Here is a 43,469-nt window from a genome sequence, read left to right on the forward strand (position 1 = left end):
ATTATCCTTTAACCGTCAGTTCGACGGGGTTAGCCTGTGGAGAATCTAACCAACTTAATGGCGCTGCTATTAAGGATTCTACGAAGCAGGAAGCAAACATCAGTCTACTTAGGTAGATTTGAGTAGGTTTTGCAGAACGGATAATGTACCATCAGCAGCGATCGCAAAACTGAAAGCCGCCACATTCCCGGTGCTCACGGGAATGGCTAACATCACTTTGGTACTTTCCCGTAATAGCTGCATCCCGTCTTCGGTTTGCTGTTCCCGTTGTACGTCGTATTTGGTAGCACTTAAACCGTTAACAACGGTCAGCGTCCCTAAATCTAAGGTACGTTTGATAATCCCTGGAAGGCTACGGGGAATTCGATTATCGTTGGATTCTTCAAAAACGGTGTAATCTTGCACATCAAACAGCCCTTCATCGGACATCAACAATGTGGTTAATTCCACTTTCTTGCTTTGGCTGTTATAGGCAAATATATGCCAGCGAGAAACGTCATTTTCGATAGTGGGAACTAAGACAACGGAAAACCAACCGTTTTGCAGGTTATTGACTACACAAAGTTCTGTAGTAGGCTCGTAGAAAAAGATACCGTTGATATCACGGAAATCTAGGGTATCAATATTCGTGAGTCCACTAGCTCCCTTTTTCATGTTTTTACTGGCTTCGTGCTTCTGGCGACTGCGCTTAAACCGTACTTCTAGCTTACGGTTCAGCTTATTAGTCATGCCATCTAAGACAAATCGGTCTACCAGCAGGGTATTCGATTTGGACTGACGGAACACATAAACGTGACCCAAAGCAGAAATCAGTTGTACAGGTGCTACCGCCGTTTGGTCAAAGGTTTGGTAGCGAGAACGCAGCACAAAAACGCTGGAGTTGCTTGCATCGGTTAATTCTTCAGTTTCTTGGTCAATAACTGATTGATCATCGACTTCATTGGGAAATTCTAACTCTTGCCAGTTTTCCCAACCTGTTCTTTGCTCAGGTGGTGTGTTGAGGTAACTGTCTTCAAATCCATCTTGTTTGACGCTGTACCAAATTTTGCCATCGGTATCGGTCGCAACGATTACCACTTTACCTTCATGGGCGATCGTATTGATATGTTGAAGTTTTTCTTTAGTTAGGTACATATCCTGGTTACTGGTAAGTAATTTTATCTCTCTAAATTAAAAAATTAAAAAAGGAGTTTTTTTGATATTTTTAATAATTCTTAATAGTTTTTCATTTTTCACAAATTTTATATAAAATATAAAATTTGTGAAAAAATAATAAATTAAAAGATCGAATAGAGAAAATAATGATAAAGAAGGTAAAAATGAAGAGTAAATAGAAAACAGGCAATAAAAAACTGGGATTTTGTTATAAAAACCCCAGTTTGTAGATTATTTTTGAGCGATTTTCATTACCCAAATATTGATAATTGAATTTACCCGATCGGGTACTTCATCATGAGGGCAATGTCCAGCTTGGAGAAAATATTCGGTTAAATTAGGATAATAATGACGGAACTTTTGACCTCTTTCTTTGGCATTCATCCAAGGATCGGCTTCTCCCCAAATTAATAATAAAGGACAAGCTAATTCTTTGAGTAAAACGTCAACTTTTTCGCCTTGGCGAGTACTAAAAACTGAAGCAAAAACTTGCGGCGCACCTGGATCGCAAGAAGGACGATAAATTTCTTCTACCAATCTATCGGTAACTGCACTTTTGTCAAGGTAAACTTTTTCCAAAGTTTTGCGAATTATCCAAGGTTGACGGATATATTGAAACAGCAGGAAATTTGCCCAAGATTGGCGGAGTATTGATAATACTAATTCCCCCCAAATTTTTCTGATTAAATCTGGTTCTGGTTGGGGTTCAATTTCTGTAAATGGCCCTGCACTATTGAGTAAAATTACACCTTTAGAGGTGTTGGGGCGTTGGGCGGCGACACACAAAGAAGCATAGCCTCCGAGTGAGTTTCCGGCTAAAACTACGGGTTTGCCAATTACTTCGGTGATAAAATCATGTAGTTGATCGCGCCACAAATCGCCGCTGTAATCCCAATTTGGTTTAGCGGAACGTCCGAATCCTAACAGATCGATCGCCCAAACCTCAAATTCTTCACTCAACCCAATCATATTTTTTCGCCAATGATCGGTGGAAGCACCAAATCCATGAATCAACAGCAACGGAGTCCGATCGGAATGTGATTTTCCTGCCCGGACATAATATACTTGCTGTTGTCGCCATTGCCAATAAGCACCAGGAAGAGAATTTTGTGAGGAAACGAGAGTTGCCGACATTTTTTCCAGAATTATGAGAACCTGGTTAAATATCTTAACAATGTCTGGGGACTGGGGGTTAGGGGTTAGAAGTTAGGGAAGACTTCCCCTGCTCGCTGCTATGATTAACTTTTTGTAAATAAACGATCGCTTCTTCTGTTTCCAGTTGGGGAAACTCTTCATAAAAGCGGCTGACGCTGAGGAAATTTTCGGGTTGCGCTAGGACGATCGCCCGATCGCACCATTCTTGTAACATTTTCATTAAAGCCAAAGGTGCGACTGGAGTAGCAACCCAAACCGCCGCAGGTCTTTTTAAGCGCAAAGAAAGAATCGCCACAGCAATGGTCATCCCTGTAGCAATGCCATCATCGATTAAAATGGCGATCGTACCTTCTGCACTAACATTCGAGCAATAAGGCGCAAATTGTTGCCATTGGGCTTCTGCTTTCGCTTTCGCTTCTTGTAAAGCTAAATTTAAACTGGGATCGCTTTTAATATCATGTAATCTGCTTGACCAAATTACTAAACCATCTGCCGTTACTGCACCAATAGCTAACTCTGGATCTTCTGGACGGGCAATTTTTTTGGCGGTAATAATTTCTAAAGGGCAACCCAGTTTTAAAGCTACTGGGACGGCAACAGGCAAACCACCGCGAGGCAGTGCATAGACAACTGGTGACACAGAAACCCCCGATGCTCTAACTAGGTTGATCTCTGCCTCAATTGCTTCAGCTAACTGCACTCCGGCACTGTTGCGATCGCAAAACAGCACAGAATGTGGCATACTTTTCTCCAGTCAGTTGGCAGTAGAATTGCCTCTATCTTGACCGATAGTATAATTTTGTGCTACTAAAATCTTTTTTTCCGTAATGTCTGACGCAGAACAAGGTAATTTATTCGACCTTTCCAACTTTAGTGCATCTCCCGCTCAACCAGATTTTCCCCCAAATCTGATTCCCACAGATGCCAAAGTTCCTATTCCGCCTGGAACCTACCAAACTATAACCGAGATGGCACAACATTGTAACCATTGCCATCGCTGTGAACTAGGAAATCATCGCACCAATGCAGTAGTTGGGAGAGGCAACCCCCAAGCTGATTTAATGATAATTGGTGAAGCGCCGGGACAAACTGAAGACGAAACGGGATTACCATTTGTCGGTAAAGCTGGGCAATTATTAGAAAAAATCTTAGCTGCCGTACAATTAGACAGTGAAAAAGATGTCTATATTTCCAATATTAATAAGTGCCGACCCCCAGGAAATCGCGTTCCCACAACTGAAGAAATGAACGCTTGTAAACCTTATTTACTAGAACAAATTCGCCTTGTAGATCCGAAAATTATTTTATTAGCTGGGGCTACTGCTGTCAAAGGTTTAACAGGCGAAAAAAAGGGAATTACCAAAATTCGCGGTCAATGGATGGAGTGGGAAAATCGTTTATGTATGCCAATTTTCCATCCTTCTTACTTGTTAAGAAATCCTTCCAGAGAACAAGGCGGTCCTAAGTGGTTAATGTGGCAAGATATCCAAGCTGTCAGAGCGAAATTTGATGAAATTCAATAGTAAGTAGTTGCGCTTCAGCGCCAGTCATATTGTAGGGTGCGTCAGATTTAGATATTTTCCTTTCTACATAGGCTTTACCGTCTGACGCACCCTACTCGTTAATAAGTGATTTAAATGCGTAACAGCTTACTAAGGTTTAATTACTCCTGCACGACAATCTCTTAACCAAATTTGTACAGCTTTTCCAATAATTCCTGTACTACTTTCTCGCGGTGCAGTGGGAGCATTTTGTGAAGGATAAGAGCCTAATTGGGAGTATAACATTACCGATCGCCAACCACTATCACTTTTTACTAAAAACAACCAATGATAATGTTGTAATAAGTCCGATCGATTAGCCAAATATTGTCTTTCTAAAGTAGTGAAAAACACCTGTTTCGGCACAAGTTCGCCCGCAACTGGTGCTGCTGGCTCATAAACACCAGGGCCAAGAGTTAACGGCGCAAATTCTGCTTTTCCAGCTACAATAACATAAGTTCCTGTAGGACTATCGATCGAATTACTTCTACTACTTACCCGATTAGCATAACTAGGTAAATCGCGCAATAATAAATTAGTTAAACTTTCCACATCAGCAGGACAAACGTAATTTTGGCTGTTAGCTGCTGAATTTTCAAATAACACCGAAGTCAGGAAATAAAGGGAACAAAGGAAAAACAAAAAAATTCCCTTTGTTACTAAATTATGACTTCTCATATCATTTCCTATAAATCTATCTACACAGCCAAAATCTTTATATACTATCTGTGTCCATCTGTGTTCATCTGTGGATATCTGTGGTAAAAAAGATTATGCAGTAGACTAAGGAATTATATTGAACCACGAAGACACGAAGGACACGAAGAAAGAAGAAGGAAGAAGAAAGAATTGTCTTGTAATTATGCTTAAGAAGTAGCTAATTCATCGCCAATTTTTGCCCAAGCTTCTTGAGGATTAGTAGCAGCAGTAATCGGGCGACCAATTACTAAGTAATCTGCCCCAGCTTTAATAGCTTCACTAGGCGTAAAAGTCCGACTTTGATCGCCTGTTTCTGCCCATTTGGGGCGCACTCCGGGGCAAACTAAGAGAAATTCGTCGCCGCAAACTTGACGCAGTTGTGCTGCTTCTTGGGGCGAACAAACTGCGCCATCTAAACCAGATTCTTTGGCTAAAACTGCCATTTGTAAAGCATATTCCGGCAATTCAATTGGCACTTTTAAATCAAAAGCTAAATCTCTGGAATTCAAGCTAGTTAATAGGGTAATTGCGATTAGTTTCGGCGGTGGATAACCAACTTCTGCTGCACCTTCAACTAAGGCAGTTTTCGCAGCTTGTAAAGCTTTCCTGCCACAAGTCGCATGAATGGTGAGTAAGTCAACTCCGTATTTTCCGGCGGCGCGACAAGCACCAGCGACGGTGTTAGGAATATCGTGGAATTTCAGGTCTAGAAAAATGCGTTTTTGGCGATTTTTGAGAGTTGGTAGAATTGTTGCACCAGTGCTCACAAATAACTCTAATCCGACTTTCCAAAATTGTACATCAGGGAGTTGGGAAATTAGAGCGATCGCATCCTTCTCCCCAGAAACATCTAAAGGCACAATTACCCTTTCTGCTGCTAACACCATTTTTACTGCACCAGTCGGACAAACTTATTTTTTCCTAACTGCAATACCTTACCATACAAAGACTCAGGAGAATCAAAAGTTAAATTTACATCCGTCTTTTGTTCTCCATCAATTCTGACTCCGCCCCCTTGAATTTGTTTTCGCGCCTCCGAACTACTTTTACACAACCCAGAAGCACTCACAACATAAAAGAACTTCGCCGGAAAATTCACACTTGCCAAAGAAAACTCAGGAACAGTATCAGCTTGGAAAGTTTTCCCTCCCACCAAATTTTCCGCATCCTTTTGCGCCTTTTGCGCCTCTTCTTCACCGTGATATTGCGACACAATATCTAAAGCTAAAAACTTTTGCCTTTCCCTAGCATCACTTGGTAAATTATCCAAAGATTTATCAGTCAACAACTCAAAATAATCTTTTACCAAACTATCAGGAGTTTTTTCCAACTTTGAGTACATCGTTAAGGCATCTTCCCTTAACCCTACATAATTACCCAAAGACTTAGACATCTTTTGTTTACCATCAGTACCCAGCAAAATTGGCATCAACATTCCAAACTGCGGCGTTAAACCAAAATGCCTTTGTAAATCTCTTCCCACCGCAATATTAAACTTTTGGTCAGTACCGCCTAACTCTACATCCGCCTCAACTGCTACTGAATCGTAACCCTGCATTAACGGATAAAGAAATTCATGGAGAAAAATCGGACTTTGCTGCTTGTAGCGCAAATCAAAACCTTCTTTTTCCAACATTTGTCCGACAGTCATTGTTCCCAGCAATTCTAAAATCTTCGCCAAATCGAGTTTAGACAACCACTCCGAGTTGTAGCGAATCTCCAACCGTCCGGGAGTGTCAAAATCTAAAATTGGGCGCACTTGTTCTAAGTAAGTTTGGGCATTTTGCGCCACCTCTTCAGTAGTTAGCTGGCGACGCACTTCCGATTTTCCGGTTGGATCGCCAATTCTGGCGGTAAAATCACCAATAATCAGCACTGCGGTATGTCCAGCATCTTGAAATGCGCGTAACTTACGAACGGGGATACTATGACCTAAATGGATATCAGCGCCAGTGGGGTCGATTCCGAGTTTAACGCGCAAGGGGCGATCGGTTTGTGCTAACCTTTGTGCCAAATTCTCATTCCCATCCTGAGAATCAGCCACATTGGGAAAAATCTCGCTGATCCCACGGTACAGCTTTTGTAAATCTTGGGTAAAGTTAAACGATTTATCAGAGTTCATACTTGCCAAATGTCCAGAGGGTGCTAAACTCACTGGTTGACATTAAAAATAAAATCATCAGCCAGATTCATCTAACCGCAAAACTTGTCAGAATATCAATGCTAACTCAATCCAGCCGCTCTCGACCTCGCCAATTAATACTTCTCCAGAAACAGGAGAACAAATCTTATTTGTGGTAAAGTTTGACCTTGGCAGTGCATAATCAGATCCAATACAAAATGTCACCACTTTGCTGTACTCAATTTAAGTCTTTAAAATAAGGCAGTTATAAGTACTCGGTTATCCAAATCCAGATAAATTATCCAGTTTTATTCACTACTGTCGCGTTGAGGAAGTCAAATCGCCGTGTCGTCTAATACACTCCGACAAAAGCCATCCGGCACTAACGCATCTAGCTTTCAATTTGTGCAGACAATTGCCAAAGTCACTGGTGGCACTCTGTTGAGCGTTACCATGCTAACCACTTCCGTTGTTGCTGGAGGATTGGTTGGTTTGGCGATTAGCTTCCGCAATTTGCCTGATGTCAGGGTTTTACGTAATTACGCCCCTACAGAAACTTCTCACATTTATGACATTAAAGGTAAATGGCTGGCTAGCATTCACGGGGAAGCTAACCGGGAAGTGGTTTCCTTGAATAAAATTTCTCCAGAACTGAAGCGAGCCGTATTAGCAATTGAAGATAGCCATTTTTATCTACATCACGGCATTAACCCTAGCAGTATTGGTCGGGCGTTTAAAGCGAACTGGGAAAGTGGCAATGTGGTAGAAGGTGGTTCTACTCTCACTATGCAGTTGGTGAAAAACGTTTTTCTCTCTCACAAGAAGGCTTTTAGCCGGAAAGTGGCAGAAGCAGTAATGGCTATTCGCTTAGAACAAATTCTCAGTAAAGACCAAATTTTAGAGTTGTATTTAAATCAGGTCTATTGGGGACACAACAATTACGGTATCCAAACTGCGGCAGAAAGTTATTTTAATAAAGATGCGGCTGACTTAACTTTGGCAGAAGCGGCAATGTTGGCGGGTGTGATTCAAGCGCCGGAGGAATACAGCCCGTTTGTTAACTATAGGGTGGCAAAACAGCGTCAGTCTTTGGTTTTGTCCCGGATGCGGGAATTAAATTGGATTACTGCCCAAGAAGAAGCTGCGGCGAGAAAGCAACCTTTAAAGATTGGTAGGGTGAAATCTTTCCAAGGTAGTCAGTTACCTTATGTGACTGATGCAGTGAAGCAAGAGTTAATTCAAAAGTTTGGTCGGGAAACGGTGCAGAAGGGTGGAATGCGGGTGCAAACCACGATCGATATTAATTTTCAGCGGATGGCAGAAAATTTCATCGCTAACGAACATCGCAGATTGCAGCGTCGCGGACTCTGGGGAACAGAGTTAGCACTTGCTGCGGTTGACCCCCGGACTCATTTTATTAAGGCGATGGTTGGTGGTTCTAATTACGAAAAGAGTCAGTTTAACCGTGCTACTCAGGCGAGAAGACAACCTGGTTCTGCTTTTAAGCCGTTTGTTTATTATGTTGCTTTTGCTTCGGGTAAATATACGCCTAGCTCAACTGTTTACGATACTCCAGTCCGTTATCGGGATGGGGTGCGGGGTTATGCGCCGAGAAATTACGATAATAGTTTTGCTGGGCCAATGAGTATTCGGCAAGCTTTAGCGGTATCGCGTAACGTTCCCGCTGTGAAGATGGGACGGGCTGTTGGTTTGGATAAGGTGGTGGAAATTTGCCGGATTTTGGGAATTAAAAGCCCGATGGAACCTGTGATTTCTTTGCCTTTGGGGGCGATCGGCTTGTCACCAATGGAAATGGCTTCTGCTTATGCAACTATTGCTAATAATGGTTGGCAGTCGGATACTACTTTAATCGTGCAGGTGACTGATTCGCAGAATAATATGATTTTAGATAATACTCCGAAACCTAAGTTAGTTCTCGATCCTTGGGCTGCTGCTTCTACTACTAGTATTATGCAATCGGTAATTAATGGTGGTACGGCAAAAAATGCTAGTATCGGTCGTCAGGCTGCGGGAAAAACTGGTACTACTTCTTCGGAAAAGGATGTTTGGTTTGTGGGTTTTGTTCCTCAGCTGTCTGTGGCGGTTTGGATTGGTCGGGATGATAACCGACGCTTAGCTTCTGGTGTCACGGGTGGTGGGTATGCGGCACCGATTTGGCGAAACTTTATGAATCGGGCTTTGAATGATGTACCTGTAGAGTATTTTGTCTCACCTTCTAAATTTAAACGTCCGCGTCGTTAGATTTAAAGGTTTGATGAGGGAAAAGTTAAAGGGTAGAGGGAAAGGAAATATTTAATGCCCTTTGCTGCTTTTCCCTATCAAGCTGATCGTTTGGATTAACCTCGTTGTCAAAGTGACAAGATTGGTTAGGGTTGTTTGTCTAATTCGGATTTCATTCGTTCTAGGGTGAGGTGCATTTGGTCGAACATTTGCTGAGGTGTAATCCCAAATTGATTTAGCTGGGTTTTTAGTTGTTGCATGGTCATTTGAGCCATGAAGTCCTCAGATAGTTCAAAGCGTTTCATAAATATCCGGTAGCGTTCCATGAGTGCTTCCCATTGTTCTATGAATAGCTTTTTGCCCTCGCGATCGAATTTTCCGTAGTTTCCCCCGATTTGAATCAGGGATTGATATTCTTCCGATAGTTGTTTTAGTTCTTGTTGAACGATCTCAGAGTCAAAAAATCCCATTTTGTTAATTAAACTGAACTTTTTAATTCAGTAAGTCGTGTTATTAGTGGTGTTCCTATTTTAGTCCAGGCGGGATTGGTAATTCAAACTCGATCCTGGGCTATTTAACTGTAATTTACTCGATCGGATTCTGTTTGCCTATCAATTTTCGGGTAATTTGGAATTAGCAAGTGGGAAAAGCCGAACAGTTGAGGCTGTGATTAATACAAACTAATATTATAAATACAGATGAGTAGTTGATTAGGTGTCAAAATTTTTAATTACTATTGTGGCTAAGTTTGGCAAAATAACGTTTTTACTTGTTGAGGGTTGAGGGATATTATGCTAAGTAGACCGAAAAGTCGAAAGGTAGCGGCAATTCTGGCATTTAGTGGAACTTTTGTTCCGGTTTCGGGACTGCATAAGTTTTATTTGGGACAGCCGCTTTGGGGTGTTTTATATTTGTTGCTATCTTGGACTCCCATACCTCGTGTGGCGAGTGCGATCGAAGGTTTTTGGTATTTAGTCCAAGATGCGGAAGAGTTCGATCGCAATTTTAATGCAGATTCGGTTGTTACTTTCAAATCTACTGTGGCTCCGCAAAATGTCAATGCTCTGGCTGATGCTTTACGCCAATTAGAAAGTCTTCGTCAAGAAGGATTAATTTCTGAGTATGAATTTGAACAAAAACGCCGACAGTTACTTAAGTGATGAGTTTTCATTTTTCAGTTTTCAGTTATTAATTCAAATCTCAAATCAATTAGAGGTAAAGAACTGATGGCTTTAGAAAATTTATGGAATTCTCTAAGTCGTGGAATGTCAATTCGTACTCGATTATTACAAGATCCTTATTATCGGTTTCAGTCGCTGCAAGAAGTTGCTTTAGCGGCAAGTTTGGGAATTAAAATTGATGTGAATCAAGCGACTGTTGATGATTGGTTAAGATTACCTGGGTTGTCTATTCATCAAGCGCGATCGCTTGTGGAACTTAGCCACAATGGAGTAGAATTTCACTGCTTGGAAGATATTGCTGCTGCTTTAGGTTTGCCAATCCAAAGATTACAACCTTTCGCACCTATTTTGCAATTTTGTTATTACGATCTGGAAAGCATTTATTCCCCACAAACAATTAATCCTAATACTGCAACTGTGGAAGTCTTAAATAATATCCCAGGTATCGATCGTACTTTGGCTAATCAAATTGTGGCAAATCGAGAATCTTCCGGCTTGTACCGCAGTTTGGTAGATCTACAAAATCGCCTGTCTTTACCTAGCGAATTAATTGGTCAGTTAATGCACTATTTTCGCTTTTAAGTCATTGGTCAAAATGTTCGCAAATGACAATTGACAAATGACCTAAATGACAAAAATTACTTTTTAGTCACAAACCCAACCCGGTCAAAAGGCCAAAAACGAAACCAAGCGCGACCAATAATATTTTCTCTGGGTAAAAATCCCCAAATATGGGAATCATTACTATTATTGCGATTATCTCCCATGACGAATACTTGATTTTCTGGAACTTGTTTTGGTCCCCAACGATAATCAGGTGATTCCGCGATATAATCTTCTGTGAGGGGTTTGTTATTAATATAAACTTTGCCGTTAGCGACGCTGATAGTTTGCCCAGATTGACCAATTACTCGTTTGATAAATGCTTGGTCTTTAGCATAACCTTGAATTTGTAATTGGGTGGGTGGTTCAAAAACTACGATATCGCCTGTTTCCGGTGGATGAAAGCGATAGGAAATTTTTTCTACAACTAAGCGATCGCCTAATTGCAAAGTCGGGATCATTGAATCCGAAGGAATGAAGCGCGGTTCTGCAATGAAAGTGCGAATTAACAATGCTAATACTAAAGCTATTGCTAGAATTAGCAAGTTTTCCTTCGTTTGTCGCCACGCCGACAATTTAGCCGGAGAATCTTTCAAGTTTTGGTCTTTATACTCCATAAATGTTATTTATGATACAGCAAACAAATCTTCTTTTCCACTAAAGATATAGAGCTATCTTGCTCAAGTAACAATTGCTTCCCAGTTTCATTCTCAAGATAGATGAAAGTGAGTAAACTATGGTACTACAAAGAGTCCCATTAAGCTTGAGAAATCATCCTTAGCGTAGAGAATTCTCGTAATCAGATGATAATGAATTTATCACAATTTAGTTGCGGGAAACATCACAAGAAGTTAAGGAGTCATACTAATTAGATTAACAATGCTTTCATATTCAATTTTTGGTTCTTTTTTGAGGAGGTGCTATGATTCTGATCCGTGATGTGGTACAACAAGCGTTAACAACTGGCTATTTAACTATAGAATCTGAAAATTTACTGCGACAACTTTTATGCCAAAAGTATGAGTCGGAAGACTTTAATGCTTTTCTAAAGTTACAATTAGCAGCTATGGCTGGTTATGTTAAGCAAGAGTCTCGCGAGTTAGTTCAAGTTAAAAATTGCGCTTATTAGTTTTTTTTACTAGCTAAGTAGTAATTTATTTGAGCAAGAAATCATCAGGTTGCGTTTTCATCTATTGAAATTTCATACGGCACGCTAGGCGTATCGCCTGCGGCACGCTAGGCGATACGTCAGAGAACAAGCTATGCGATATGCCTACGGCAGGCTAAGCCAACGCAATTGCCTCATCTGTATTAACAGACGATTTCTCTTCGGAAACTCGGTCTACAAAAATATTCATTGTTTCTAAGTTTACTGAACCAAAAATAGTGGCAACAGAAACATCCGCCGCATCTCTACCCGTACCAACGCGAATAAAACCCTCTTTTGGGGCTAATCTTGTGGCATCAAATAAGTACCAGCGATCGCCCAAATAAGCCTCAAAAACTGCATGAAAATCTTGCGGTTCTAACTGATAAGCATACACGCTAACAAACCGTGCTGGAATATTTAAAGCCCGACAAAAACCCACACCCAAATGAGCAAAATCTCGACAAACACCTGCCCTTTGCATTGCTGTTTCATAAGCCGAAGTTTGGGAATCGCTACTCCCCGAAAGATAGGTCACCTTGTCATAAATCCAATCACAAATTGCCGCTACCCTAGAATAACCAGGTTCTAAATCATTAAACTCGCTTTGCACCAACCCAAACAACATATCTGATTGACAATAACGACTGGGATAAAGATATTGAAAAGTCTCCATTGGCAATTCTGCTGGCGGTACTTCTGCAATAGTTTTGCGATCGATCAAAAAATGCGACAAATCTACAGTTGCTTGATAATTTACCTTCAACTTACCTACGGGTGCCACTAAGCGAACATAGCGATTTCCATTATCATCAATAGTCAATTCATCAAAGTCTATTTGGGGATCGAGTTGTAACTCTTCAGCAATAATCTTTTGAAAATCATTTCTCACCACCTGCACGTTAAAAATAAAAGTGCTGGGTTGATCGATCGTATAAACTAAGTCCGAACCTACTTTATATTTCATTGATTTATCCTGTAATTTGACTTTAATTATCTTCTTAACTAAGAGAAAAACGGCAGAATTTAATCCTACCGTTTTTCCCTAAAATTTAAATTTTAAGTCTTGAGTTCCTAACTGAAAACTCAAAACTTATTCAGCAACTTGGGGTAGCAACTCTCGTCTTTCCCCTGGACGGACTTTCACCTGACCTTGGTCATCCACATCGACAATTACTGTATCGCCGTTTTGAATGCGTCCAGAAAGGATTTCCTCAGCCAAGCTATCCTCTAACAACCGCATAATGGCGCGGCGTAAAGGTCTAGCACCATAGCTGGGGTTGTAACCTTCCTGTACCAAGCGGTCTTTGAAAGCTTCGGTTACTTCTAAAGTAATCTCTTGTTCCAACAGACGACCGAATACTTCCTTAAGCATGATATCGGCAATTTCCTTAACTTCATCCTTAGAAAGTTGCCGGAAGACAATAATTTCATCCAAACGGTTGAGGAATTCTGGACGGAAGTATTGCTTCAGTTCTTCATTCACCAAAGAACGAATTCGGTTGTATTGCGCTTCATTTTCATTACTAGAGAACTCGAAGCCCAAGGAACCGCCGCCTTTTTCAATGACTTTAGAACCGATGTTGGAAGTCATGATCAGTAAGGTGTTCTTGAAGTCTACCGTCCGACCTTTGGCATCAGTCAAACGACCATCTTCCAAGATTTGCAGCAGCATATTGAATACATCGGGGTGGGCTTTTTCGATTTCGTCGAAAAGTACCACGGTGTAAGGACGACGACGTACTGCTTCGGTTAATTGTCCGCCTTCGTTGTAACCTACGTAACCTGGAGGAGAACCAATTAACTTGGAAACGGTGTGCCGTTCCATGTATTCCGACATATCCAAGCGGATCATTGCTTCTTCGGAACCAAAGAAGTAGGATGCTAGAGCTTTGGCTAACTCAGTTTTACCTACGCCAGTGGGTCCAGAGAACACAAAGCTAGCGATCGGACGATTGGGATTTTTCAATCCAACTCTAGCCCGACGGATCGCCCGTGAAACTGCCGTTACTGCTTCTTCCTGACCAATCAAACGTTGGTGCAGAGTATCTTCCATGTGCAGTAATTTCTCAGACTCAGACTCAGTGAGTTTATTCACTGGCACACCAGTCCAAGAAGCGACAATTTGAGCAATGTCTTCTTCGGTAACTACTGGTGCAACATCCTTATCGGAAGCATCAGTAGTCTTTTTGTTTTGGGAAATTGAGCGAATTTGGCTCTTAATTTCCATTTCCCGATCGCGTAACTCACCCGCCCGGTCAAAGTCTTGGGATCTCACTGCATCGTCTTTTTCCTTAAGAACTTGACGCAGTTCTTTATCCAATTCTTTTGCAGCTGGTGGTAGTTGCGAGTTGATCAAGCGCACTCTCGAACCTGCTTCATCAACCAAATCGATCGCCTTATCTGGCAAGAATCGATCGGAGATATAGCGATCGGATAACTTTGCCGCTGCGACGATCGCTTCATCCGAGATCTTCAGTTTATGGTGTTGCTCGTAGCGTTCGCGCAAACCGTAGAGAATCTCAATAGTTTCCTCTACAGATGGCTCGCCCACCATTACTGGTTGGAAGCGTCTTTCTAGAGCCGCATCTCTTTCAATATGCTTGCGATACTCATCTAAAGTAGTAGCACCGATGCACTGGAGTTCGCCCCTAGCTAAAGCAGGTTTGAGAATATTTGCCGCATCGATCGCACCCTCTGCCGCACCCGCCCCAATCAGAGTATGTACCTCATCTATAACTAAGATGACATTCCCCGCCGAGCGGATTTCGTCCATAATCTTTTTCAAGCGTTCTTCAAATTCACCTCGATACTTCGTACCTGCGACCAGCAAGCCAATATCGAGAGTGACCACCCGCTTATCTTCTAGGATATCTGGCACATCGGCGTTAGCGATCCTTTGGGCTAGACCTTCGGCGATCGCTGTTTTACCAACACCAGGTTCCCCGATTAATACAGGATTATTCTTAGTCCGCCGACCCAGAATTTGGATCACCCGTTCAATTTCCCGTTGGCGACCCACCACCGGATCGAGCTTACCCTCCCCAGCCATCTGAGTTAGATTCGAGCCAAACTCATCCAAAGTCGGAGTTTTTGTCCGACCTTGACTTACACCTGGGGTAACTTCGGTATTTTCACCCAACATCCGAATGACTTGGGTGCGAACCTTCGATAAATCAACACCTAGATTTTCCAGTACTCTTGCTGCCACCCCTTCCCCTTCCCGGATCAGACCTAAAAGGAGATGCTCAGTGCCAATGTAGTTATGCCCTAGTTGACGAGCCTCTTCTAGGGATAACTCCAGAACGCGCTTAGCTCTAGGGGTGAATGGTATTTCTACTGCAACAAAACCAGAACCTCTACCGATAATTTTCTCTACTTCAATACGAGCGTCTTTCAAATTAACGCCCATCGATTTTAGTACCTTGGCGGCGACACCTGTCCCCTCACCAATCAGACCTAATAAGATCTGTTCTGTACCTACAAAGTTGTGTCCCAGGCGACGTGCTTCTTCCTGGGCCAGCATGATCACTTTAATGGCTTTTTCTGTAAAGCGTTCAAACATGGCAGCTTTCCATCACCTGCTGAGTCCCGGTAGGTTGATTCTAGCATAGTGATTCTGGAGGGCTGTGATTATTTCTGAGAAATCACCCCTTAAAATTCTCATTTTTATTGATAAAAAGTTGGCAATTTTTCATTTGCCAACCCAATTAGGCATTTACAACATCTAACTTTTCCCTTTACTAACTCTTAATTTTTTTGCTGTTAATCAGCAATTTCTCTCATCTATAATTCCCAACAATTCCCAACGCTCCGCAGCCAGACGCGATCGAACTTGCTGTTCCCACTGGCTCAAAGCCTGTGTAAATTCAGGATATTGCAAGCCACTCAGCCAAAGAATTAAAGCATCTTCACCTGTATCTTGATAGTATCTGCGTCGCCTTCCAGCTACTTGAAAGCCAAACTTTTGGTAAAGAGAGATGGCTGGCTGATTGGACGCTTTTACTTCTAAGGTGGCTCTTTCTAACCCTCGTTGTCTGGCTCTAGACAACAAAGCTAGGAGCATCGCCTGACCTAAACCTTGATGTTGGTAGTCGGGACGGACAGCCACAATTGTAATGTGTGCCTCATCTAAAATAGCCCACTGGCAACCGATTGCCAAGAGTGGGGGACTGGGGACTAGGGACTGGGGACTAGGGGAATCTTTACTTTCTGCTCCTCTGCTCCTCTGCTCCTCTGCTCCCTGGCTTCCCTGCTCTGCTTCTAAAATTAACAATACGTCACTATTAGGGCTGTCTAACTCTCTTTGGTAGCCGTCTTGAGTCCAGAGTCCACCAGGGAAACATTTTTGGTCTAGTTCAACGACTTTTGGTAGTAAGTCTGGGGTTAAAGGTTGAATCGTTAATATATGTGTCAAGGTCCGATCGTAAACTATTAAAGTGAAGCACTTAAGCTTGTTAATTTGAATTTTTTAGGATCACTCCCTCACTATGGTATCAACTCACTCTGCTGGGATTCGCGATTCTGGTTCTCAGTATTTTTCTGACTCTAGGAGTGCTACTGCTTCGCCAAATCAGGAACTTTTACCTTTAACAGCTAAGGTCAATAGTAGTGACTGTTTGGAAATTGGTGGCTGCGATGTCACTTCTTTGGTGGCACAATTTGGTTCACCGCTTTACATTTTAGATGAAGAAACTCTCTTAACTGCTTGTCGTCAGTACCGCGATAGTTTTAAAAGTTACTATCCTGGGGAATCTCAGGTAGTTTATGCTTCTAAAGCTTGGAATTGTTTGGCGGTTTGTGCGATCGTCCACAGCGAAGGTTTAGCTGTCGAGGTAGTATCTGGAGGGGAACTCTACACTGCGCTTCAGGCTGGTGTGGCTCCCGAAAAGTTGTATTTTCATGGCAATAATAAGTCAGTTCAGGAATTAGAGTTAGCGATCGCATCTAAATGCACAATTATCGTCGATAATTGGTTAGAGTTGGAAACTTTGGCGAGTTTAGCAGCAAAAGAATTGCCAACACCAATTATGCTGCGGCTAACTCCGGGGATCGAATGTCATACTCACGAATATATCCGCACTGGTCACTTAGATAGTAAGTTTGGCTTCGATCCGCATCAAATCGATCGAGTATTGAGCTTTCTCAGCAAAAATCCGCAACTTAAATGTATAGGATTACACGCTCACATTGGTTCGCAAATTTTTGAACTGCAACCGCATCAAGATTTACCAGGGGTAATGGTAGAGTGGCTGAAAAAAGCAGCTGACTATGGTTTACCAGTAACTCATTTAAATATTGGTGGTGGTTTAGGGATTCGCTACAGGGAAGCAGACGATCCCCCAAGTATTACTGAGTGGTCGAAGGTGGTTTGTGAAGCGGTAACGGCTGCTTGTGAAGCGCAACAAGTACCTCTGCCCAAATTAATGTGTGAGCCGGGACGTTCTTTAATTGGTTCGGCTTGTGTGACAGCTTATACTATTGGCAGTCGGAAAGAAGTGCCGGAAATTCGCACTTATATTTCTGTAGATGGGGGAATGTCAGATAATCCTCGCCCGATTACTTATCAATCAGTTTACCGAGCCGTGGTTGCCAATCGGATGTCTCTGCCTTTGCAGGAAACGGTGACTGTGGCTGGGAAACATTGTGAGTCGGGAGATATCTTGATTAAAGATATTTCTTTGCCACCAACTCAACCGGGAGATATTTTGGTAGTGCCCAGTACAGGTGCTTACAATTACAGCATGGCTTCTAACTATAACCGAGTGCCGCGTCCGGCAGCGGTTTTAGTGAAAGATGGGGAAGCGAATGTGATTATTCGGCGAGAAACTTATCAGGATTTGGTAAGATGCGATCGCCTCCCAGAAAGACTAAGCTAAAAGCTAGCTAGTTAATGGGCGATCGAAGCAGGGGAGCAGGAGAACAGGGAAACAGGGGAAAATTTTAAATTTCACCTTTACCCTTTCACCTTTCTTCTGTCTGCCAAAATATTGAATTTTGAATTAAATACTTTTTAGCTCGAAAAGCAATATTTATCTCAAGCGGTGAAAAGTTTTTTTTAGCGATTTCAGTGAAAAAACCAATTAAAATTAAATGGAAAATCTGAGAATTTTTAATCCAGTGATTCCATTGGTAATAATTGAAATTATGATAAAACTAAATTCTTTTTGGTTAAAGTCTCGTTCAGCTTAACTGATATGGTAAGAGCGAGGGCAGTTGTAGAGTAAATTTATTCCAGAACTGATGGGAGATACGCTACGCAAATGGCTGACCGACCCTAGTTGGGTTCTACGTTTAGTTGATGTGGGGTTGGTTCTGGCTCTCACCTATATGGTGCTGGTCATCATTGGTGAGCGACGCACCCTTTGGGTGGTTAGGGGATTTATTATCCTGATGTTGGCTAGTGTTTTAAGCAAAAGCCTAGACCTGTATCTGTTGAGTTTTGTTCTGGATAAATTAGTGGTTGGTTCGGCTGTGGCGATGGCTGTGATCTTCCAGTCGGAGTTTCGCAGATTTTTAGAACAGCTAGGTCGGGGGAAAATTTTGGAATTATTTAGTCACCCTGGTCGAGTTATGCCGAAGCAGGACAGCGTAACTGATGAAATTGTTGATGCGGTGAAAGAACTGTCTCAAAACCGGATTGGGGCGCTAATCATAATGGAAACTAGTAGTCCAATTGATGAGCAGGATTTTTCGGTGCCTGGAGTTAAGCTGAATGCGGAGGTATCTAAGGAACTGTTACAGACGATTTTCCAACCTTCAACTTTATTACATGATGGGGCAGTTTTAGTGGCTGGTTCGCAAATTGTGGCCGCTGGGGTAATTTTACCTCTTTCGGAACGAACGGCATCTCGGCAGTTGGGGACGCGCCACCGGGCGGCGATGGGAATTACGGAGCGAGTCGAAAATTGTTTGTGTATTGTTGTATCTGAAGAAACGGGGTCAATTTCTTTAGCGGAAAAGGGAGTCCTGAATCGACCTTTAACCAGCAGTAAACTGAAGGAAATTCTGGAGTCGCGCTTTTCTCCATCTAAGGAGGGAGAGGTGGTTCATTCACTCCGGGATCAAATACTTGATTTAGTTCGCGGAATGGGTTCTGGTGGACAGGCGCTGTCTAGGCGTTTATTGGGTAGGCGGTCAAGTTCACGGGATAAGAAATGACTTGTCAGTGAGGGAAAATAGGAGCAAGCTATTTAATGTAATGATGTGACGATCGAACCTGATACTTCTTAGATGCTAAAAATTAACTGAATTGAAACTGTTCCTGAGATTGAAAAACTAACGCATTCTAGATTTATAAAGTTTATATGACTGCCAAACAAACTGTTTTAAAATATTTGCCAGATGATTTAGAACCTGAGAGATTGCCCAGGCACGTAGCAGTAATTATGGATGGTAATGGACGCTGGGCGAAACAGCAGGGTTTACCGCGAATTATGGGGCATAGGCGAGGGGTTGATGCGCTGAAGGATTTGTTGCGCTGTTGTAAGGATTGGGGTATTGAGGCGTTAACTGCTTATGCGTTTTCGACGGAGAATTGGGGGCGACCTTTAGAGGAAGTTGATTTTTTGATGACTTTGTTTGAGCGGGTTTTGCGTCAAGAATTGCGGGAAATGATGCAGGAGAATGTGCAAATTCGCTTTGTGGGAAATTTGAATTCTTTGCCATCTTCGTTGCAAGCTGAGATTGAGCGATCGATGGCTGAAACTAAAGAGAATCAAGGAATTAAGTTTACGGTGGCGACAAATTATGGGGGAAGGGAGGAAATTTTACAGGCTTGTCGAGCGATCGCTAATCAAGTTAAACAAGGTACTTTAAATCCTGAAGAAATCGATCGATCTTTGTTTGAAAGTCATCTTTATACGGCGGGAATTTGCGATCCCGATTTATTAATTCGGACTAGTGGTGAAATGCGAATTAGTAATTTTCTGCTTTGGCAAATGGCTTATGCGGAAATTTATATTACTCAAACTCTTTGGCCTGATTTTGACCGGAAGGAGTTTCATCAAGCTTTGTCTGCTTATCAAAGGCGCGATCGACGTTTTGGTAAAGTCTAAAAACTTAGGTTCGTAGTAGGGACTTTAGTCCTTCTCTTGGACTAAATAAACGACTAAAGTCGCTACTACGAACTGATTTTACGGGCCTGAGAAAACTGCTTCTTCAATGTCGCGGCGACTCAGGGAATATTTGAAAGAACGTTGAATATCTTGACCATTTTCCCCAGCGTTAAGATAACGAACTGTTATTTGGTCGATATCTAACCACAGTTCGGCTTTCCAGGCGGGTTTTTCGACTCGCCAACAATGCAGTTCTGTTTCGTCCTGTTGACATCCTTGCGCTTTTAACCATTGTTCTATTTCTGGTAAAGGATGGTTATACAAGGGAGTTTCTGGAGGAGGAATCGTCATAGTTTAATAAGTTAAAGGTGAGGAAATAGTTAACCTTCTCTTATTATTTTTACGTTTATTAGCTCAGTGGTGGTGCATTGTGAACTGGGAATGAACTTATTGGGGTGGGGGTGAGTTGTTTGAGTATGGTTTGATTTTCTTTGACTATTGGCTGTAATGCTGACTCGCCACGGGTTAAGGCGACGACGAAGGCTAGGGCTAAACAGCCAATGAAGGTTAAAACGAGAAGAAATAAGGCGAAAATTTCTCCTCCGTCGAGGGGTCTGTCTGTGGGGTCGAGGTAGGCGGAGGAGGAATGGGTTTTTTGGGCAACTGGTTGGTGTAGGTTTGGCTTTGGCTGAACTACGGCGACGCGAGAGTAGCCTATTTGGTAGTCGTAGGTTAGTCGGCGTTCGGGGTTGCTGAGGGTGGCGTAGGCTTCGTTGAGTTGTTGAAATTTGTTGGTGGCGATCGCTTTTGGTAAATTCGTCGTGTCAGGATGGTAGCGTTTGCTTAATTCTCGGTAAGCCCGTCTAATTTCTACAGGCGATGCGGCAGGATGCAGCCCTAGTAAGCCGTAATAACTCGATTTTATGCGCTCTTTGGTGGAAACGCTGGTTTGATTTTGGTTTTCTGTCGCCCTGTTGCTAGTCACCTCTGCTTCCCCCTGACTAGTTGTGAAAGTTTATCGACTATTTTAGCGATACTTCCGCTTAAAGTTATGCAGTCAGACTAACCATCGAATCTTGGACTGTATTTTAGCCTTTATTCGATTGACAAATAAAAGAAAGATGAAGTTTTGGTAAAATTGAGTTACATTCTTTTGTCTAAGGTTAGAACACTAAATGTTTCCCCAGGTGAAATATGACACAAGCCGTTAATAACGAACAACTAATGATCGATGAATTTAAAAAATTATCGATCGATCAACAGCAGGAAGTTATTAATTTTATGCAATTTTTGCAATTTAAATCCCAAAAAGATGCAGCAGAAACACGACCTATTTCTGCTTATGAAGCAGCCCAACAGTGGGCGGGATGTGTTGATAGTGGATTGGGCGATCTTTCTACTAATAAAGCTTATCTAGAAGGATTTGGTAAAGAATGAAGACCAAGGTGATTTTAGATACAAGTCCCTTAGTTGCTTTTATTGATAAAGGAGATAACTTCCATCATTGGACGAAAGAAACTTGGAAAAATCTAGCAATACCTTTATTTACTTGTGAAGCTGTAATTTCTGAAGCGTGTTTTTTACTACGGCGAACTTACGGCGGACAAGATGCAGTTATGTCAATGTTGGAGGCTGGAGTAATTACAATATCACTTCATCTTGATGATGAAATAGGAAGTATTTGCCAGTTAATGAAGAGATATCAGAATGTACCAATGTCGTTAGCTGATGCTTGTTTAGTCAGGATGAGTGAGTTAATAGAAGGCAGTTCCGTATTAACTTTGGATAGTGACTTTCGGATTTACCGGAAACATAAAAATGAGATGATTGATGTAATTATTTCTGCTGAGATCTAAACAGGATTTGCTGTGCTACCAAAAGTATCAGAGATGTTAAATATTTGAGCGATGAGAACTCACAACTCCCCAAATTCCAGCTAATAATAACCAACCTAAAGCATTAACTCTTAAATCAAACATGGTGACATCGGCGGTATTAAATAAAATACAACCGAAAAAGGCAACTAAATGACTGAAAAATATTAACTTATCGGCTAAAGTATCTGACCAATCTCTGATTAATAAAAAGGCTTTAAAGATTACCCAACCGACTAAACTACATAAGAGAATTGTGGCAGGAATGCCGATTTCTGCGGCGAACATTAAAAATAAATTGTGGGGATGTCCTAACCAAATTGGCATTTGCTCGCTGGAATATTTGCTAATATAAAGGGGGGAAAAGTTACGTAATCCCCAACCTGTTAAGGGGCGTTGTTGGGTGAGTGATAAGGCGAATTTCCATTGGGTTGAACGTAATAGGGCAATTGGTCGATCGCTAAACATTTCGTCAGAAAGCCTTCCCCAAATAAAATAGGGAACTATTTTTCTAAAAGGTTCCCGAATTGGTGAAGGTGCAAAGGCGGATAATAGGACAATTCCTGAAATTGCGCCAACCAGAAAAACTAACCAACGCCAACCTAAATATACGGCAAAAGTTAGGGCGGCGAAAACTGCGATCGCCCACCCATTGCGCGAATTTGTTAATAGTAAAGCTAGAGAATTTCCTAACAATGATAATCCTAAAAATAGGGACTGGGGACTGGGGAATGGGGACTGGGTGGTTCTTTTTTGGGGGAGGTTTTCGATTAATAGACCTAAGTTTAAAATAAAAACTACTGTGAGATAGGCGGCGAGAATGTTGGCGTACATGAAGTTAGCGGACATTCTGCTTGGGGGGTTTCCGGTGGGTGCGATCGCTAAACCCAAAAAACTTTGCACTTCGCCAACTGTTCCCCAACCTAATAATATTTGTATTAAACCAAAAATTACTACTGGAACAGAAGTAATTACTAAAATCCAGCTAATTCGCCTTAATTGGGCGGGGGTTTGAATTAATGCACTAATGCCAGTAAAAAAGATAAACTGGGGAATTAAATTGCCTAACCCTAAATAAGCTTCGGTTCGGTAATAGCCAAAACTCGATACTATCACTAACAAAACTGTGAGAATGGCAAAACCCCAAGTTAAAGGTTGACTAATAATTTGCCGATACTTTTTCCACCAAGTTCCTAAAGCTGATAAACCAAGTAACACCATTCCTATTGCTGGAATTACCGGGAAAAAAAGTAAACCCAGTTGAAACATATTCCATAAAAATTGCAGCCCTGAATCGGGATGAAAGTGAGAGGTTTTATTTTTGAAATCCAAAAGTTTTTCCTTCATCCTTCATCCTCGATCTGATTAAGCTAATTCCCAACATTCCCCACGAGTTAAACGAATTTGGGCTAAGGCAAAAATTGTGGGAATAATTCGCGCATAGTTGGTAGAAATTGCCCGCCAACCAACATCTGCAACAAACCAAGCCCACATTGCGGGGCCTAAGAATGAAAATATACCACGCACTGCGGAATATCGAGCAGCTGTGATTGCCATTCCTTTTTCCGCTGCTTGCAAAGCCATGTAACCTTGAACTTTTGTGGCTACTACTGCGCCGCCTTGAACAATAGCTTGCTTCGCCATTTGATAGGTAGTGAAATGAATGGCAAATTGACGGGCAATTTGTTGCAAAAGCATTGGTTTGACGATGGAAGTTACGGCTAAAGCACTACCACCTTTAATCAGCCAACCAAAAGGATCTTTTTGTACGGAAAGGGGTAAAGGTTGAGAAAGTTTAGATTCAGCTAATCCAACTTGTACTCTTTTGGTAATCTCATTTCGATCGCCAGCAGGTAATTCTTTCCAAGCCCGTTTTAGCAGATTGAGGAAAATTTCTGCTTCTAAGTCTGTGGTGGAAAGTTTATGGGAATAACGGATTTTGAGATAGCGACAAACTTGAATTAAAGTTTGGCGGTAGGTTACTTGCTGGGTACGCCCTCGCAATACTGTTATGCCATCTGCTGCTAAAAAACGAAATCTATTTTCAATCATTTCTAGCCAAGCTTCACGGTCTTGGCTTTGCACTTCTATGGGGTCAGGCGTGTGAATATAATCTATAGGATTAAATTTGCGGCAGAACAGAATTGCGGTAAGTTGTTGCAATTCTTCTTCTGTTGCTAACTCCAGCGCCGATCTCAACTCATCCAAAATCGAACCCTCCCAGACTAGAGATTCGTTGCTGTACCTTATTCTACTTCTATCCCTTTGAATGCGGAGTTCAGTAAGTCATGTTTGATGTGGCAATTATTGGTGCTGGTGTGGCTGGCTTGACTGTGGGGCAACAATTGCGTCAGGCTGGCTATCGGGTGGTAGTGGTGGAAAAGTCGCGTGGTGTGGGGGGAAGAGTGGCGACGCGCCGTTTATATGATACTCGCGCCGATCACGGTTTGCGCTATTTGGAAGGGAAAGGTGAATTTTTGCAGGGTTTGGTAAAGATTTTATGCGATCGCCAAGTTCTAAAACTATGGACAGATAAAATTTATCAGTTTTCACCTAACTCTCAAATTTCCACTAGCTGTTACATTGCGCCAGAAGGAATGAGTGCGGTTGCTAAGTTTTTGGCTTCTGGTTTGGAAGTTTGGTTAAATCATCGAGTTGAGTCAATTATTTTAAATAATCCAGTTTGTTGGCAATTAAATTTTGCTGCTAATAATGATGAGTTGCCCAAAAGTTTAATGGCGAAAGCGGTGGTGGTTGCTATTCCTGCGCCGCAAGCTTTGATGTTATTAGAATCTTTGATTTCTCAAGAGGTTTTGGCTAGGTTGAGGGCGATCGAATTCGATCCTTGTATTACGGTTATGGCAGGTTATTCTAGTTCTTGTCAATGCGATCGACCTGAAAAAGCAGTTGTTTTTCCTGAAAGCGATCGGTTAGCTTGGATCGGTTTAGATAGTAGTAAACGCTCAAATTCTACATCACCTGTTTTTGTGATTCAAAGTAGTGCCAAATTTGCTCAACTTTACTTAGATGCGGAAGATTTACAACTCGCTGGAAGAGAACTATTAGCGAGTGCAGCTACACATTGGTTGAGTTGGTTAGATAGTCCTGAATGGTTCCAAGTACATCGCTGGCGTTATGCTTTTCCGCGTCTTCCTTTGGCAGAAATGTTCTTGGATACTCAAACAAGTTTACCTTTAATTTGTTGTGGCGATTGGTGTGGCGGAAATTTGCTGGAAAGTGCTTTGCAGTCTGGCTTATCTACAGCGGAAAGGATTAATTCTCAATTGCAAAATCTCTCTTTACCTGGAGTTCATTTTTTCGATTCTCTTTGATTTCGGCAAGATCATCCAAAAGAAAGAGCGATCGGACAGTAGTTTAAGTTTAGATTAAAGACTGACTAAATTAAGTTTAACTATCTGTAGCAATGTTGCGTTACGCTACGCTAGCACAGCCTACAGATAGCTTGATGCGCTTAAATTTTCGAGGTTAAAAGATGATGAAACTAAAAGGATTTAACTTTTTCAATAAATTCAATTTTACCAATCAGTCAATTAGACTATTTTGCTTATTTTTAGTCACTGATATTGCTTTTATGTTGCTTCATTTGATTTATTCCTACTCTAGTTTAACTAAAAATATAGGGTTTTCTCTGGAGACAGACAGGGGATTTTCGGAAGTATTTCAGTATATTAAAGAGTATTGGATTGCCGTAATATTAGGCGTTTTAGCTGTAAGAACTGGGTTATTTTTATATGGAACTTGGTCATTATTATTCTTTTATCTTTTACTTGATGATGCAGCTGAAATTCATGAAAGATTAGGTAGTATCATCAGTAATAAATTTGCCATCCCTGGATTATTCAATTTGCGCGGACAAGATTTTGGTGAAATTGCGGTAACTGGGACAGTTGTGCTAGTTTTTTTAATATTAACTACTTTAACTTATAGATTTAGTGATTACACTTCCCGTCGAGCTTCCAAACATTTAATTATGATGATGTTTGCTCTGGCTTTCTGCGGAGTTATACTAGACTTAGTTCATATAGCAGTTAATTCTCCTGGGTTAAATCCTTGGTTAACTCTTTTAGAGGATGGCGGTGAATTAGTAGTTATGAGTTTCATTGCTTGTTATACAATTTCACTATTTGAGATTTTACAAGCAAAGACAACCAAGTTGAAAACTACGGCTGAAACTCACCCGTTGGAAGTTTTGGGAAGGAAATAATTATATTGGGGAACGGGTGAAAAACAGCTTACCTATTTCAGTAATTCTTCTAATTTTTGCTGATTCCAAAGCGATCGATATAATCCTGGTTTTTCTAGTAATTCGCTGTGAGTTCCTACTTGGACTATTTCGCCTTTATCCATGACGAAAATGCGATCGCAACTAGCAGCAGCAGACATCTGATGAGAAATAAACACTACGGTTTTACGTTCATTTCCTGAAGATAAATTTTCTAAGATTGCTGTTGCTGTTTGGTTATCTACACTAGCTAAGGCATCATCTAATATTAACACTGGTGCGTCAATTAATAATGCTCTGGCTAATGCGGAACGCTGTCTTTGTCCGCCGGAAAGGGTAATTCCTCTTTCGCCAACTAAGGTTTCATAATTTTGGGGAAAAGTAGTAATTTCTTCGTGAATTTGTGCTTGTTTGGCTGCGTTTTCTACGAATGGGTGTTCAATTACTGGATCGCCGTAGCGAATGTTATTTTTAATGGTAGTACTGAAGAGAAAACTTTCTTGGGGTACGTAAGCGATCGCATTTCGTAAATCTTGCAACCGCAAATAAGTAACATCATACCCATCTAAAAATAGGCTTCCTGGGGAAATATCTAATAACCGCGGAATCGCATTTGCTAATGTTGATTTACCCGAACCAATTGGCCCGACAATTGCTACAGTTTCTCCCGGTTCAATGGTAAAATTAATATGATTTAAAGCGGGAGTTTCTGAACCTGGATATATATATTTCAGGTTTTTTGCTACTAATTTACCTCTAACTTTTTCCTGTGGTAGAGGTACAGAGGTTGGTAGATCTTTGACTTTCGCTTCTACACTTAAAATTGCTTCGATGCGATCGACACTTACTTCTCCTCTTTGATATGCTGTAATTGTAAAACCTAACAAAGCTGTGGGGAAAACTAAGCGTTCTACATAGAGAATTAAGGCAACAAAATCTCCGATAGTAATTGTACCGTTAGCGATCGCACCTACTCCCACCCACAATAAAACCAGCAAACTTATAAAAGCCATTCCCTCAACTAAAGGAAACAAAGTAGTTCTAGTTCTAGCTAGGTTTAAATTTGCCTGCAATAGTTGATTATTTAACTCAGTAAAAGCCCGTTTTTCATTTGCTTCTTGAGCGTAAATTTTAATTAAAGAAATCCCACTCATATCTTCCTGAATTAACTCACTCAGGTTAGATAACTTTTCTTGCACTTCCAATTGTTCGCCACGCAATTTGTTACTAAATAATTGAACAATTAGTAACATGAAGGGATAAACTGCGATCGCAGCTAAACTGATAAATGGGCTAATAGTTAACATCACTGGCAAAGTCAACCCATAAGCAAATAAAGTATTTGCCAAACTCAACACCGCAAAACCCAATAACCGCCGAATATTATCTACATCACTAGTCGCCCGGTTAATAATATCCCCAGCTGTATTGCTATGAAAATAAGATGGTTCTAAAGTGAGTAAATGTTGAAAAATCTTTTGCTTTAAGTCAAATTCTACCTGTCGCCCAATCCCAAAAATTAACATTCGCGAAACAATGCGAATCACCCACATGATAGATGCCAAAATGAAAAGCACCACCACGTAACTTAAAACTTGCTTAAAGCTAAAAGTAACATTAAGTTCGTCAATAATTTTCCGAATTAGCAGGGGAATATATACCCCTAAGCTGTTGACAAAAAATAATGCTAGGATGCCCAAACTGACTTTTTTCCAGTAAGGACGGAGATAATTACCAAGTTTTCTTAATCGAGAATTAGCCATAAATATATATTAACGTTCGTAGTAGCGACTTCAGTCGTATATTCCTAAATAAAAGTACTAAAGTTCCCACTTTTAACATTTTATATTCTCAAGTGAAGGAATGGGATCGACTTCCGTAGATAACCAACCACGTAAAAAGTAATAAACTGATGTCCAAAACTCATTAATTACGCGAGTACTCAGCAATAAAGAATCTACATTAGGCATAAAATCCGAAAATTGCACTTCTCTGGCATTATTGAAAGTAATACTAATAGTATCGCATTTATCTTTTTGCGTAACTCTAAACAGAACTCTGGGAACTCCTCCGGCTTGAAATGTATAAAAAGTAGCTGGACTAGGAATTGTGGAAATTCCTAATTGGGCAAATGTTTGTCTAGCGCGTTGCATATTTAAAGCCGAAGAAATCAAAATAATTCGTTTACTCATATTGCCTTCATCTATATATTTTCGTTTAATTGCTTCGGCACTAGTACGAATATCTACGCCTGTGGGTTCAATTAAAATAGCTGATTTAGGAATACCTAAACTGTTGAGAATTCTGGCAATAGCAAAAGCTTCAGGAGGGTTAGGTTGATTAGGATTTAATCTTTGCCCGGGTCTAGGGCCAGCACTAACAATTATAGAGGCATCATTGCCTAATTTTAACTGGAGATCGTATTCTCTAGCGGCTTGCAAAATACGATCGCCCGCATCTGTCAAGTGAACCCGATTCGCTTCCAAAAACGGCTGTTGAGTTGTTGCCTGTCCCAACAATACAATAGCATCTACTTTATCTCGCCGATGCACCGCTGCTTGTAAAGCCAAAATTGAATCAGACTCAATTAATTGCACCATAAAAAAAGCAATAATCGGAATACTAAAAAACAATAAAATTCCGGTAGCAATTCTGATATAATTTTCCGCCTCTTTAGTTATTCCTCCTTTTTTAATTCCCATCAAACCAAAGAGTAACAATAAAAGAGACAATCCTAATGGTTTTAGAGGTAAAGATAAAATACTCCAAATTTGGACAACTGCTCCATTATTAGGGGTTAATAAAGCTAGAATTACTGCCAATAAAACAATTAGCGCCCCCAACCAAGCTAAATATTCCCTTGGTTTTGCTTTAACTCCCGCATCACCCTCAGCCTTCTTAAAAACTACTCGCCAAACTAACCAAACTAGCAGTACTAAAAATAATAATTGGGTTAACGTAACAAACAACATAAAAACACTGCCTCACAAATATATTTATTAGTCACTAGTCATTTGTCATTTGTCATTTGTCATTTATAGGTTTTAAAAATAATTAACAATTGGCGTTAATAACGAAAGACAAATGACAAATTACCAATGACCAATAACAATTATCTCCGTTTCAACTCTCGAACGATCGCCTGACTGACAGTTTGAATTACTTTAACACGGGCAAAGTACTTGTCATTCGCCGGAATTAAAGTCCAAGGGGCGGTAGGAGTACTAGTGCGTTGAATAGCTTGATTTACAGCTACTTCATATAAAGACCATCTTTCTCGATTGCGCCAATCTTCCTCCGTCAGTTTATACTGCTTAAATGGGTCGTTTTGCCGTTCCTCAAATCGCTTCATTTGTTCTTCTGAGCTAATATGTATCCAAAACTTCACCACAACATAGCCATCACTGGTTAACTGAGCTTCAAACTCATTAATTTCCTGATAAGCGCGTCGCCATTCATTTTCTGTCGCAAAACCTTCGACTCGTTCAACTAATACTCGACCGTACCAACTGCGATCGAAAATGCCAATAGTTCCTGCCATTGGTAAGCGTCGCCAAAAACGCCACAAATAATGATGGGCTTTTTCTTCGTCAGTGGGTGCAGCAAAGGCATTAACCTTGTAACTGCGAGGGTCGAGAATATCAGTAAGTCGCTTAATTGCCCCACCTTTTCCCGCAGCATCCCAACCTTCAAAGAGAATTAAAACCGGGATCTCATTTTCGTAAATACTTAATTGTAACTTTCGCAGTTTGACCTGTTCCCGACTGAGTTGTTTTTTGTATTCTGACTTCGACAAATTTTGGGTTAAATCTACCTGCGCTAATAAATTTGGTTCACCGGGGCTCAGATGTTCTTGGGGCGGAAGGGAAGGAGGCGGAACTTGACAGTGCAAGCGATCGAGTGCTTCCGTAATTGTCGCCACCAGTTGCGTTAAAACTTTCACCCTCGCCCAGCGTTGACAGTCACCTTCAACCAAAGTCCAGGGAGCCGAGCCAGTGCTAGTATGTATGAGCATTTCTTCGGCTAGGGCAACATACTGATCGTAGTTTTTCTCTTGTTGCCAATCTTCGGGACGCACTCGCCAAGATTCCAAAGAGTTGGAAGCGTATTTTTTCAGGCGTTTTTTCAGTTCTTTTTGGCTCAAGTGAATCCAAAATTTCGCGATCGCTACTCCATCATCCACCAACTGACGCTCAAAAGCATTAATATGCTGCATCACCATCGGTACCTGCGCCGCTTCTACCCGTTCAAACAACCGATCTTCCAGTACGTGAATATACCAGCTATGATAAAAAATCCCAATGCTGCCACGGGCTGGTAATTGTTTCCAAAATCTCCATAAAAAAGGATACTTCTGTTCTTCGACACTGGGAGGCCAAATTGGATGCACGGCAAAACCTCTGGGGTCCATATAGCCGACCATTTTCTTCACTAAAGCGCCTTTACCTGCCGCTGCCCAACCTTCTAAAACTACTACCATTGGTTGTTTTGTGTCCCAACAGGCTTTTTGCAGCGATCGCAATTGTCGCATTAAAGCTTCAATTTGAGTGCGATAAGTATTTTTATCTAAAGCAAGCTCGAGATCCAAAGTATCTAACATAACTTAACCACACAAAAAATCTACTAAACGCCAATACTGTCTATCTACAACCAAGAAATCAAAATATCTCTTCCTCAAGTTAACAAAAGTGATTAAAAGTACCTACTCTACAGAGCAAAGAGATAGGGATATAGGTTATTTAATTCACGCAAAACTCAAAACCCAAAACTGCCTTGAAACCTTTTGCCTTGAAGCCTTCTGTCTTTCTTCTTCTCCGTTCTCTCTGGAAAAGCAACAATTCTTTACTCTCTGCTGTTACTTTAGATCTTCCATTTGACTAGTAATTTTTGTAGAATCAGTAGTAAATATAAATTAATTGTTAAATTTGCTTGACAAAAGCTCTTTTGTATTAAATTTGGCTATTAACCCAAGCAGGGACAAATTGAAAGAAAAATCTCGTCCCTGTTCCCTTCCCTAACAAAAATGTCCCGCTCGATTACCAATAGCCTAAATTTTTTCCCAAGTCAACCAAATTAATATTTTTTAGCGATCTGTTTAAATTGAAACTTCAAAGGGAAAAATAAATTCAGTACAAAATAGAGAAGTTTTACTGGAGCAGAAATTTTATTTAGGCCGAAATACTTAAATTACTGTTCTAGACTATTACCTAACTTAAGTAAACCTACTTTCTCAGAGGAAAAATTAGCAACAGGAATTCGCAGAACATGGCTCGTCACATTATGCTCAGGCTTTATGATATGGGACACAGAGACTTCTCTGGATATGACCTGCGAGGAGTAAACTTAAGCGGAGTAACTTTAATCGGAGTAAACTTAGCCGAAGCCAATCTTACCGGAGCAAATCTTAGTAAAGCATTTCTGACTAAATCCAATCTCAGTGGTGCATTATTAAACTGGGCAGATTTAAGCTTTGTTAAGTTAAGTGAAGGTAATCTGGAAAATACCGATTTAACCAAAGCTAACCTAAATGGTGCTTTTCTAGTTAAATCAAAATTAACTAAAGCTCGACTTAGCGGTGCTAATCTTAATGCTGCTAACTTGAGAAATGCTGACTTAGCAAAAGCCAACCTTTCGGGCGCAAATTTAACTGGAATTAACCTTCGCAGTGCTAATCTTAATGGGGCAATTCTTAACTGGGCAAATTTAACTGCGGCGAGATTAAGTGGAGCTTCTTTAATAGGCGCACTTTTGCAAAACGTTAATTTTACCGGAGCTTTTCTCAACGGTGTTGATTTAACTGGAGTTGACTTAAGCGGGGTAAATTTGAGTGAAGCAAAGTTGAGTGGTGCTAATTTGCAAGGAGCAAGCTTAATCGGCACTAATTTTACACAAGCTGAACTGCGAGGAGTAAATTTTACAGGTGCAGACCTCACTAACGCCAATTTTACTCAAGCTTCCTTATCCAATGCTGAATTAAATTGGGCAAACTTAAGTCGCTCTAATTTCACTGAAGCAGATCTTAATGGTGCGAGCTTTTCAGGAGCAACATTAGATAATTGCCAGTTTCAGAAATTCACAGAATTACCAAAAAAAACTCAGCAAGTAAGATGCTTAAACACAGATATTTCCATGTTAATTGAGCATAGCAAAAATGCTGGTGTTAGACTGAAGTACTCATGAATTTGGAGCTAAACGGAACTTGACAAATCAGAACCGGAAAAACAGAAAAGCCAGAGAAAGGTGAGTATTAGCTTTCTTTGGCTTAATTATTTTTTAGTAAGCACCTTTTCTCAGAAGTACTACCTCTATAGTTTTAAGAATTAAGTAAATGTCGTAAATAGGATGCCAATTTCTTTGATAATTCAAATCCAAACCTACGACTTCTTCAAAATCTTTGATTGAAGAACGACCGCTAACTTGCCATAACCCAGTAATACCAGGTTTAACATCTAGTCTACGCCAATGATGTTCTTTGTACTGAGAAACTTCATCAAAAGTTGGCGGACGAGTACCAACTAAACTCATTTCTCCTTTTAAAACGTTCCAAAATTGCGGTAATTCATCTAAACTGGTTTTTCTCAAGAAATTCCCTACACGAGTCACGCGAGGGTCGTTTTCATTTTTAAATATCAATCCTTTAGCTTCATTTTTGACTCTGGATTTAAGAGCTTCTGCATTAGATACCATCGAACGGAATTTACGGATTTTAAAAGGTTTTCCCTGAAGTCCACATCGTTCTTGGGTGTAGAATATCGGGCCTGGGCTATCTAGCTTAATGGCGATCGCGATCGGTAAAAATACCATTGACAGAATCACTAAGCCTACAATACTGCCCACTATATCTATGAATCGTTTAATTATAGAATGAGTTGAAGGGTGAGCCACCTGATACACTCTAGAATTAAACATTTCTGGACGAACAAGCGTTGGACACAGCCCCGGTGGTGTCATCATAACTTTTTCAATCTCGATTCCCGTGAAACTACTTAGGTAACAGATTCAAATCATAAAGGCATAATTCCTAATCGGGTAGTATCACCGAACTTTCTTCTTCAAATCTTCATTGACTTTCTAGCTCACCCCAAGTATTATGAAGTTTGTATAAAGCTTTTAGTAAAATTAGGTGTCTAAGTTACAAGATAATTAGCTTACACCCCTTAGTGATAAATACACCAGTAACTATAAACACAGGTGTTAAGGGTCTGCGAGTAAGATTTTAAGGAAAATTTGGCTATTTGTCTAATATAGTTGGCTTTCACGGGGATAAAAACAACCGGAAAGCTGTTCCCTGGACTAAGTACTAATTCCACGCAAGTTACATTTCTTAGCAAACCCGACTATTTTCTTCAGAGCCGCTATCCTTTTCTACGATTAAATTATAAACAGATGGACTCCACCATAAAATCATATTCAATTTGGTAGAGTAGGCTACTAAAATAGATAATTCTGTAGTAAGAAGAGATCGTCCTCAGAACCTTTCTAGGATGTAATTAGCGACATAATCGAATTACCAGGTTTGAAAAAAGTGGAGTTTAGTCATGGCAGAAAAAAGCAAACGCGGATTCGCCTCAATGGATAAAGAGAAGCAAAGAGAAATTGCTAGTAAAGGTGGGAAAGCTGCCCATGAAAAGGGTACAGCCCATGAATTTACCCCAGAAGAGGCTAGAGAAGCGGGACGTAAAGGCGGAGAAACCGTCAGTAAAGACCGCCAACACATGGCAGAAATTGGTCGGAAAGGGGGTGAAGCAGTCAGTGAAGACCGAGAACACATGTCTGAGATTGGCAGTAAGGGCGGCAAAAATAGCCACAAAAACAAGTAGGCGATCGCTCTTCTGAATCTAACCACGCAGAACAGGGTATTCTCAATCATTTGCTGATTGAGGCTAACGCGAACATCAGGGGCATAGAAACGGGTGTAGTCAAAGAAAAGTTGTTGGGCTGATGCGGGGGCGCTCCAGACGCTCCAGACGCAAATAAACTAGAAATACACCAACAGATTTTGACGCACCCCACAAGACAGGGGGACACGAAGAATTGAAAAAAAACACAACTCAGCGCGTCGCCCTGATAAAGCTGAAATACTGCTGGGTTAGAGGGAAAAGGTAAGGATAAAATTTTATTTGTTTCTCTTTAAACATTTCCTACAGATGACTGAAACTAAGATACGGAGACTAATCTGTAGCAAAGTATTAGGGAATTGAAATTATTCCTTTCACCTTTCCCCAAAAAAAAGCGCCTGTATTTTCAGGCGCTTTCAACCAGGGGGTGGAAAACTGAAATATTAAAAATAAAGCTTTTGCTCCTAACCTAGAGCGTCTGCACCAGCGACAACTTCTAAGAGTTGCTGTGTAATTGCTGCTTGTCGTGCCTTATTGTACGACAGGGTTAATGTCCCAATCAACTCACTAGCATTATCGCTAGCATTGTTCATTGCCGTCATTCTAGCAGCCAATTCACTAGCAGCCGATTCTTGCAATGCCCGTAACAATTGGTTATTTAAATACAACGGCAACAAAGCATCAAGAATTTGTACTGGATCTTGCTCAAAGAGCATATCTCTGGGGAAACTGCGAACTTCAGTTGTTACCTTGCTCCGTTCCACCTGAAATTGACCGCCCCTAGTAGTCAAGCGGAAAATTTCATCATCTGAAGGTTCCAAACCTTGCGGATCGAGGGGTAACAAAGTTTGAATTACCGGACGAGAACTGATCAGCGAAACAAACTTGGTATAAACCAGTTCCACACGATCGACACCTTCCGACAAAAATAAAGACAACAACTCATCAGCAATAGCCGAAGCTTCTGCTGCTGTCGGAACTTGTTCTAAACCAGAGAAAGTAGCATCAATAGGTTGTTCCCGGCGTTGGAAATATTGAATCGCTTTCCGTCCTACCAGAACAAACTTGTAATCTACTCCTTCGGCTTTCAATTCCTTAGCACGGTTTTCTGCTCTTTTGATGACATTACTGTTATAACCACCACACAGACCCCGATCGCCAGTAATTACCAACAACCCAACAGAACGAACTTGCCGCTGTCTGAGCAGAGGTAAATTAGCTTCTTGAAAGCGTAACCGGGACTGTAAACCGTAGAGAACCTGAGCTAAAGCATCAGCAAAGGGACGGGTGGCAATAACTTGTTCTTGAGCACGACGCACCTTAGCTGCTGCTACCAGGCGCATCGCTTCGGTGATTTTTTTGGTGTTTTTAACCGACTTAATGCGATCGCGAATTGCTTTTAAATTAGCCATTGTCCGATTTTAGATTTTAGATTTTAGTGGATAGTAGGGACTAGGGACTAGGGACTGGGGAGAAGGGTACTGGGGTAAGGGTAGTGAAAACGGGTTTTTAGGGATGATTTTATACAATAATTTGGGATTGGTTCCCAGTTCCCAGTCCCTAGTCCCCAGTCCCCAGTCCCCAGTCCCATCTGAAATTACTTAGCCATTGCCAGGAAGTTCTTCTTAAAGTCTACGATCGCTTCCTTCAGCAAAGCTTCTGCTTCATCACCCAACTTCTTCTCGTTGCGGATCAATTCAATATACTTCGGCTTGCTAGTCTTCAAATATTCCCGCAGTCCCGCAGTGAAACCAGTCACCTTGTCTACTGGAACGTCATCTATATAACCATTCAAACCTGCGTATACCAAAGCAACTTGTTCTGCCACAGACAGAGGCGAATATTGAGGTTGCTTCAACAGTTCCCGCAACCGTTGACCCCGTGATAATTGGTCTTGAGTCGCCTTATCCAAATCGGAAGCAAACTGAGCGAAAGCCGCCAAATCATCAAACTGAGCCAATTCCAGCTTCAGTTTACCAGCAACTTGTTTCATCGCCTTAGTTTGCGCCGCCGAACCTACGCGAGATACCGAAATACCAGGGTTAATTGCCGGACGAACACCAGAGTTAAACAAATCTGTAGTCAAGAAGATCTGACCGTCGGTAATCGAAATTACATTAGTCGGAATGTAAGCAGAAACGTCACCCGCTTGAGTTTCAATGATTGGCAGAGCAGTCATACTACCACCGCCCAACTCATCATTTAGTTTAGCTGCCCGTTCCAACAAACGAGAGTGGAGATAGAAAACGTCTCCGGGATAAGCTTCCCGTCCTGGTGGACGACGCAGCAACAAGGACATTTGACGATAAGCTGCTGCTTGCTTGGAGAGGTCATCATAAATTACCAGGGTGTGTCTGCCTTTGTACATGAAGTACTCAGCCATACTTGCACCGCTATAAGGAGCCAAGTATTGTAGGGTAGCAGGGTCACTAGCGTTAGCAGCAACCACAATGGTGTAATCCATTGCGCCGCCTTCTTGCAGTTTTTGTACCACGTTAGCAACGGTGGAAGCTTTTTGACCGATCGCTACATAAACACAAACCACATTCTCTTCTTTTTGGTTGAGGATGGTATCAATTGCGATCGCAGTTTTTCCAGTTTGACGGTCGCCAATGATTAACTCCCGTTGTCCCCGACCTACAGGAATCATCGCATCGATCGCGGTAATCCCAGTTTGCAGCGGCTCACAAACCGACTTCCGAGCTACGATACCTGGTGCTGGAGATTCAATCAAGCGAAACTCAGTATTACCCAAATCGCCTTTACCATCGATCGGACGACCCAGCGCATCTACAACTCTACCAATCAGAGAATCCCCTACGGGTACCTGAGCGATTTTACCAGTAGCCTTAACCGTGCTACCCTCTTGAATTTCCCGACCTTCGCCCATCAACACCGCACCCACGTTGTCCTGTTCCAAGTTCAACGCAATGCCAATAGTGCCATCTTCAAACTCTAACAGTTCCCCAGACATGACCTTATCCAAGCCATAAATCCGAGCGATCCCGTCTCCCACTTGCAATACTGTGCCAACATTGGTGACATCAACACTTTGGTCGTACTGCTCAATCTGCTGGCGAATAATGTTGCTAATTTCGTCTGGTCTGATACTGATCATGGAAGTCTTATTTGTTAGTTGTTACTTACTTCAGTTAAAAACGAGTGGATAGTTTTTAGTGGATATTTTTTCACTTTTCACTATTCACCTTTCACTGTTCGGATAGTTTTTAGTGGATAGTTTTTCACCTTTCACTATTCACTATTCACTAACCACTAATTAGCTACTCAAGCGCAAAGAAATGCGACGTAATTGACCCCGCAAACTCGCATCAAACACCTGAGAACCAACTTTGATGATTACGCCACCGATGAGATCGCGATCGACCTTAGTGGCGAGTTCCACTTCTTGGGCACCTGATAGGGATTTTACCTTTTCCTTGACCGACTGTTTTTGCTCTTCGCTCAATTCCACAGCCGAAGTCACTTCAGCCAAAACCGCTTGATTAAGTTCTCTCAACCGATTTAAATACTCGCTGGCAATTGTTTCTAAAAACCCAATCCGCTTTTTATCTACCAAAAGCATCAAAAAGTTGATCATCAAAGGATGAATTTGATCCCCAACAATTTGCCGAATTACTTCCTTTCTCTTAGCAGCTGGAACCAGCGGATCGCCAAGAAACTTTTGCAAATCAGGTGAACTTTTCAACAATTCAATTAAACCCCGCGCATCTTCGCCGAACTTTTCTGTCAAGTCCTGACTTTGCGCCACAGACATCATTGCCTCTGCATAAGGTTCTGCTACTGCTTCACCAAATAAGTTTCCTTTCATTGGTTTCCTCCTAGCAGGGCAATGCTATTATTCACTAATTCTTGTTGAGCAGATTCATCCAAAACTGAAGTTAGTTGAGATTCTACTCTTTGAATTGCCAACTCGGTTACTCTTTGTCTTAACTCTGCGAGTACTCTGTCTGTTTCCGTATTCAAATCTTCGCCAGCTTTCTTCCGCAAATTTTCCACTTCCTTAGCTGCTTGAGCTAGGATAGATTCTTTAGCCGCTTGAGCAGTGGTTTCCGCTTCTTTTCTAATTCTTTCTGCTTCCGCCTGTGCTTGAGCTAACTTTTGTTGTTGATCTGCTAAAGCTTCAGCTGCTTGGCGTTGACGACCTTCCGCTTCGCCGATCGCTTCTAAAATCGCCTTCCGTCTTTCCGTCAGGATATTAGTAACGATTTTACGCCCCAAATAAAATATCACTCCAATCAGAATAGCTAGGTTAATCAGGTTGGTTTCTAATAAATTCAAATTCAGCCCAAACCCCCCTGATTCCGCTGCTTCCGAATGAGCTTCTGTTGCCAGTAATAAGAAAGTCTCCATGATACCCATTCACATCGATAGCGGCTCAGTTTCCATACATCCAGTGGATAGTTTTTAGTGGATAGTGGATAATTTGCTTCTATTCACTATTCACTATTCACTTTTCACTAAATTCGCTTTTTACTTAGAGCCTAATTTCTGACACTAAGTAAAGCCTCATTTCAGCAATGCCGAAAAGTATTTGCTTTATCTATTTGCTAGACTTGGCCCCAAAAGCTTTTCTAGAATTTGGCGACTCAAAGCATCTACTTGTTGTTCTAAAGCACTCATTGCAGCTTGTTTTTGCTCATCTATCTCTTTGCGAGTTTGCTCTAATCGAGCTTGCACTTCTGCAAGAGCCTCAGCATTTTTCTGGGCGGCGATTTTCTTCGCATCTTCTTGAGCAGCAGCAATCACACCTTGAGCTTCCCGACGGGCTACAGCTAGTTGTTCTTCGTACTGTTTTGCCAATTGTTCAGCCTTAGCCAAGCGTTCTTTTGCCTCAACCTCATTAGTGCGGATATATGCAGAGCGATCGTCTATCGCCTTAGACAAAGGCTTATAGAAAACCGCATTCAACACCGCCGCCAGCAGCAAAAACTGCACTGCCATCACAGGCAAAGTAGCGTCGAAATCAAACATTTTTTACAGTTTCAAAAACTACCAGGGAGCAAAATAAATTCAGGAAAAAATCGCTTAATTGGGTATGGAGGAATTTCAAATTACCGTTGAGAGATGGCAAATAAAATCTCAATTTCCCATCTCAACTCTCAAATTTGCCATTCCCCATTACCCATTGAGAATGGGCGGGTTTTGATTTTAATCTTATGGCTGGGTATTCCAGGCTTTTGGCTAAACCCGCTTGAGAATGGGCGGGTTTTGATTTTAATCTTATGGCTGGGTATTCCAGGCTTTTGGCTAAACCCGCCCCTACTCTGCTTAACCTGCGAAGGGGTTAGCAAACAACAACACCAAAGAAATAACCAGACCGTAAATGGTCAGAGATTCCATGAACGCTAGAGTTAACAGCAAAGTACCGCGAATCTTACCTTCAGCCTCTGGTTGACGAGCAATACCTTCCACAGCTTGTCCAGAAGCGTTACCTTGACCAATACCAGGGCCAATAGCAGCTAAACCAACAGCTAAAGCAGCAGCCAATACAGAAGCAGCAGCAACCAATGGATCCATGATGTTTTAACTTACCTTAATCTACACAACAAACAAATCAGATTTTGGGATTTTGAGCTTTGAACCAGGAATGAGAAATTTACTTCCTTGATGCCAATTCTCTCTTCCTACTCAAACTACCATTAAATGAGGACTAACCATGCTCCTCATGATGTTCTTCTCCACCATGCCCTTCCATAGCCTCATGGATATATGCCGCCGCCAGGGTAGCAAATACCAAAGCTTGAATTGCACTGGTAAACAAACCTAACGCCATAATTGGCAAAGGTACAAACAAAGGCACTAGTAGCACCAACACCCCAACTACTAGTTCATCCGCCAGAATGTTACCAAATAGACGGAAACTCAGGGAAAGCGGTTTGGTGAAATCTTCTAAAATCGCAATGGGTAATAGGACTGGTGTCGGTTCGATATATTTCCTAAAGTACCCTAAACCCCGCTTGCTAAAACCTGCGTAAAAGTACGCCAAGGAAGTTAGCAATGCTAAGGCTACTGTCGTGTTAATGTCATTAGTCGGTGCAGCTAATTCGCCTTCTGGAAGTTCTATTACTCTCCAGGGAATCAACGCGCCTGACCAATTGGACACGAAGATAAACAAAAACAGCGTGCCAATAAAGGGCACCCAAGGACGGTATTCTTTCTCACCAAGTTGGTTTTTTGCCAATCCTTGAATGAACTCCAGAACATATTCCATAAAATTCTGCATACCGCCGGGAATTCTCTGGATGTTCTTAGTAGCTAGGAATGAAGCTACCAAAAGAAGAGCAATCACGAACCAGGAGGTGAGAAAAACTTGCCCGTGTAGTTTTAAATTGCCCACTTGCCAGTAGAAATGATGACCCACTTCTAAACTAGCTAGGTGCGTAAAAGTTAAGTAATTGAAGTCACTGAGCATTTTAACCTTCAGGAAAGTTTCCCCGAAATTTAGCTTTCGAGCATCCCCGCTGACCTAATCTATCTAAGATTGGACGGCATGAGGGCTCGCACCATCTGGTATAAGAGTGCAACTTTGTATGTCAGGAATCCCAAAAATATGGGAAGAACCTGTAGCTGACTCAATTGAGTTGCTAGTATAATCAACCCAATAAATACGGCAAACCGAGACTTGCTCAGACGGCGATTTTGTGAGCCAAGCTGTTCTACATTCTTGGCTAACATCCTCAAGTAAACCACACCTGTGGACGCGCCTAGCAAATAATTTAGTCCTGTGTTCAGGTCGTAAAAAATCCAAACAGAGACAAAAATAATCGCTGTTGTCGTCAAGGTGACTATGTATAGTTCTTTTTGCAGGTTATAGTATTCCTGCATTGATTCTCTAGGTGTTTCTGCCGGAGCATCAACTTGAGAATTATCCATAGCTACAGGGGTGGATTCATGAGATGAGTCTGTCAAGGTAACGGAACTCGCAAACCAGTTCTATAATTTGACTTTGGCTTTGTTTGTAGCCAGATGAGATCATACCACGCTGCAAGTAACAATACTTAAAGAAATATGATCTTTCTTTTTTGGGGACTGGGGACTGGGGACTGGGGACTGGGGAAGTTTTGAGTTTGTAGGGGCGGGTTTAGCAGATAAATTTGTGTTCACAGTAGAAGATTTAACAACAAAACCCGCCCGTACAGAGTTTTCTTGCTCCCCTGCTCCCCCTGCTCCCCTGCTATGGTAGGAGAGTGAAGATTTCTTGGGCTGCTTTTTGGCACACTTTCCCTGCTTCCCCTAAACTTTGCCGCATTATTTGATAATCTGCCAAAATTTGGCTGCGTTTGGCGGGAGTTAACAAATTTATGGCTTCTTTGACAATATTTTCGGCTGTTGCTTGTTCTTGCAGTAGTTCGGGGACGATCGCTTTCATTAACACCAAGTTAGGTGGTGACATGAAGGGAATGGCAAATTTTAAGAGATTTTTGGCGATCCAGGCAGTAATCCGGTTAACGCGATAAATTACGACTTGAGGAACTTCTAAAAGAGCTATTTCTAAATTTACTGTGCCAGATTTGGTAATTGCTAGGTCGGCAGCGGCGATCGCTTCGATATTTTTATCAGCTACCAAGGTAATATTTAGGTTATAGTCTCGGATTGCTTGTTCGATCGGTTCCCGAAATGCTTCCAGAGAAAGGGGAATCAAAAATTTTACCTCTGGAATTTTAGCTTGCAGGATTTTCGCTGCCGCCAAGATTACTGGTAAAACATATTTAAGCTCTTGTCGTCGGGAAGCTGGCACTAAAGTAATTACCGTTTCTTCCGGCGCAATTCCCAAGCTAGCACGCGCAGCAGAGCGATTCGGAGCCCCAATCATTTTATCCAGTAACGGATGACCTACAAAACTGGCTTTTACGCCTTTTTTGCGGAAAAACTCCGCTTCTTCGGGGAAAATTGCCAGTATTAGGTCAGAATTTTTGATGATTTGTTGCGTGTCGCGATCGCTCAATGACCAGACCCAAACTTGGGGCGCAATATAATACACAACTGGTGTATTTGTCAAGTGCGATTTCCACAGGGATCGCTTCGCGAATCGAATAAAATTGCCGATCGCCAAATTCGGCCCCATATAATCGATTAAAATCACCAAATCTGGCGGATTTTCCCGTAAATACTGTTTAGCACGATTTTGGATTTGTAGAGTCGGCAAAATGTAGGGTAATGATTCCAGAATACCCACAGAGCCAATTTTGGTAGTATCGCCCAACAACTTAGCACCAGCTTGGGTCATCCGGGAACCACCCAAAGCGACAATTTCCAATTCTTGCCCTAATTTTTCCCCTTGGCGCTTTAATGCGTTAATTAATAACGCCCCTTGTAAGTCGCCAGAAACTTCACCAGTTGAAATGAAAATGCGAATCGTCATTTGTTATTTGTTATTTGTCATTTGCTACTTGTGATTTGTTCTCTTGACTAATGACTAATAACTAATCACCTTTTAACTAATTATCTTCAGTTGTTATAGCATGAGATTTACCTGGAATTGGTCCCCGACGTTTTGGTAATTGGGAGAGTTGGAGAAAGTGATATAAATGCTCGACATGAGGGCTATTGCTTAATTCTTCCAGTTCTTCGAGAGCTTGATTTAAAGTAAATCCAGAGCGATATAATAGACGGAAAGCTTTTTTAATATCCGCCATATCACTACTAGTAAAACCTGCTCTTTTTAAACCGACTAAATTAAGACTTCTGACTCGTGAAGGACTGCCTTCTACTAGCATAAAGGGTGGGACATCGCGATCGATCCGACTCATCCCGCCCACCATTGCCAAACGTCCGATATGGACAAATTGATGGATACCCAAAACACCACCAATTACCGCTTTTGACTCAATTTTGACATGACCAGCTAAAGACACCGAATTAGCAATTACTACCGAGTCTTCAATGATGCAATTATGGGCTACATGAACATAAGCCATCAGTAAGTTATCATTACCGATTACAGTAGCTTCTCCCGCATTAGTAGCACGGTTAATCGTGACATACTCGCGAATTTTGTTACCATTGCCGATTTTCACCAAACTTAGGGAGCCATCATATTTTAAATCTTGGGGTTCTAGACCGATCGCCGCCCCAGGAAAAATTTCATTACGTTCGCCAATTTCCGTCGGCCCTTCAATCACAACATGAGGGCCAATAACTGTTCCTGCACCAACTTTCACCCTCTCCCCAATTACAGCGTAAGCTCCAATTTGAACTGTAGGATGAAGTTCGGCACTAGGATGAACAACAGCAGTAGGATGGATTAAAGTAGTCATCATAGATTTCAGGCTTTAGGCTTTAGATTTTAGAGTAAATTTATAATTTGTAAATCTCCACTCTCAAAATCTTCAGTTCTCCGTACAAAAAGGCAGAAGTGGGGAGGTGGGGGGATGGGGAGGTAGGGAGGTGGGGGGATGGGGAGGTGGGGAGTAAGAGAGTTTTAAGTTATCGGCCCGGGCCCCCGGGCGCGGGGGCCCCGGGGCCCGCCGGGGGCCCGGCGCCGCGGGCCCCCGCGACCCGGAACCCAGCGGAGAGAACTTAAAACTCTCTTACTCCCCACCTCCCCATCCCCCCACCTCCCTACCTCCCCATCCCCCCACCTCCCCACTTC

Annotated in this window: 43 protein-coding genes; 14 read left to right on the forward strand and 29 right to left on the reverse strand. The window is 41.6% G+C overall.

The window, feature by feature from the left end:
- Nucleotides 1-108 precede the first annotated feature (108 nt).
- The 3 genes from ACE1B6_RS10940 to ACE1B6_RS10950 all read right to left on the reverse strand — a co-directional run bounded on the left by ACE1B6_RS10940 (nucleotide 109) and on the right by ACE1B6_RS10950 (nucleotide 3,052).
- Nucleotides 109-1,134: a hypothetical protein gene (locus tag ACE1B6_RS10940; protein ID WP_413257258.1), complete on the reverse strand. Its 1,026-nt coding sequence runs from the start codon at nucleotides 1,132-1,134 to the stop codon at nucleotides 109-111.
- A 252-nt stretch (nucleotides 1,135-1,386) separates the two neighbouring features.
- A complete protein-coding gene (locus tag ACE1B6_RS10945; RefSeq protein ID WP_413257259.1) occupies nucleotides 1,387-2,289 on the reverse strand; it encodes an alpha/beta fold hydrolase in 903 nt (300 codons plus the stop codon).
- A 58-nt stretch (nucleotides 2,290-2,347) separates the two neighbouring features.
- Nucleotides 2,348-3,052, reverse strand: a complete 705-nt coding sequence (locus tag ACE1B6_RS10950; protein WP_413257260.1) for a phosphoribosyltransferase — start codon at nucleotides 3,050-3,052, stop codon at nucleotides 2,348-2,350.
- Between the two features lie 85 nt (nucleotides 3,053-3,137).
- On the opposite strand from ACE1B6_RS10950, the gene ACE1B6_RS10955 reads away from it, so the two are divergent.
- Nucleotides 3,138-3,833, forward strand: a complete 696-nt coding sequence (locus tag ACE1B6_RS10955) for a uracil-DNA glycosylase (protein ID WP_413257261.1) — start codon at nucleotides 3,138-3,140, stop codon at nucleotides 3,831-3,833.
- Between the two features lie 129 nt (nucleotides 3,834-3,962).
- Here ACE1B6_RS10955 and ACE1B6_RS10960 read toward each other — a convergent pair whose 3' ends face one another.
- From ACE1B6_RS10960 to tyrS, 3 genes are all read right to left on the reverse strand, one after another.
- Complete coding sequence (locus ACE1B6_RS10960) at nucleotides 3,963-4,529, reverse strand: hypothetical protein (protein ID WP_413257262.1); 567 nt, start codon at nucleotides 4,527-4,529, stop codon at nucleotides 3,963-3,965.
- Nucleotides 4,530-4,717: 188 nt separating this feature from the next.
- Entirely contained in the window at nucleotides 4,718-5,437 is a 720-nt protein-coding gene (gene pyrF, locus ACE1B6_RS10965; protein ID WP_413257263.1) for an orotidine-5'-phosphate decarboxylase, read from the reverse strand.
- Nucleotides 5,438-5,439: 2 nt separating this feature from the next.
- The gene (gene tyrS, locus ACE1B6_RS10970; RefSeq protein WP_413257297.1) at nucleotides 5,440-6,672 is read right to left on the reverse strand and encodes a tyrosine--tRNA ligase; all 1,233 of its coding nucleotides are present in this window, start codon (nucleotides 6,670-6,672) and stop codon (nucleotides 5,440-5,442) included.
- 345 nt (nucleotides 6,673-7,017) lie between these two features.
- On the opposite strand from tyrS, the gene ACE1B6_RS10975 reads away from it, so the two are divergent.
- Nucleotides 7,018-8,934 carry a transglycosylase domain-containing protein gene (locus ACE1B6_RS10975; protein WP_413257264.1) on the forward strand — a complete coding sequence of 639 codons (1,917 nt, stop codon included), beginning with the start codon at nucleotides 7,018-7,020 and terminating at the stop codon, nucleotides 8,932-8,934.
- A 125-nt stretch (nucleotides 8,935-9,059) separates the two neighbouring features.
- On the opposite strand, the gene ACE1B6_RS10980 is transcribed toward ACE1B6_RS10975, so the two are convergent.
- Nucleotides 9,060-9,383: a DUF1825 family protein gene (locus tag ACE1B6_RS10980; RefSeq protein WP_413257265.1), complete on the reverse strand. Its 324-nt coding sequence runs from the start codon at nucleotides 9,381-9,383 to the stop codon at nucleotides 9,060-9,062.
- A 321-nt stretch (nucleotides 9,384-9,704) separates the two neighbouring features.
- Here ACE1B6_RS10980 and ACE1B6_RS10985 point away from each other — a divergent pair, with 321 nt between their 5' ends.
- A complete protein-coding gene (locus tag ACE1B6_RS10985) occupies nucleotides 9,705-10,073 on the forward strand; it encodes an NINE protein (RefSeq protein WP_413257266.1) in 369 nt (122 codons plus the stop codon).
- A gap of 66 nt (nucleotides 10,074-10,139) precedes the next feature.
- Nucleotides 10,140-10,676, forward strand: coding sequence for a helix-hairpin-helix domain-containing protein (locus ACE1B6_RS10990; RefSeq protein WP_413257267.1), 537 nt, complete (start codon nucleotides 10,140-10,142; stop codon nucleotides 10,674-10,676).
- A 56-nt stretch (nucleotides 10,677-10,732) separates the two neighbouring features.
- Here ACE1B6_RS10990 and lepB read toward each other — a convergent pair whose 3' ends face one another.
- Nucleotides 10,733-11,314, reverse strand: coding sequence for a signal peptidase I (gene lepB / locus ACE1B6_RS10995; RefSeq protein WP_413257268.1), 582 nt, complete (start codon nucleotides 11,312-11,314; stop codon nucleotides 10,733-10,735).
- A 305-nt stretch (nucleotides 11,315-11,619) separates the two neighbouring features.
- Here lepB and ACE1B6_RS11000 point away from each other — a divergent pair, with 305 nt between their 5' ends.
- The gene (locus ACE1B6_RS11000; protein WP_413257269.1) at nucleotides 11,620-11,826 is read left to right on the forward strand and encodes a hypothetical protein; all 207 of its coding nucleotides are present in this window, start codon (nucleotides 11,620-11,622) and stop codon (nucleotides 11,824-11,826) included.
- A 154-nt stretch (nucleotides 11,827-11,980) separates the two neighbouring features.
- On the opposite strand, the gene ACE1B6_RS11005 is transcribed toward ACE1B6_RS11000, so the two are convergent.
- From ACE1B6_RS11005 to rimI, 3 genes are all read right to left on the reverse strand, one after another.
- Entirely contained in the window at nucleotides 11,981-12,811 is an 831-nt protein-coding gene (locus ACE1B6_RS11005) for a transglutaminase-like domain-containing protein (protein WP_413257270.1), read from the reverse strand.
- 126 nt (nucleotides 12,812-12,937) lie between these two features.
- Nucleotides 12,938-15,409: an ATP-dependent Clp protease ATP-binding subunit gene (locus tag ACE1B6_RS11010; RefSeq protein ID WP_413257271.1), complete on the reverse strand. Its 2,472-nt coding sequence runs from the start codon at nucleotides 15,407-15,409 to the stop codon at nucleotides 12,938-12,940.
- Nucleotides 15,410-15,613: 204 nt separating this feature from the next.
- A complete protein-coding gene (gene rimI, locus ACE1B6_RS11015; RefSeq protein ID WP_413257272.1) occupies nucleotides 15,614-16,261 on the reverse strand; it encodes a ribosomal protein S18-alanine N-acetyltransferase in 648 nt (215 codons plus the stop codon).
- 73 nt (nucleotides 16,262-16,334) lie between these two features.
- Between rimI and lysA the strand changes: the two genes are divergently transcribed.
- The 3 genes from lysA (at nucleotide 16,335) to ACE1B6_RS11030 (ending at nucleotide 19,901) form a co-directional block, all read left to right on the forward strand.
- Nucleotides 16,335-17,723, forward strand: a complete 1,389-nt coding sequence (gene lysA, locus ACE1B6_RS11020) for a diaminopimelate decarboxylase (protein WP_413257273.1) — start codon at nucleotides 16,335-16,337, stop codon at nucleotides 17,721-17,723.
- 364 nt (nucleotides 17,724-18,087) lie between these two features.
- Nucleotides 18,088-19,005: a diadenylate cyclase CdaA gene (cdaA, locus tag ACE1B6_RS11025; protein WP_413257274.1), complete on the forward strand. Its 918-nt coding sequence runs from the start codon at nucleotides 18,088-18,090 to the stop codon at nucleotides 19,003-19,005.
- Between the two features lie 146 nt (nucleotides 19,006-19,151).
- Nucleotides 19,152-19,901 carry an isoprenyl transferase gene (locus tag ACE1B6_RS11030; protein ID WP_413257275.1) on the forward strand — a complete coding sequence of 250 codons (750 nt, stop codon included), beginning with the start codon at nucleotides 19,152-19,154 and terminating at the stop codon, nucleotides 19,899-19,901.
- Nucleotides 19,902-19,979: 78 nt separating this feature from the next.
- On the opposite strand, the gene ACE1B6_RS11035 is transcribed toward ACE1B6_RS11030, so the two are convergent.
- Nucleotides 19,980-20,252, reverse strand: a complete 273-nt coding sequence (locus ACE1B6_RS11035) for a DUF3143 domain-containing protein (protein WP_413257276.1) — start codon at nucleotides 20,250-20,252, stop codon at nucleotides 19,980-19,982.
- 58 nt (nucleotides 20,253-20,310) lie between these two features.
- On the reverse strand, nucleotides 20,311-20,886 hold the full coding sequence (locus ACE1B6_RS11040; protein ID WP_413257277.1) for a J domain-containing protein: 576 nt from the start codon (nucleotides 20,884-20,886) through the stop codon (nucleotides 20,311-20,313).
- A 209-nt stretch (nucleotides 20,887-21,095) separates the two neighbouring features.
- Between ACE1B6_RS11040 and ACE1B6_RS11045 the strand changes: the two genes are divergently transcribed.
- Both ACE1B6_RS11045 and ACE1B6_RS11050 read left to right on the forward strand, forming a co-directional pair.
- Nucleotides 21,096-21,338 (forward strand): hypothetical protein, encoded by a 243-nt coding sequence (locus ACE1B6_RS11045; protein WP_413257278.1) that lies wholly within the window; start codon nucleotides 21,096-21,098, stop codon nucleotides 21,336-21,338.
- Nucleotides 21,335-21,757 carry a type II toxin-antitoxin system VapC family toxin gene (locus ACE1B6_RS11050; RefSeq protein WP_413257279.1) on the forward strand — a complete coding sequence of 141 codons (423 nt, stop codon included), beginning with the start codon at nucleotides 21,335-21,337 and terminating at the stop codon, nucleotides 21,755-21,757. Before ACE1B6_RS11045 ends, ACE1B6_RS11050 begins: the two co-directional genes overlap by 4 nt.
- A gap of 36 nt (nucleotides 21,758-21,793) precedes the next feature.
- Here the strand turns inward: ACE1B6_RS11050 and ACE1B6_RS11055 are convergent, their stop codons facing one another.
- Nucleotides 21,794-23,122 (reverse strand): O-antigen ligase family protein, encoded by a 1,329-nt coding sequence (locus ACE1B6_RS11055; RefSeq protein WP_413257280.1) that lies wholly within the window; start codon nucleotides 23,120-23,122, stop codon nucleotides 21,794-21,796.
- 18 nt (nucleotides 23,123-23,140) lie between these two features.
- Entirely contained in the window at nucleotides 23,141-23,983 is an 843-nt protein-coding gene (locus ACE1B6_RS11060) for a YaaW family protein (RefSeq protein ID WP_413257281.1), read from the reverse strand.
- 80 nt (nucleotides 23,984-24,063) lie between these two features.
- Between ACE1B6_RS11060 and ACE1B6_RS11065 the strand changes: the two genes are divergently transcribed.
- Nucleotides 24,064-25,107: an NAD(P)/FAD-dependent oxidoreductase gene (locus tag ACE1B6_RS11065; RefSeq protein WP_413257282.1), complete on the forward strand. Its 1,044-nt coding sequence runs from the start codon at nucleotides 24,064-24,066 to the stop codon at nucleotides 25,105-25,107.
- 161 nt (nucleotides 25,108-25,268) lie between these two features.
- Nucleotides 25,269-26,000 (forward strand): hypothetical protein, encoded by a 732-nt coding sequence (locus tag ACE1B6_RS11070; protein ID WP_413257283.1) that lies wholly within the window; start codon nucleotides 25,269-25,271, stop codon nucleotides 25,998-26,000.
- A gap of 32 nt (nucleotides 26,001-26,032) precedes the next feature.
- Here the strand turns inward: ACE1B6_RS11070 and ACE1B6_RS11075 are convergent, their stop codons facing one another.
- The 3 genes from ACE1B6_RS11075 to pap form a co-directional block, all read right to left on the reverse strand.
- Nucleotides 26,033-27,781: an ABC transporter ATP-binding protein gene (locus ACE1B6_RS11075; protein ID WP_413257284.1), complete on the reverse strand. Its 1,749-nt coding sequence runs from the start codon at nucleotides 27,779-27,781 to the stop codon at nucleotides 26,033-26,035.
- Between the two features lie 72 nt (nucleotides 27,782-27,853).
- Complete coding sequence (locus ACE1B6_RS11080; protein WP_413257285.1) at nucleotides 27,854-28,990, reverse strand: YdcF family protein; 1,137 nt, start codon at nucleotides 28,988-28,990, stop codon at nucleotides 27,854-27,856.
- A gap of 140 nt (nucleotides 28,991-29,130) precedes the next feature.
- Nucleotides 29,131-30,618 (reverse strand): polyphosphate:AMP phosphotransferase, encoded by a 1,488-nt coding sequence (pap, locus tag ACE1B6_RS11085; RefSeq protein ID WP_413257286.1) that lies wholly within the window; start codon nucleotides 30,616-30,618, stop codon nucleotides 29,131-29,133.
- Between the two features lie 665 nt (nucleotides 30,619-31,283).
- On the opposite strand from pap, the gene ACE1B6_RS11090 reads away from it, so the two are divergent.
- The gene (locus ACE1B6_RS11090; RefSeq protein WP_413257287.1) at nucleotides 31,284-32,198 is read left to right on the forward strand and encodes a pentapeptide repeat-containing protein; all 915 of its coding nucleotides are present in this window, start codon (nucleotides 31,284-31,286) and stop codon (nucleotides 32,196-32,198) included.
- 93 nt (nucleotides 32,199-32,291) lie between these two features.
- On the opposite strand, the gene ACE1B6_RS11095 is transcribed toward ACE1B6_RS11090, so the two are convergent.
- On the reverse strand, nucleotides 32,292-32,927 hold the full coding sequence (locus tag ACE1B6_RS11095; protein WP_459563007.1) for a sugar transferase: 636 nt from the start codon (nucleotides 32,925-32,927) through the stop codon (nucleotides 32,292-32,294).
- 629 nt (nucleotides 32,928-33,556) lie between these two features.
- Between ACE1B6_RS11095 and ACE1B6_RS11100 the strand changes: the two genes are divergently transcribed.
- Entirely contained in the window at nucleotides 33,557-33,838 is a 282-nt protein-coding gene (locus ACE1B6_RS11100) for a KGG domain-containing protein (RefSeq protein WP_073593807.1), read from the forward strand.
- Between the two features lie 482 nt (nucleotides 33,839-34,320).
- On the opposite strand, the gene ACE1B6_RS11105 is transcribed toward ACE1B6_RS11100, so the two are convergent.
- From ACE1B6_RS11105 to lpxA, 10 genes are all read right to left on the reverse strand, one after another.
- Nucleotides 34,321-35,268, reverse strand: coding sequence for a F0F1 ATP synthase subunit gamma (locus tag ACE1B6_RS11105; RefSeq protein ID WP_413257289.1), 948 nt, complete (start codon nucleotides 35,266-35,268; stop codon nucleotides 34,321-34,323).
- 185 nt (nucleotides 35,269-35,453) lie between these two features.
- Nucleotides 35,454-36,974, reverse strand: a complete 1,521-nt coding sequence (atpA, locus tag ACE1B6_RS11110) for a F0F1 ATP synthase subunit alpha (protein WP_413257290.1) — start codon at nucleotides 36,972-36,974, stop codon at nucleotides 35,454-35,456.
- A 159-nt stretch (nucleotides 36,975-37,133) separates the two neighbouring features.
- On the reverse strand, nucleotides 37,134-37,685 hold the full coding sequence (gene atpH, locus ACE1B6_RS11115; RefSeq protein WP_413257291.1) for an ATP synthase F1 subunit delta: 552 nt from the start codon (nucleotides 37,683-37,685) through the stop codon (nucleotides 37,134-37,136).
- Entirely contained in the window at nucleotides 37,682-38,236 is a 555-nt protein-coding gene (locus ACE1B6_RS11120; protein ID WP_459563006.1) for a F0F1 ATP synthase subunit B, read from the reverse strand. The genes atpH and ACE1B6_RS11120 overlap by 4 nt, the downstream gene beginning before the upstream one ends.
- 177 nt (nucleotides 38,237-38,413) lie before the next feature.
- Nucleotides 38,414-38,848, reverse strand: coding sequence for a F0F1 ATP synthase subunit B' (locus ACE1B6_RS11125; RefSeq protein ID WP_413257293.1), 435 nt, complete (start codon nucleotides 38,846-38,848; stop codon nucleotides 38,414-38,416).
- A 297-nt stretch (nucleotides 38,849-39,145) separates the two neighbouring features.
- On the reverse strand, nucleotides 39,146-39,394 hold the full coding sequence (atpE, locus tag ACE1B6_RS11130) for an ATP synthase F0 subunit C (protein WP_193984998.1): 249 nt from the start codon (nucleotides 39,392-39,394) through the stop codon (nucleotides 39,146-39,148).
- 133 nt (nucleotides 39,395-39,527) lie between these two features.
- A complete protein-coding gene (gene atpB, locus ACE1B6_RS11135) occupies nucleotides 39,528-40,289 on the reverse strand; it encodes a F0F1 ATP synthase subunit A (RefSeq protein ID WP_413257294.1) in 762 nt (253 codons plus the stop codon).
- 59 nt (nucleotides 40,290-40,348) lie between these two features.
- Complete coding sequence (locus ACE1B6_RS11140) at nucleotides 40,349-40,786, reverse strand: ATP synthase subunit I (protein WP_413257295.1); 438 nt, start codon at nucleotides 40,784-40,786, stop codon at nucleotides 40,349-40,351.
- 265 nt (nucleotides 40,787-41,051) lie between these two features.
- Complete coding sequence (gene lpxB / locus ACE1B6_RS11145; RefSeq protein WP_459563008.1) at nucleotides 41,052-42,233, reverse strand: lipid-A-disaccharide synthase; 1,182 nt, start codon at nucleotides 42,231-42,233, stop codon at nucleotides 41,052-41,054.
- A gap of 82 nt (nucleotides 42,234-42,315) precedes the next feature.
- Nucleotides 42,316-43,134 carry an acyl-ACP--UDP-N-acetylglucosamine O-acyltransferase gene (gene lpxA, locus ACE1B6_RS11150; protein WP_413257298.1) on the reverse strand — a complete coding sequence of 273 codons (819 nt, stop codon included), beginning with the start codon at nucleotides 43,132-43,134 and terminating at the stop codon, nucleotides 42,316-42,318.
- Between the last annotated feature and the right edge of the window lie 335 nt (nucleotides 43,135-43,469).

This window comes from Floridaenema fluviatile BLCC-F154 (assembly GCF_041929135.1).
In the GTDB taxonomy this organism is placed as follows: Bacteria; Cyanobacteriota; Cyanobacteriia; order Cyanobacteriales; family Aerosakkonemataceae; genus Floridanema; species Floridanema fluviatile.

What these genes read in the sequence shown, in the direction of transcription:
- ACE1B6_RS11080 (WP_413257285.1), bottom strand. Translation starts at nt 28,990, where the DNA reads ATGTTGTTTGTTACGTTAACCCAATTATTATTTTTAGTACTGCTAGTT.
- ACE1B6_RS10960 (WP_413257262.1), bottom strand. Translation starts at nt 4,529, where the DNA reads ATGAGAAGTCATAATTTAGTAACAAAGGGAATTTTTTTGTTTTTCCTT.
- ACE1B6_RS10950 (WP_413257260.1), bottom strand. Translation starts at nt 3,052, where the DNA reads ATGCCACATTCTGTGCTGTTTTGCGATCGCAACAGTGCCGGAGTGCAG.
- lpxA (WP_413257298.1), bottom strand. Translation starts at nt 43,134, where the DNA reads ATGACTACTTTAATCCATCCTACTGCTGTTGTTCATCCTAGTGCCGAA.
- atpE (WP_193984998.1), bottom strand. Translation starts at nt 39,394, where the DNA reads ATGGATCCATTGGTTGCTGCTGCTTCTGTATTGGCTGCTGCTTTAGCT.
- ACE1B6_RS11100 (WP_073593807.1), top strand. Translation starts at nt 33,557, where the DNA reads ATGGCAGAAAAAAGCAAACGCGGATTCGCCTCAATGGATAAAGAGAAG.
- ACE1B6_RS10980 (WP_413257265.1), bottom strand. Translation starts at nt 9,383, where the DNA reads ATGGGATTTTTTGACTCTGAGATCGTTCAACAAGAACTAAAACAACTA.
- lysA (WP_413257273.1), top strand. Translation starts at nt 16,335, where the DNA reads ATGGTATCAACTCACTCTGCTGGGATTCGCGATTCTGGTTCTCAGTAT.
- ACE1B6_RS11050 (WP_413257279.1), top strand. Translation starts at nt 21,335, where the DNA reads ATGAAGACCAAGGTGATTTTAGATACAAGTCCCTTAGTTGCTTTTATT.
- ACE1B6_RS11090 (WP_413257287.1), top strand. Translation starts at nt 31,284, where the DNA reads ATGGCTCGTCACATTATGCTCAGGCTTTATGATATGGGACACAGAGAC.
- ACE1B6_RS10955 (WP_413257261.1), top strand. Translation starts at nt 3,138, where the DNA reads ATGTCTGACGCAGAACAAGGTAATTTATTCGACCTTTCCAACTTTAGT.
- cdaA (WP_413257274.1), top strand. Translation starts at nt 18,088, where the DNA reads ATGGGAGATACGCTACGCAAATGGCTGACCGACCCTAGTTGGGTTCTA.
- ACE1B6_RS11000 (WP_413257269.1), top strand. Translation starts at nt 11,620, where the DNA reads ATGATTCTGATCCGTGATGTGGTACAACAAGCGTTAACAACTGGCTAT.
- ACE1B6_RS10945 (WP_413257259.1), bottom strand. Translation starts at nt 2,289, where the DNA reads ATGTCGGCAACTCTCGTTTCCTCACAAAATTCTCTTCCTGGTGCTTAT.
- ACE1B6_RS11075 (WP_413257284.1), bottom strand. Translation starts at nt 27,781, where the DNA reads ATGGCTAATTCTCGATTAAGAAAACTTGGTAATTATCTCCGTCCTTAC.
- ACE1B6_RS11045 (WP_413257278.1), top strand. Translation starts at nt 21,096, where the DNA reads ATGACACAAGCCGTTAATAACGAACAACTAATGATCGATGAATTTAAA.
- ACE1B6_RS10985 (WP_413257266.1), top strand. Translation starts at nt 9,705, where the DNA reads ATGCTAAGTAGACCGAAAAGTCGAAAGGTAGCGGCAATTCTGGCATTT.
- ACE1B6_RS11010 (WP_413257271.1), bottom strand. Translation starts at nt 15,409, where the DNA reads ATGTTTGAACGCTTTACAGAAAAAGCCATTAAAGTGATCATGCTGGCC.
- pyrF (WP_413257263.1), bottom strand. Translation starts at nt 5,437, where the DNA reads ATGGTGTTAGCAGCAGAAAGGGTAATTGTGCCTTTAGATGTTTCTGGG.
- atpB (WP_413257294.1), bottom strand. Translation starts at nt 40,289, where the DNA reads ATGCTCAGTGACTTCAATTACTTAACTTTTACGCACCTAGCTAGTTTA.
- ACE1B6_RS11005 (WP_413257270.1), bottom strand. Translation starts at nt 12,811, where the DNA reads ATGAAATATAAAGTAGGTTCGGACTTAGTTTATACGATCGATCAACCC.
- ACE1B6_RS11030 (WP_413257275.1), top strand. Translation starts at nt 19,152, where the DNA reads ATGACTGCCAAACAAACTGTTTTAAAATATTTGCCAGATGATTTAGAA.
- ACE1B6_RS10940 (WP_413257258.1), bottom strand. Translation starts at nt 1,134, where the DNA reads ATGTACCTAACTAAAGAAAAACTTCAACATATCAATACGATCGCCCAT.
- ACE1B6_RS10990 (WP_413257267.1), top strand. Translation starts at nt 10,140, where the DNA reads ATGGCTTTAGAAAATTTATGGAATTCTCTAAGTCGTGGAATGTCAATT.
- ACE1B6_RS11070 (WP_413257283.1), top strand. Translation starts at nt 25,269, where the DNA reads ATGATGAAACTAAAAGGATTTAACTTTTTCAATAAATTCAATTTTACC.
- ACE1B6_RS11095 (WP_459563007.1), bottom strand. Translation starts at nt 32,927, where the DNA reads ATGTTTAATTCTAGAGTGTATCAGGTGGCTCACCCTTCAACTCATTCT.
- ACE1B6_RS11105 (WP_413257289.1), bottom strand. Translation starts at nt 35,268, where the DNA reads ATGGCTAATTTAAAAGCAATTCGCGATCGCATTAAGTCGGTTAAAAAC.
- pap (WP_413257286.1), bottom strand. Translation starts at nt 30,618, where the DNA reads ATGTTAGATACTTTGGATCTCGAGCTTGCTTTAGATAAAAATACTTAT.
- ACE1B6_RS11120 (WP_459563006.1), bottom strand. Translation starts at nt 38,236, where the DNA reads ATGGGTATCATGGAGACTTTCTTATTACTGGCAACAGAAGCTCATTCG.
- tyrS (WP_413257297.1), bottom strand. Translation starts at nt 6,672, where the DNA reads ATGAACTCTGATAAATCGTTTAACTTTACCCAAGATTTACAAAAGCTG.
- atpA (WP_413257290.1), bottom strand. Translation starts at nt 36,974, where the DNA reads ATGATCAGTATCAGACCAGACGAAATTAGCAACATTATTCGCCAGCAG.
- ACE1B6_RS11055 (WP_413257280.1), bottom strand. Translation starts at nt 23,122, where the DNA reads ATGAAGGAAAAACTTTTGGATTTCAAAAATAAAACCTCTCACTTTCAT.
- ACE1B6_RS11125 (WP_413257293.1), bottom strand. Translation starts at nt 38,848, where the DNA reads ATGTTTGATTTCGACGCTACTTTGCCTGTGATGGCAGTGCAGTTTTTG.
- ACE1B6_RS11065 (WP_413257282.1), top strand. Translation starts at nt 24,064, where the DNA reads ATGTTTGATGTGGCAATTATTGGTGCTGGTGTGGCTGGCTTGACTGTG.
- ACE1B6_RS11035 (WP_413257276.1), bottom strand. Translation starts at nt 20,252, where the DNA reads ATGACGATTCCTCCTCCAGAAACTCCCTTGTATAACCATCCTTTACCA.
- lepB (WP_413257268.1), bottom strand. Translation starts at nt 11,314, where the DNA reads ATGGAGTATAAAGACCAAAACTTGAAAGATTCTCCGGCTAAATTGTCG.
- atpH (WP_413257291.1), bottom strand. Translation starts at nt 37,685, where the DNA reads ATGAAAGGAAACTTATTTGGTGAAGCAGTAGCAGAACCTTATGCAGAG.